Source organism: Abditibacteriota bacterium, assembly GCA_017552965.1.
GTDB lineage: Bacteria > Armatimonadota > UBA5829 > UBA5829 > UBA5829 > RGIG7931.
The window spans coordinates 1-57,671 of record JAFZNQ010000010.1 but is presented as its reverse complement, the minus strand read 5'-3'; the positions used below and the strand labels follow the sequence as shown (position 1 = coordinate 57,671).

The 57,671-nt window shown below is 55.6% G+C and carries 45 protein-coding genes (1 of these 45 running past the window's edge); 27 read left to right on the top strand and 18 right to left on the bottom strand.

Features of this window, described 5'->3' with window-relative positions; genetic code table 11:
* The 8 genes from IK083_02460 to rbsK form a co-directional block, all read left to right on the top strand.
* Positions 1–29, top strand: the end of a protein-coding gene (locus tag IK083_02460; protein MBR4748421.1) for a hypothetical protein. Its footprint begins 1,924 nt before the window's first position; 29 of the gene's 1,953 nt are visible here — the last part of the coding sequence; its start codon lies beyond the left edge, outside the window; its stop codon occupies positions 27–29.
* Positions 20–2,470 carry a beta-galactosidase gene (locus tag IK083_02455; GenBank protein MBR4748420.1) on the top strand — a complete coding sequence of 817 codons (2,451 nt, stop codon included), beginning with the start codon at positions 20–22 and terminating at the stop codon, positions 2,468–2,470. Before IK083_02460 ends, IK083_02455 begins: the two co-directional genes overlap by 10 nt.
* Positions 2,460–4,526, top strand: a complete 2,067-nt coding sequence (locus IK083_02450) for a hypothetical protein (protein MBR4748419.1) — start codon at positions 2,460–2,462, stop codon at positions 4,524–4,526. Before IK083_02455 ends, IK083_02450 begins: the two co-directional genes overlap by 11 nt.
* Entirely contained in the window at positions 4,520–5,536 is a 1,017-nt protein-coding gene (rlmN, locus tag IK083_02445) for a 23S rRNA (adenine(2503)-C(2))-methyltransferase RlmN (GenBank protein ID MBR4748418.1), read from the top strand. Before IK083_02450 ends, rlmN begins: the two co-directional genes overlap by 7 nt.
* A 12-nt stretch (positions 5,537–5,548) precedes the next feature.
* A complete protein-coding gene (gene nadA, locus IK083_02440) occupies positions 5,549–6,442 on the top strand; it encodes a quinolinate synthase NadA (GenBank protein MBR4748417.1) in 894 nt (297 codons plus the stop codon).
* Positions 6,443–6,444: 2 nt separating this feature from the next.
* Positions 6,445–7,284, top strand: coding sequence for a carboxylating nicotinate-nucleotide diphosphorylase (nadC, locus tag IK083_02435; protein MBR4748416.1), 840 nt, complete (start codon positions 6,445–6,447; stop codon positions 7,282–7,284).
* 336 nt (positions 7,285–7,620) lie between these two features.
* Positions 7,621–8,637 carry a magnesium transporter CorA family protein gene (locus IK083_02430; protein ID MBR4748415.1) on the top strand — a complete coding sequence of 339 codons (1,017 nt, stop codon included), beginning with the start codon at positions 7,621–7,623 and terminating at the stop codon, positions 8,635–8,637.
* Positions 8,634–9,515, top strand: coding sequence for a ribokinase (gene rbsK, locus IK083_02425; protein ID MBR4748414.1), 882 nt, complete (start codon positions 8,634–8,636; stop codon positions 9,513–9,515). The genes IK083_02430 and rbsK overlap by 4 nt, the downstream gene beginning before the upstream one ends.
* Positions 9,516–9,568: 53 nt before the next feature.
* Here rbsK and IK083_02420 read toward each other — a convergent pair whose 3' ends face one another.
* Positions 9,569–10,285 (bottom strand): DUF2993 domain-containing protein, encoded by a 717-nt coding sequence (locus tag IK083_02420; protein ID MBR4748413.1) that lies wholly within the window; start codon positions 10,283–10,285, stop codon positions 9,569–9,571.
* Positions 10,282–11,799, bottom strand: coding sequence for an NAD(+) synthase (nadE, locus tag IK083_02415; protein MBR4748412.1), 1,518 nt, complete (start codon positions 11,797–11,799; stop codon positions 10,282–10,284). Before nadE ends, IK083_02420 begins: the two co-directional genes overlap by 4 nt.
* 255 nt (positions 11,800–12,054) lie before the next feature.
* Here nadE and IK083_02410 point away from each other — a divergent pair, with 255 nt between their 5' ends.
* Genes IK083_02410 through IK083_02375 form a run of 8 tightly spaced genes read left to right on the top strand, consistent with a single transcriptional unit; the run spans position 12,055 to position 19,679 of the window.
* A complete protein-coding gene (locus tag IK083_02410; protein ID MBR4748411.1) occupies positions 12,055–13,485 on the top strand; it encodes an amidophosphoribosyltransferase in 1,431 nt (476 codons plus the stop codon).
* 57 nt (positions 13,486–13,542) lie between these two features.
* A complete protein-coding gene (lysA, locus tag IK083_02405) occupies positions 13,543–14,847 on the top strand; it encodes a diaminopimelate decarboxylase (protein ID MBR4748410.1) in 1,305 nt (434 codons plus the stop codon).
* A gap of 1 nt (position 14,848) precedes the next feature.
* A complete protein-coding gene (locus IK083_02400; protein MBR4748409.1) occupies positions 14,849–15,475 on the top strand; it encodes a site-2 protease family protein in 627 nt (208 codons plus the stop codon).
* A gap of 13 nt (positions 15,476–15,488) precedes the next feature.
* Positions 15,489–16,481 carry a tryptophan--tRNA ligase gene (gene trpS / locus IK083_02395; GenBank protein ID MBR4748408.1) on the top strand — a complete coding sequence of 331 codons (993 nt, stop codon included), beginning with the start codon at positions 15,489–15,491 and terminating at the stop codon, positions 16,479–16,481.
* Between the two features lie 10 nt (positions 16,482–16,491).
* Positions 16,492–17,478, top strand: coding sequence for a malate dehydrogenase (locus IK083_02390; protein MBR4748407.1), 987 nt, complete (start codon positions 16,492–16,494; stop codon positions 17,476–17,478).
* Positions 17,479–17,916, top strand: coding sequence for a Fe-S cluster assembly scaffold protein NifU (gene nifU, locus IK083_02385; GenBank protein MBR4748406.1), 438 nt, complete (start codon positions 17,479–17,481; stop codon positions 17,914–17,916).
* Between the two features lie 10 nt (positions 17,917–17,926).
* A complete protein-coding gene (locus IK083_02380) occupies positions 17,927–18,163 on the top strand; it encodes a NifU family protein (protein MBR4748405.1) in 237 nt (78 codons plus the stop codon).
* Between the two features lie 52 nt (positions 18,164–18,215).
* Positions 18,216–19,679 (top strand): fucose isomerase, encoded by a 1,464-nt coding sequence (locus tag IK083_02375; protein MBR4748404.1) that lies wholly within the window; start codon positions 18,216–18,218, stop codon positions 19,677–19,679.
* A gap of 34 nt (positions 19,680–19,713) precedes the next feature.
* Here IK083_02375 and ispH read toward each other — a convergent pair whose 3' ends face one another.
* Both ispH and IK083_02365 read right to left on the bottom strand, forming a co-directional pair.
* Positions 19,714–20,556, bottom strand: a complete 843-nt coding sequence (ispH, locus tag IK083_02370; GenBank protein ID MBR4748403.1) for a 4-hydroxy-3-methylbut-2-enyl diphosphate reductase — start codon at positions 20,554–20,556, stop codon at positions 19,714–19,716.
* Positions 20,553–20,951: a secondary thiamine-phosphate synthase enzyme YjbQ gene (locus IK083_02365; protein ID MBR4748402.1), complete on the bottom strand. Its 399-nt coding sequence runs from the start codon at positions 20,949–20,951 to the stop codon at positions 20,553–20,555. The genes ispH and IK083_02365 overlap by 4 nt, the downstream gene beginning before the upstream one ends.
* A gap of 60 nt (positions 20,952–21,011) precedes the next feature.
* Between IK083_02365 and IK083_02360 the strand changes: the two genes are divergently transcribed.
* On the top strand, positions 21,012–21,467 hold the full coding sequence (locus tag IK083_02360; GenBank protein MBR4748401.1) for a hypothetical protein: 456 nt from the start codon (positions 21,012–21,014) through the stop codon (positions 21,465–21,467).
* A 48-nt stretch (positions 21,468–21,515) separates the two neighbouring features.
* On the opposite strand, the gene IK083_02355 is transcribed toward IK083_02360, so the two are convergent.
* The 4 genes from IK083_02355 to lepB form a co-directional block, all read right to left on the bottom strand.
* Positions 21,516–22,766, bottom strand: coding sequence for a Glu/Leu/Phe/Val dehydrogenase (locus tag IK083_02355; GenBank protein ID MBR4748400.1), 1,251 nt, complete (start codon positions 22,764–22,766; stop codon positions 21,516–21,518).
* A gap of 84 nt (positions 22,767–22,850) precedes the next feature.
* The gene (locus IK083_02350) at positions 22,851–23,255 is read right to left on the bottom strand and encodes a hypothetical protein (protein MBR4748399.1); all 405 of its coding nucleotides are present in this window, start codon (positions 23,253–23,255) and stop codon (positions 22,851–22,853) included.
* Positions 23,252–23,728: a hypothetical protein gene (locus tag IK083_02345; GenBank protein ID MBR4748398.1), complete on the bottom strand. Its 477-nt coding sequence runs from the start codon at positions 23,726–23,728 to the stop codon at positions 23,252–23,254. Before IK083_02345 ends, IK083_02350 begins: the two co-directional genes overlap by 4 nt.
* Positions 23,729–23,737: 9 nt before the next feature.
* Complete coding sequence (lepB, locus tag IK083_02340) at positions 23,738–24,325, bottom strand: signal peptidase I (protein ID MBR4748397.1); 588 nt, start codon at positions 24,323–24,325, stop codon at positions 23,738–23,740.
* Positions 24,326–24,839: 514 nt separating this feature from the next.
* Here lepB and IK083_02335 point away from each other — a divergent pair.
* A complete protein-coding gene (locus IK083_02335; protein MBR4748396.1) occupies positions 24,840–25,187 on the top strand; it encodes an aspartate 1-decarboxylase in 348 nt (115 codons plus the stop codon).
* 117 nt (positions 25,188–25,304) lie between these two features.
* Positions 25,305–28,664 carry a hypothetical protein gene (locus IK083_02330; GenBank protein MBR4748395.1) on the top strand — a complete coding sequence of 1,120 codons (3,360 nt, stop codon included), beginning with the start codon at positions 25,305–25,307 and terminating at the stop codon, positions 28,662–28,664.
* 24 nt (positions 28,665–28,688) lie between these two features.
* On the opposite strand, the gene lgt is transcribed toward IK083_02330, so the two are convergent.
* Genes lgt through rfbD form a run of 4 tightly spaced genes read right to left on the bottom strand, consistent with a single transcriptional unit; the run spans position 28,689 to position 33,508 of the window.
* Positions 28,689–29,426 (bottom strand): prolipoprotein diacylglyceryl transferase, encoded by a 738-nt coding sequence (lgt, locus tag IK083_02325; GenBank protein ID MBR4748394.1) that lies wholly within the window; start codon positions 29,424–29,426, stop codon positions 28,689–28,691.
* 12 nt (positions 29,427–29,438) lie between these two features.
* Positions 29,439–29,921 (bottom strand): signal peptidase II, encoded by a 483-nt coding sequence (gene lspA / locus IK083_02320; GenBank protein MBR4748393.1) that lies wholly within the window; start codon positions 29,919–29,921, stop codon positions 29,439–29,441.
* A gap of 39 nt (positions 29,922–29,960) precedes the next feature.
* Positions 29,961–32,693, bottom strand: a complete 2,733-nt coding sequence (gene ileS, locus IK083_02315) for an isoleucine--tRNA ligase (protein MBR4748392.1) — start codon at positions 32,691–32,693, stop codon at positions 29,961–29,963.
* Positions 32,672–33,508, bottom strand: coding sequence for a dTDP-4-dehydrorhamnose reductase (gene rfbD / locus IK083_02310; GenBank protein MBR4748391.1), 837 nt, complete (start codon positions 33,506–33,508; stop codon positions 32,672–32,674). Before rfbD ends, ileS begins: the two co-directional genes overlap by 22 nt.
* Before the next feature lie 497 nt (positions 33,509–34,005).
* Between rfbD and IK083_02305 the strand changes: the two genes are divergently transcribed.
* On the top strand, positions 34,006–37,206 hold the full coding sequence (locus tag IK083_02305; GenBank protein MBR4748390.1) for a hypothetical protein: 3,201 nt from the start codon (positions 34,006–34,008) through the stop codon (positions 37,204–37,206).
* Positions 37,207–37,350: 144 nt separating this feature from the next.
* Complete coding sequence (locus IK083_02300) at positions 37,351–38,178, top strand: pyridoxamine kinase (protein MBR4748389.1); 828 nt, start codon at positions 37,351–37,353, stop codon at positions 38,176–38,178.
* A gap of 50 nt (positions 38,179–38,228) precedes the next feature.
* On the opposite strand, the gene IK083_02295 is transcribed toward IK083_02300, so the two are convergent.
* The 6 genes from IK083_02295 to IK083_02270 form a co-directional block, all read right to left on the bottom strand.
* The gene (locus tag IK083_02295) at positions 38,229–39,140 is read right to left on the bottom strand and encodes a glycyl-radical enzyme activating protein (protein MBR4748388.1); all 912 of its coding nucleotides are present in this window, start codon (positions 39,138–39,140) and stop codon (positions 38,229–38,231) included.
* Complete coding sequence (locus IK083_02290) at positions 39,131–41,401, bottom strand: hypothetical protein (GenBank protein MBR4748387.1); 2,271 nt, start codon at positions 41,399–41,401, stop codon at positions 39,131–39,133. The genes IK083_02295 and IK083_02290 overlap by 10 nt, the downstream gene beginning before the upstream one ends.
* A gap of 35 nt (positions 41,402–41,436) precedes the next feature.
* A complete protein-coding gene (locus IK083_02285) occupies positions 41,437–42,348 on the bottom strand; it encodes a hypothetical protein (protein MBR4748386.1) in 912 nt (303 codons plus the stop codon).
* A gap of 8 nt (positions 42,349–42,356) precedes the next feature.
* Complete coding sequence (locus IK083_02280; protein MBR4748385.1) at positions 42,357–44,966, bottom strand: hypothetical protein; 2,610 nt, start codon at positions 44,964–44,966, stop codon at positions 42,357–42,359.
* Positions 44,967–45,086: 120 nt separating this feature from the next.
* Positions 45,087–46,082, bottom strand: coding sequence for a lipoate--protein ligase (locus tag IK083_02275; GenBank protein ID MBR4748384.1), 996 nt, complete (start codon positions 46,080–46,082; stop codon positions 45,087–45,089).
* A gap of 16 nt (positions 46,083–46,098) precedes the next feature.
* Positions 46,099–47,469 (bottom strand): PFL family protein, encoded by a 1,371-nt coding sequence (locus IK083_02270; protein MBR4748383.1) that lies wholly within the window; start codon positions 47,467–47,469, stop codon positions 46,099–46,101.
* Positions 47,470–47,614: 145 nt separating this feature from the next.
* Here IK083_02270 and IK083_02265 point away from each other — a divergent pair, with 145 nt between their 5' ends.
* From IK083_02265 to IK083_02240, 6 genes are all read left to right on the top strand, one after another.
* The gene (locus tag IK083_02265; protein MBR4748382.1) at positions 47,615–48,658 is read left to right on the top strand and encodes a galactose mutarotase; all 1,044 of its coding nucleotides are present in this window, start codon (positions 47,615–47,617) and stop codon (positions 48,656–48,658) included.
* Positions 48,651–51,080 (top strand): hypothetical protein, encoded by a 2,430-nt coding sequence (locus IK083_02260; GenBank protein MBR4748381.1) that lies wholly within the window; start codon positions 48,651–48,653, stop codon positions 51,078–51,080. Before IK083_02265 ends, IK083_02260 begins: the two co-directional genes overlap by 8 nt.
* Entirely contained in the window at positions 51,080–53,545 is a 2,466-nt protein-coding gene (locus IK083_02255; GenBank protein MBR4748380.1) for a hypothetical protein, read from the top strand. Before IK083_02260 ends, IK083_02255 begins: the two co-directional genes overlap by 1 nt.
* A gap of 114 nt (positions 53,546–53,659) precedes the next feature.
* Complete coding sequence (gene dapA / locus IK083_02250; protein MBR4748379.1) at positions 53,660–54,703, top strand: 4-hydroxy-tetrahydrodipicolinate synthase; 1,044 nt, start codon at positions 53,660–53,662, stop codon at positions 54,701–54,703.
* Positions 54,685–56,562: a hypothetical protein gene (locus IK083_02245; GenBank protein MBR4748378.1), complete on the top strand. Its 1,878-nt coding sequence runs from the start codon at positions 54,685–54,687 to the stop codon at positions 56,560–56,562. Before dapA ends, IK083_02245 begins: the two co-directional genes overlap by 19 nt.
* A gap of 2 nt (positions 56,563–56,564) precedes the next feature.
* The coding region (locus tag IK083_02240) for a DUF4139 domain-containing protein (protein ID MBR4748377.1) at positions 56,565–57,671 on the top strand (1,107 nt) is incomplete at its 3' end.

The window sequence follows — 57,671 nt, the reverse complement described above, 5'->3', positions numbered from 1 at the left end:
GCAGGACGCCGGAGGAATTATGCGATTAGTTCTCATTGCCTTGTTCTTGCTTGCCGCCTTTTCCGCGGCGTGGGCCGAGCCCGTCGTCAGCTGGTTTGACCTGTATCCCATACGTTTTTATCCCGCCGACGACAATGATGAGATACCTGTCTCCGGGGCCAACTCTATCACCTATGCCGCCAGCAGCAACTGGTTCGTGAGAACGCAGGAAGACACTCTGACCTTTGACTTTCTCGACGCTCAGGTCCAACAGCTACGCAGTCTGGGGCTTGGAGGGAGCATCATCTGTGAGGTGAATCCTTTGTATCACTCCTCGGCTCCCTGGCTCTCGGAAAAATGCTCGGCTGCCGGCGAGACCATAGCCAATATTGCCGGCGTTCCGTCGCCTCAGCCCTCCATAGCCTCCCCGGTGTTCAACCGGGAGCTGGAGATACTGGTCCGGGAGTGGATGAAGCATCTGGATGAGATCGATCCCGAAAAACGGGTCTCTTACGTACATCCCGGAGCCGAATGGTGGTTCAATACTTACGAACGCTATGGCAAGACGGATACGGACGCCTTTAAGACCTGGCTTCGCAACAAATACAAGTCCATTTCGGCTCTCAACAAGGCCTGGGGCAGCGATTTTCCGTCCTTTGAGGCCGTGGAGGTCCCCAGAGTGCAGATATCCGGCAACGGCATTGCCGGCAGCAAAGGCCAGTCCATAGTGACGGACGCCGCATACGGAGACTGCCAGGCGTCCTATGTTTCCGGTCCGCTGCTGGGCGGTGAGGGTAACGCTCCGCAGCTCATCCCCGTCCGGGGAGGAGACGCGTACACCCTGTCCTTTGACGTGAAAACCGAGGGCCTGGGTGGAGGCGCCTACGCAGAGCTGAACTTTGCCAACGGGGACAACACGGGCTTTACGGGCTTCAGAGGGTCTCCCTACGAAAAACGCAGTGATACCGACTGGCACACCATATCCTGCAGCATCACCGCGCCGGCCGACTCGGCCTATGTGACCATCCAGCTGCAGCTGGCAGGCCACGGCAGGGTCCGCTATCGGAACCTGTCCTTCAGGTCCCCGGAGGGCGAGGAGCTGGCCAAGCCTTTGTCCGAGTGGGGGACCGTCATATGGTCCGGCAAGGAGCCCCGGCATGAATATGCAAACGGGGAATGCATGATAGAAAACCTGCCGAAGGACAGGGCTTACTCTAACGGGAATGCTGCGGTGGGGGACTGGACCCGTTTTTGGTATGAGCACGCGGCTTATTGGATCAACCATACCCACAGCCTGTACAAGCAAAACTCCTATGGCAGAAGGACAGTGTCTTATCTCACCAATTCTTTTGCCTGGGGAGTGGAGTGGGACAGCATAGCCGCCGGCGCCATCAGTCTGGACAGAGTGCTGATGAACAGCGGCTCTGTGGATGAGATAGGGATGCAGGTGTGCTCCGCCGACGGAGACGACTACCGCATCACCTGCGCTCTGGATACAGCCCGCAAATACCGCAAGCCTATGTGGGCCGTGGATCTGGTGGACTTTACCTCCGGAGTGCATATCGGCGAATGGCATATCAACAAAATGGCTCAGAACGCCGTTGCCTCGGGGGCACGGGGACTGGTGTATTGCGGCTGGGACCTGTGGCATCTCACCGATGATTACAGCTACAAAAATCATGTGCCCATAGACGGGCTGCGGCGCATCAACGAGATGGCAGCGGAGGGTATCCGGACACTGGAGGACAAGAAGGCTCCGAAGGAAGCGGCTATCATACACACCGCGCTGCCCGCCACCTCCGACGATGCCGAGGGCTATAAGAACAGCCCCTTCAGCTTTATGGGCTGGTACAAGATACTCAAGTCCTGTCTGGTGAACGTGGACGTGGTAAGCCTTGCGGAGATAGAGAAAAACCCGGACCTGCTGGACGACTACAAGCTGATACTGGTCCCACACTGTCCCTATATCTCTTCCCGGGCCGGGGAGGCCCTGCAAAAGCGCAGCGACAGGCTGTTTTTCGGAGGCGAATTCGCCCGATGCTCCGATACGGGAGCGCCATACTCCGGCGGCTCCGTGGCTCCGGCGAGAGACTACGGCTCGGAATACTGCGGCGAGCTCATCAGGGACACACACGCCGGCAATACGCCGCCCCTGTTCCTGTGGGGAGAGGAGACGCCCGAGCGCAGCGGGGTCCTCTGCGAAGCCTCCCTGCTGCTCCTTCGGGAGCTGAAGGCCCGGGGGATAAGGCTCCCCTTTGAGACGGACAACCGGTATCTCAGCGCCACCCGCTGGCAGGGCGGCGGCGAAACAGTGTATTATTTTGTGAATCAGAGGAAGACAGGCTCCTTCAGCCTGACCATAACCGGCTCCGGGAAGGGAGTGACCGTGGTCAGGGACGGCGTAGTCTCGGAAGTCCGGACCGCCGACGGAGGAGTGGATATAGGCAGCTTTGACACCAGCTGCATCGTGAGGATAAAACATGAATTTTGACTTTCAGCTGACGGATGATTACAAGAGCCTTGCCAAGGACAGGCTGAAGCTGTTTTACAGACCCAGAGGCGTGGGCGAATTCGTCCTTGCCGACGCGGAGAGCCGCCTCAGAAGCAGGGGCGCGTCCCATGCCATATGGAGAGGCGAACGGTGCTATGGCAGGCTCTCTGCCATGGAGCCGGATATCGACCCCCGGGAGCTCATAGTTGGGTGCCCGGCCTTCAACAACGAGCCCGGGGTGCCCGAAGGCGAGGCCGCAGAGGCCTGCAGGGATATGCCTCCCTGGCCCGGAGGGGACAACGGCCACATCAACCCGGACTACAAAAGGCTGCTGGACCTGGGTCTCAGGGATATGGCGGGCTATATCCGGGCCTGCGCCGAGACCAACGGCCCTTCGGACTTTTACACCGGCTGCGAAAGGGCTTTGGCAGGCATTGGCGAATATATCCGCAAGACCGCCCGCAAATGCAGGGAGCTGGGTATGCATCGGCAGGCCGAGAACTGTGAGAGCATCATCAGCGAGCCTCCCCACACCTTTTATCAGGCTCTGCAGCTGCTCTTTTTTGCCCAGGTGTGCATCTGGTACGGCGAGGATCACAATCTGGTCACCTGCTGCAGGCTGGACAGGAGCCTCATAGATTTTTATCTGAGGGATACGGCGAAGGGCATTCTTACTTCGGAGGAGGCCTTTGATCTGCTGTGTCATTACTACCTGCAGCTGAACAACATATGCGCTCCCGGTCTGGCCCTGTCCGTGATAGTGGGCGGCCCCGACGCAGAGGGCTATGTGTGCAACGATATCACCTATCTGGCCATAGCGGCCAGAGTCAGGAGCCGCCTGGTGTATCCCACCATAGGTCTGGCCTGGACTCAGGACGCTCCCGAAGAACTCATGGACTTCTGCTGCAGACTGGAGCTGGAAGGGGTGGGCTGTCCTTCCTTTTTCAACGACAACGTCATTCACGAGGGCCTTGTGAAAAACGGGGTCAGCGACGCCGACGCCCGGGAATGGATGAATTCTACCTGTGTGGAGATCATGCCTGCCGGCTGCGCCAACGTGTATGTGGCCAGCCCCTATTTCAATTGCAGCCAGGCTCTGCTGGACGTGCTGAAGGAGGCCAGACAGGACCCGCCTGCGGATATAGAAGAATTGACCGAGAGATACTTTGTCTCTCTGGACAAGCAGGTGAGCGGCGCCGCGGCAGCCATGGACGCCGCCTGGGAAGCCCGCAAACAGTGGGGCCTGGAGCCTCTGGTCAGCTGTTTTACCCGGGATTGTCTGGAGACTGGCAAGGACTACGACTGCGAAGGGGCCAGATACAATTGGGTGGAAAACTCTTTCGTGGGCACGGCCAACGTGGCCGACGCCATATACGCCGTGGACAGACTCATATACAAAGAAAGGCGCCTGGACTTCACGGAGCTCTACGCCGCTCTCGAGGCAGACTTCAAGGGATATGACGCGCTGCTGGCATATATCCTGTCTCTGCCCAAATACGGCAATGATGACGACGAGGTGGACTCCATAGCCGGCCGGCTCTTTGAACGGGAAGCCCGATTGTCCCGCAGCTACAGGGTGGGCGGCCATGAATACGTGCCCGGGACCTTTTGCTGGATCAACCACGCTCGTCTGGGAAGCCAGACCATGGCTACTCCCGACGGACGCCTTTCGGGGACTGCCTTTGCGGATGGCGCCGGCTCTGCCCAGGGACGGGATATCAAGGGGCCTACCGCCTCCATCAAGTCCACCACCAAATGGGATCATTCCCCCATGATAGGCGGGCTGGTGCAGAACATCAAGTTTTCCCGGGACAACCTGTCTCCGGACAAGGCCGCCTCGTCCCTGAAGGCTCTGGTCAAGGCCTATCTGCTGCGGGGAGGAATGGAGATACAGATCAATATCACCAGTCTGGCGGAGCTGAAGGATGCTCAGGCTCATCCCGAAAGGCACGGCGATCTGGTAGTCAGGGTGGCCGGCTATTCCGACTATTTTGTCAATCTGCCTCCCAACATGCAGGACGAGGTGATCAGGAGAAAGGAACACTCGCTTTGCTGAAATACCATTCCCTTTCCGAAGAGGAGACGGCCGCTCTGCTGGCAGAGCTGCAGGCTCCCTCTTTCAGGGCAGGTCAGCTGAGGGACTGGGTCTATGGTCACAAGGCTGCTTCCTTTGACGAGATGACCAATCTGCCCAAGGGGCTCAGGGAATCTCTGAAGGACAGTCTGGACCTGGAGACGCCGGAGTGCGCAGACAGGACAGAGGCTGACGACGGCACCTGCAAATATCTGCTGCGTCTGGGAGACGGCGCTCTTATCGAGTGCGTGTATCTGCCCTACAGTGACAGGCGCTCCGTGTGCGTATCCACTCAGGTGGGGTGCGCAGTGGGCTGCGCTTTTTGCGCTTCTTGCCTGAACGGCTTCGTGAGAAACCTGACCTGCGGAGAGATAGTGAATCAGATACTCTTTGTGGAGAGGGAGACCGGGGAGAGGATCAGTCACGTGGTGTTTATGGGCATAGGGGAGCCCCTGCACAACATTGAGCAGGTGACCCGGGCCTGCGGCGTCATCAACAAGCGTCTTGGGATAAGCCAGAGGCGTATCACAGTGTCCACCTCCGGGATAGTGTCGGGTATCAGGCGTCTGGCAGACCTGCAGCCTGAATTTACCCTGGCTCTGTCTCTGCATTCGCCTTTTCAGGAACAGAGGCAGCAGCTGATACCCATAGCGCGGCGCAACACTCTGGAGGATATAGAGTCGGCCTGCGCTTACTATTTTGAAAGGACCGGCAGACGCATCACACTGGAATATCTGCTGCTGGACGGGGTCAATACTTCCGGGGAAGCGGCGGAGGCCCTGGCAGGCATCGCCCGCAGGCTGAAGGCCCACGTCAATCTCATTCCCTACAATCCGGTGGAGGGGAAGCCTTTCCGGAGGCCCTCCGGACGGACCGTCAGCTCATTTGCCGCCATACTCGGGGAGCGGGGCGTTCCCGTGACCCAAAGGCTGGAGCGGGGCTCCAAAAAGGGAGCCGCCTGCGGTCAGCTCAGAAATATGTCAAAGCCATAGAGGAGATAAGATATGATTGAAAAGATCAAACAGCTGAAAAAAGAGAAAAACGCAGTCATACTGGGGCACAACTATACCCCCGTCGAGATACAGGAGCTGGCCGATTATACCGGTGACAGTCTGGAGCTCTCCAGGATCGCCGCCGGCACCGACGCAGACGTGATAGTGTTCTGCGGAGTCCATTTTATGGCGGAGACCGCCAAGATACTTTCTCCCGGGAAGACGGTCCTTATCCCCGATGAAAATGCCGGCTGTCCCATGGCAGACACCATTACAGGCGACGAGCTGAGACGCTTCAAGTCCATGTATCCCGGCGTGCCCGTGGTGGCCTACGTGAATACCACTGCCGAGATCAAATCCGAGTCCGACATCATCTGCACCTCCGCCAATGCGGTCAGAGTGGTGGCAGGCATGGATTCGGACCGGGTACTGTTTGTGCCTGACAGACATCTGGGAGCCTACGTGCAGAGCATGGTGCCCGACAAGGAAGTCATATGCTGGAACGGCTGCTGCCCCGTGCACAACAGGATACTCTCCACAGACGTGGTCCGGGCAAAGCGCGAAAACCCCGACGCTCTGGTGGTAGCGCACCCCGAGTGCCCCGGAGACGTGCTGGAGCTGGCCGATATCATAGCCTCCACCAGCGGCATGATCAGGGAGATCACTGCTTCGGAGAACAAGCGGTTCATCATATGCACCGAGCGGGGCCTCATACACCAGTTCAGAAAGCACAACCCGGACAAGGAGTTCATCAATCCCAATCCGGTCAATATATGCCCGAACATGAAGAAGAATACTCCCGAGAAGCTGCTCCGCTGCCTGGAGACCATGACCCATGAGATCCGGCTGTCCGACGAAGTGATAGCCTCGGCCAAGAGCGCTCTGGAAAAGATGATCAGGTATTAGCCATGTATCTCGACAAGAATTATATCTATGACAAAGTAAAGGAAGCTCTCCGGGAGGATTCGCCCTACGGAGATATCACCAGCATATTTACCCAGGATCCCGCTGCATCCTGCAGCGGGAGGCTCTGGGCAAAGGAGGATTTTGTCCTCTCGGGCCTCGAGGTAGCCCGGGCTGCCTTTGACATTACCGACAGCTCCATCAGGTTCACGCCTGCCGCCCGGGACGGAGACAGGCTGACCTATGGCAGCGCCGTGGCCCTCATTGAAGGTCCCGCCATCAGCGTGCTGACCGCCGAAAGGATAGCCCTGAACTTTTTGCAGCGGATGTCCGGTATCGCCACCATGACCTCAGCCTTTGTGGAGGCGGTCTCTCACACGAAGGCCCGCATAGTGGATACGCGCAAGACCACCCCTTTGCTGAGGATGTTCGAAAAATACGCGGTCAGATGCGGCGGAGGAGTCAATCACAGGACAGGCCTTTCCGACGGCATCCTCATCAAGGACAATCACATAGCCGCCGCCGGGGGCATCACCGCAGCGGTGGAAGCGGTCCGCAGGCAGGCGGCTCACACTCTGAAGATAGAGGTGGAGATCAAGAGTCCGGAGCAGCTGGACGAAGCCCTGGCTTCCGGCGCCCATATCATCATGCTGGACAACTTTTCCATAGAGGATATGCGAAAGGCCGTGATCGCCATAGACGGCCGGGTCCTTACCGAGGCCTCCGGCGGGGTGAATCTCCGCACCGTGAAGGAGATAGCCGAGACCGGAGTGGACATTATTTCCGTGGGGGCTCTGACCCATTCGGTCAAAGCTGCGGATATAAGTCTGGATCTGGACGGATAGACCCCTTGTCATATCCCAAGCCGTGTGATATAATTAAATTGTAAAAAACATCAACGGACTTTTTAATGGACGACTATCATCAATCTAACTCTATAAGCACTCTATAATCTCCGAATTACAGGGTGCTTGTTGCAACTAAGGCATCGGCATCCTGACGCCTTGTAGTTCTTTTTACTTTGCCTGCGTTCGCGCAGAGAAAATGGGAGCAGGGCTCTATGTTTTTTATCCATAAAATATACCGACCGTACCTCTACTTTCAAAGGTGACAGCTGCTTGGGGAGCAGCTTTTTGTGCCACGGCACAGTCACCTGAAAAAAGTCTGTACGGGAGGAATATATGATCCACAATGACAATACCGTAGAATACAAGGTCTCCAACGGCAAGCTCGAAGCCGTGGAGAACAACTCGGGAGCGCAGTCCAATTCGCCCAGCGTAGTAGTCTATACCAAGCCTTCGGAGGACATACTCAGCTACCTGGTGAATACCATGTCCATAGACGAGCACACCCTCAATTCGGCTCTGGACAACGACGAGATAGCCCGTCTGGAATTCGAGCCCAATCACAAAGCGGCCATCATCAAGAGACCGAAGGGCTTCAAGGACCTGAGCTGGGAGTTCAGCGTCTCGTCCATCGGAGTGTTTGTCTTCGAAAACAGCCTGATCATAGTGCAGAACGAGTCTCTGCCTCTGTTTAACCTGAACAAGTCCGCCGGCAGGTCCGACACTGTGAACGGCGTCTTTCTCAGCATACTGTATCACAGCATCAACCAGTTCCTGCGGAACATCAAGCTGATCAATCAGGTGTCCAACTCCATCGAGAAAAACATAGAGCACAGCCTGGGCAACAAGTCACTCTCCAGTATGTTTGAGCTGCAAAAAAGTCTGGTGTATTATCAGAGCGCCGTCCAGTCCAACACCATGCTGCTCAACAAGCTGAAGATGAACACGGTGAAGCTGGGCTTTACCGAGGAAGAAGAAGAGTTTCTGGACGATATGATCATCGAGAACAAGCAGTGTGAAAAGCTGGTGGATATGTACTCCAGCATTCTCACCGGCATGTCCGATGCGAGAGTGTCCATCGTCAACAACAATCTGGCCATTCTCATGAAAAAGCTCACTCTCATCACTCTGGTGTTCACGCCCCTCAACATACTGGCTTCCATTGGCGGCATGAGTGAATACACCAATTTTACCAGAGCGCTGCCCTGGACGGTGAGCTACCCTCTCTTTATAGTGGGGCTGACCGCCATAGGCTATATCATCTGGTTCTGCATACGCAATATAGGCGAAGAGGAAGGCGAGCCCAAGAGAAGCCGCTTGAGATTTCTCAAGCGCAACAAGGATAAAAAATGAAGATACTCGTAGTAGGCTCCAGCAACACGGACATGACTGCGCTGGTGCCGTCCATCCCCGGACCCGGGGAGACCGTGGTAGGCTCGGGTTTTCGGGTGACCCTGGGAGGCAAGGGCGCCAATCAGGCTGTAGCCTGCGTCCGACAGGGCGCTGCTACCGCCTTTGTGACTGCTCTGGGCAACGACTCCTTTGGCGATACTCTGACAGACTCTTTTGTGCGGGAGGGCATGCAGACGGACTGCATAGTCCGCAAGCCCGTTCACAGCGGCGTGGCTCTCATATTTGTGGATGAGAACGGCGAGAACTCCATCGGAGTGGCTGCCGGAGCCAACAGCCTGCTGTCTCCGGAGGATATAGACGCAGCTGACTCCTGCTTTGAGGAGGGCGGCATATTGCTCCTGCAGCTGGAGATACCCATGGACACGGTGGTCTATGCCTGCCGCAAGGCCAAGTCAAAGAATATGACCGTGATACTCAACCCCGCGCCCGCCGCCGCTATCCCGCCGGAGCTGCTCCGCTATACCGATATCATCACCCCCAACGAGCATGAGCTGGACCGGATAGGCAAGACTCCCGCAGAGCTCTTCGAAGCCGGCGTGAGCCTGGTGGTCAATACCCTCGGGAGCAGGGGAGCAAGAGTGATCTCGCCCGACGAGAGCTACACAGTGCCTGCATACAAGGTCAGGGCTGTGGACACAGTGGGAGCCGGAGACTGCTTCAACGGAGTCCTGGCGGCGTCCCTGGCTAAGGGGATGGACGTGAGAGAGGCTGTACACAGAGCTGTGGCAGCGGCTGCCCTTGCGGTGACCCGGGAGGGCGCTCAGGCTGCCATGCCCACGGGGGAGGAGACGGACGCATTCATCCGCGCTCACAGATAGGCCTTATATTACTCAAAAGATAAAGGGCTCCGGTCTTGCCGGAGCCCTTGGGTTTATTGGGATGCCATCAGCCCGTCGGGGCTGATCCTGCCTGTGACCACTACGGCCCCCGGGGAACAGGAGGCGCCTGTGAGATACAGGCCGTTGGCGGAGGTGTCCATGGTGTACACGGGATTGATCATCTTGCTGATGCGGTCCTTTGTCCAGCCGGGCAGCTTGACGGACATGCCCGATATATCGATCTTCTGAGTGTCGAACCACAATTCGCAGCCTCTTTTGACGCTCACGTTCCCTTCTGCAGAGGCCTTGACCGTGACTGCCAGCATCTTTTTCTTGCCGGATACGGTCAGGCTGTCCTTGCCGATGATTATCTCCGAAGTGTCCAGCGCAGTGATCTTGCCGTCTGCGAGAGCGTTGACCTCCTTTTCCGATATGGTGGCCGTAAATGTGCCTGTGTCGCAGGAGGTGATCTTCTTCTTGACCGGGTTGTAGACCACGTTGGTCACCGCCACGTTCAGCTTGCTGTAGGTGACGCCTTCGTATCTGACGTTGATGCCGGTGAGCTCCACTCTGGATACCTTGCCCTTCAGCCAGTCGGTCAGCTTGCCGGAAATGCGGCATTTGTACGAGTCCGCAGGGGCAAACCGTTCGCTGACCGCTTTGACTATCTCGTGTTCTATGCGGCTCTTGATGGGGTCGCAGCCGGTGAGCAGAACGGTGCACAGTACTGCCGGCAGCAAGAGCGCTAATAATACCCTCAGCGTCTTCATGGTCTGTATTTGTTCATGATGGGATAATCCCAATAGGCATCAAAGCCGAAGCTGGACTTGGACACTATGACGCCCAGCGGATACTGGTGCCTCTTGAATTCTGCCCGGCACAACATGCCGAACACCTTTTCTGCCAGGGCTATGTCGGCGCCCGTCTCTTCGGCAGCCTCCCTGACAGTAGCGTTTTCTTCGATGAGCATATAGAGCAGAGCGTCCAGTATCTTGTAGTCCGGCAGGGTATCGCTGTCCTTCTGGTTGGGCCTCAGCTCGGCAGAGGGAGCCCGGTCGATGATAGTCTGGGGGATGACCTCCGTCTTGCTGATACGGTTGATGTAGTCTGCCAGCTCATAGACCTCGTGCTTGTAGAGGTCCATGATGGGCGCCAGGGCTCCTGCCGTGTCTCCGTACATGGTGGCATATCCCATGGCCAGCTCACTCTTGTTGCCCGTCACCAGGACCGCGTGCCCCTGATCGTTGGAGAGAGCCATGTTGAGCATGCCTCTGGTCCTCGCCTGGAGATTCTCCATAGTGATCTCCTTCAGGCTGCCTCCAAAGACGGGAGCCAGCGAGTGGACGTAGCTCTCCACCAGGGGCTTGATATCGATGACGTCGTACCGGACGTTCAGCCTGCGGCAGATCACTTCAGCGTCGCCCATGGTGGCCGCAGAGGAGAACTCGGAGGGCATGATGAGGCAGCGGACCCGGTCGGCTCCCAGAGCGTTGACTGCCAGAGCGCCGACTACGGCAGAGTCTATGCCTCCCGACATGCCCAGGCAGACGCCGGGGAAGCCTGCAGACTCCACAAAAGCTGATATGGACATGCAAATGGCTTTGAAGACTGCCTCTATGCCGGACTTTTTGTCATATATGGGGGCGCCGGCCTTGTCGGACAGATCCAGCAAAGCGCCCTTTTCGCAAAAGCTCTCTTCTCTGTAGAACAGCTTTTCTTCGGACACCCCAAAGGAGGATCCGACGAATACGGCTCCGTTGGAAAAGCCCACGGAGTTGAGACACAGCACCGTCTTGTCAAAGCCGGCCAAAAGCTGCATCAGCAGGCTCTCAAAGTCTATCTCCTTGCTGAAGACGATGGGGGCAGTGAAGATGCACAGCTCCGAATCGGGGATATCCGGATTCACCGATATCTCCGTGCCGTTGATGACTATGCGCTCCGCGTCATTGTTGAAGTTCTCGTCCATGCTGACGGGAAATACGATCTCCTCGTCCTTATAGTAATACATGCACGCCTCGCCCTCAGGTATGACCGTGGGCAGCAGGATGCGGATATCCCCGGCGGCCGCCTTGATGAGGTCATTGTATCCCTGGACCGATTCCACGAACTGACTGTTTTCCATGAGGCCTTTCATGTTGAGGCCTGTGAGAGAGCCGTAGGAAAAGGCTATAATATCGGCGCCTGCCTTTTTGGCGTCGGCTATGTGGCGCAATATGTTGTCTGTGTTGTCCTTTAATGCGCCGGGAGCAGGCTTGGTCTGCGCGGCGTACAGCTTGATGTTCATAACGAGTGTCCTTGTTGTTTATTCACCATTACTATTATACTCCATTTCGAGGCGTTTGTGTGGATATACGGGCTGCAGCGGGCTGCGCCTTGGGGCGCTTTTTCCACAGAAGACAGCGACAGGGGGGCTTTTTTGCCGATTTGCCCTGTGGCAAGGCCCTTATCTCTTGAATAATTTACTATGAAATGGTATAGTTTATAATGGGTGAACAGTGGTGATTTGAGGGTTTGCCCAGTAATATCAGAGGTAAGAAATATGAGCTATCCTTTCCAGATCAAAAATGAAGTCAACGACGAGTGCGGCATATTCGGCATTTTCGGTCCCGGGGATGCAAAGGAAATATCGCGCATAGCCTTTTTCGGCATTTTTGCTCTGCAGCACAGAGGACAGGAGAGCGCCGGCATCGCTACCACAGACGGTCATGAGATATTCATGCACAGAGAGCAGGGGCTGGTCAATCAGATCTTTACCGAGCAGAATCTGAGAGAGCTGAAGGGCTACGCCGCCATCTGTCACACCAGATATTCCGCCACCGGAGCCAGCGTCAAGAGAAACATACAGCCCATGGTGGCCTACACCCGATACGGTGAGATAGCTCTGGCCCACAACGGCGATATGGTCAATACAGCAGAGATACGGGAGATGCTGAAGACCAAGGGCATAGACTTTGACACCACCTCTGATTCGGAGGTGCTGCTCAGACTCATATCTCTTTCCGACAAGCCCACCATACAGGAAGCCATCAGTCAGGCTATGGGCGTGGTGAAGGGAGCCTACGCGGCCGTGGTGCTCACCAAGAATGAAGTCATCGGCTTCAAGGACCCCAAGGGTATCAGACCTCTGTCCCTGGGCAGGCTGGACGACGGTACTCCCGCCATCGCGTCGGAGTCCTGCTCCTTCAGCACCATAGGCGGCAGCGTGGTCAGAGAGCTGGAGCCCGGCGAGATAGTCACCCTGAACAAGCAAGGTGTTTCTTCTGTGGCTGGGCAGCCCAAACAGGGGAACGCCCTCTGTATATTTGAATACGTGTACATAGCCCGTCCCGACAGCAATCTGAACGGCATACCGGTCCATCTGGCCAGAAAGAGGATGGGCGAGGAGCTGGCTAAGGAATGTCCCATTGACGGCTGCGACCTGGTGTTTCCCATCCCCAATACTGGCGTGCAGGCGGCTGTAGGTCTGGCGGAAGCCAGCGGAGTGCCCTTTGCGCAGGCCATCGTCAAGAATCACTACATCCACAGGACCTTTATCAGACCTCATCAGAGCATGAGAGAAAACGCCGTGAAGATGAAGCTGATCCCACTCAAGGAGCTGTTGGAAGGCAAAAAGGTGGTCATGGTGGACGACAGTATAGTCAGAGGGACCACCATAGGCCCCACCATCGACCTTATAAGAGGCGCCGGAGCCAAAGAGGTACACGTCAGGATAGCCTGTCCCATGTATCTGTATCCCTGCTTCTACGGCATAGATACCTGCAACAGAGATGAGCTGATCGCCACAAGGATGAGCCTGGAGGAGATACGCAGGCACATAGGCGCCGACAGTCTGGGCTATCTGTCCATGGAGGGCCTCTTCAAGGCAGTGGGCGGCGACGCCGAGCATACCTGCTGCGCCGCCTGTCTCAACGGCAAATATCCTGTGGATATACCCGAGGAATACAAGATCAGCAAAAAACTGTACGAATAGATCATGGAGACTCCGCGCAGACCTGAACGCGCGGGCTGACTAAGAGGAAACATATATATGCTTTTTGACAATCAGACCATCAACAGCAAGGGTCATCTGGAAATAAACGGGTGCGATACAGTGGAGCTCGCCCGGGAGTTCGGTACGCCTCTTTACGTCATGGATGAGGACATGCTCCGGTCCAACTGCCGCCGCTACGTGCAGGCCTTCAAGTCCGAATATCCCGAGGCCGACGTGGCCTACGCCAGCAAGGCTTTTACTCTGGTGGGTATGTGCCGTCTGGTCAGGGAAGAAGGCATGTGGCTGGACGCCGCTTCGCAGGGAGAGCTCTACACGGCCATACTGGCCGGCTGCGAGCCGGTCAAGATCCTGCTCCACGGCAATTTCAAGACGGAGGCCGAGCTCTCCGACGCAGTCCGTTATGGCGTCAAGGTCGTATGCGATTCGTTTATGGAGATCGAGCAGTTGGCAGAAAAATCCCGCAAGGCCGGCAAAAAGACTCAGGTGCTGGTCAGATGCAATCCCGGCGTGAATCCTCACACCCACACCATGATAGCCACCGGACAGGAGGACTCGAAGTTCGGCTTCAACATCAAGTCGGGCGAAGCCATGGAGGCCATCAGGAAAGTCCTTGCCAAGGACAGCCTGGTCTTCAAGGGTATCCACAGTCATATAGGCAGTCAGCTCCTGGATGCAGAGCCCTTCAGGGCGGTCGCTCCCGTAGTGGCGGACTTCTGCGCCGCTATCCTGGGGGAGACCGGCGCAGCCCCGGAGTATATGGACCTGGGCGGCGGTCTGGGAGTGAGATATACAGAGGAGGACAAGCCTCTGTCCATCGAAGCATTTGCCGCGATTGTCACAGACGGAGTCAAAAAGGCTTTTTCCTCCCGGTCTGTCCCTCTGCCTCATTTGCTGGTGGAGCCCGGCCGTTCCATAGTCGCCGAGGCGGGGACCACCCTCTATACGGTGGGTCTTCCCAAGCAGGTCTCTCTGGCCGAGGAGCCTTTTTCCAGAATATACGTGCCGGTGGACGGAGGTCTCTCCGACAATCCCAGGCCGGCTCTTTATGATGCCAAATATACCGCTATGATAGCAAACCGGGCCGACAGGCCCAAGGACACCCTCTGCACCGTGTCCGGCAGACACTGCGAGACAGACTGTCTGTTTGCCGACATCCTGCTGCAAAAGGCAGAGTGGGGCGACATAATGGCTGTCCAGACTACGGGAGCCTACGGCCACAGTATGGCGTCCAATTACAACAGGTTCATGCGGCCTGCCGTGGTGTTTGTCAGCGGCGGCAGCGCCAGGCTGGTGTCGAGAAGGGAGACTCTCGAGGACCTGGTAAAGTGCGACGTGATCTGATATGGAAATGAATTTTTTGCAAAGGGGCATCTATTTTCTCATAGCCCTTTTGATAGGCTTCAGCGTTCACGAGTTTGCCCACGCATACGTGGCTTACAAGTGCGGCGACAGCACCGCCAAGCTGCAAGGCAGGCTGACTCTGAATCCTGCCAAGCATCTGGATGCGGTGGGCGCCATATTTCTCGTGTTTATGGCCTTTGCCGGCTTTGGCCTCGCCTGGGGCAAGCCGGTGCCGGTGAACACCCAGAACCTGCGGAATCCCCGCAGAGACGAGATGCTGGTGTCCGCGGCGGGGATCACAGCCAATCTGCTGACCGCCTTTGCTGCCGGACTGCTGGTGCGGCTGTGTATCGACAGCCTGCCCCATTCGGCGCTGGCCTTCTTTATCATTCTCGTCTCTGTAAACGTGTCTCTGGCTATATTTAACTTGATACCTATATATCCGCTGGACGGCTCCAGACTGCTCCTGGGCTTTATGAGCTACAATGCGGCCAACCGCTATATGATATTTATGCAGAAGTATTATCTCATAGTGTTCATAGCGTTTCTCGGCTTTTTGTACAGCCCGCTGAAGGTGCTCATCACCATTCCCATGGAGATGCTGGTCCGTCTGTTCGTCGGGATTTGAAAGGACAGTATTAATGAGTTCACACAAAAAACGCATGCTCTCCGGAATGCAGCCTACGGGCATTCCCCATATAGGCAACCTGGAGGGAGCCATCAGCAACTGGGTCAAATATCAGGATGAATATGACAGCTATCTGTTCATAGCCGATTGGCACTCTCTGACCACTCTGTATGCCAACACCGAGCGCATAGCCGATTACAGAGAGGAGGTCGCTCTGGACGTGCTGGCAGCGGGGCTGGATCCGGACAAGTGCGCCTTTTTCGTCCAGTCGGACGTGAAGGAGCACGCCGAGCTGCATCTTTTGCTGAGTATGATCACGCCTATCTCATGGCTGGAGCGGGTCCCTACCTTCAAGGAAAAAAAGGACAACGTGCTGGGCGGCGAGCAGGCCAGCTATGGTCTGATGGGCTATCCCGTGCTCATGAGCGCCGACATCCTGATCTACAAGGCCGACGTGGTGCCTGTGGGCAGGGATCAGCTGCCCCATCTGGAGCTGTGCAGGGAGATAGGACGCAGGTTCAACGTCCATTACGGAGACGTGTTTCCGGAATGCGCCGGCCTCATGACCTCTATACCCGCCATGCCCGGACTGGACGGCCGCAAGATGAGCAAGAGCTATGACAACGCCATATACGTGTCCGACGACGCCGATACTACCTGGCAAAAGGTGCGGAGCATGTTCACGGATCCCGTGAAGATCAGAAAGGACGATCCGGGTCATCCCGACGGTTGCGCCGTGTGCGCTATGCTGAATATATACAGGCCCGACAATGACGCGCAGCTCAGAAACGAGTGCGCTGCCGGGCACATGGGCTGTATGCAATGCAAGAAACAGCTTGCCGAGATTTTGAACGAAAGGCTGAGGCCTATCAGAGAGCGTCGAAGCGAGCTGGCTGATAATATGGATTATGTTCGGAAGGCTCTGGCCGACGGCGCAGAAAAGGCTTCTGCCACCGCCGCCGAGACTATGAAAGAAGTTCGTTCGGCAATGAACATGAAAGATTAGGGTGTTATAAATGTCAAAACCGTTAGTTGTTACGATCACCGGCGCTGCCGGCCAGATAGGTTATGCTCTTGCGTTCAGAATAGCCGCCGGAGAGCTCTTCGGGAAAAACCGTTCCGTGGAGCTGAGGCTTTTGGATCTCGATATGGAAGCCATTGTCAAAAGGCTCACCGGACTCCAGTATGAGCTGGACGACTGCGCTTTTGATACCCTGGCAAAGACAGTCATCACCACCGATACCGACGAGGCCTTCAAAGACAGCGACGCCGTGTTTCTCGTAGGCTCCCGCCCCCGGACTCAGGGAATGGAGCGCAGGGATCTGCTGGGCGCCAATATCGCCATATTCAAGACTCAGGGCAAGGCCATCAATGACAACGCCAAGCGGGACGTGAAGGTGCTGGTAGTGGGCAATCCGGTGAATACCAACTGCTACATAGCCATTCAGAACGCCCCGGACCTGACCAAAGAGAATTTTACTGCCATGCTGCGCCTTGACCACAACAGGGCCATAGGCCTTTTGTCCCACAAGGCAGGCTGTCATCCCAGAGACATCAAGAAGATGACCATATGGGGCAATCATTCCAAGAGTCAGGTCCCCGATATTTCCAACTGCGAATTCCACGGAAAAAAGGTGTCCGGAGTGGTGGACGGAGACTGGGTCAGCAATGAGTTTATCCCCAGGGTCAAGGCCAGGGGTCAGGAGATACTGGAGCTCCGGGGAGCATCCTCGGCAGGCTCTGCCGCCAATGCCGCCATTTGCCATATGAAAAACTGGTACTTCGGTACCCCCGAAGGCGACTGGGTCACCATGGGCGTCATGTCCGACGGCAGCTACGGTATTCCCGAAGGCTACGTGTACGGCTTCCCCGTGGTGTGCAGGGACGGCAAATATGAGATCGTTCAGGGGCTCGACATAGACGACGGGCTCCGGACCGAGATGATGAGATCCTTTGAGGAGATCAAGGAAGAGGCAGATACTGCGAAGGAGCTGTTAGGATAAATGCCTGAAAAATATTCAAACAAAGTCATGGAGCACTTCATGAATCCCCGCAACGTGGGGGAGATAGAAGACCCCGACGGAGTGGGCACCGTAGGCAATCCCGTGTGCGGTGATATCATGAAGATGTTCATCAAGGTGGAGGACGGAGTCATCACTGACGTGAAGTTCAAGACCTTTGGCTGCGGAGCCGCTATAGCCACCAGCTCCATGTCCACCGAGATGATCAAGGGCAAGACCATCGACGAGGCTCTTACCCTCACCAATGCTGCAGTGGCAGAGGCCCTGGGAGGGCTTCCCAAGGTAAAAATGCACTGCTCGGTGCTGGCGGAGCAGGCCATCAAAAAGGCCATCAGCGATTATTTGGAAAAGACTACCGGCAAGGGGCTGGACCTGCCCGAAGAGGAGCATGCCTGCCCTGTGGAACACAAGGATAAATAAGGAGATTATCATGACCGAGGAAGCTATCAGCAAAGTAAAAGAATGCATCGAGGCCATCAGGCCCAACCTGCAGGCGGACGGCGGTGACATAGAATTTGTGGAGGTCGTTGACGACATCGTCAAGGTCAAGCTCCACGGAGCCTGCCACGGCTGTCCTCACGCGGCAATGACTCTGCAGAGCATTGTCGAGAATGTGATCACCGAAGTGGTCCCCGAAGTCAAGGGGATCGAGAACGTGGACTTTTGACCCATGGGCTGCCGACTGCGTCGGCAGCCTTATAGTATGCGGAGATACTATCATGATCAACACACCCGATGTAAAAATGTGCGTGGTGGGAGTGAGCAGAGACTGCTTTGCCCAATCTCTTACCCGGTCCAGACTTGACGGAGTATGCCGGTCCCTCGGAGAGAAGGGGTTTGACATATGCCGCCTGAATACCATCATAGAGCACGAGGACGACACCCTGAAGGCTCTTGACGAAGCCAGAGCCGCCGGCGCCAATTGCGCTGTGGTATATCTGGGCAACTTTGGTCCGGAAGGCCCCGAGACCATATTTGCCCGGGAGTTTGACGGCCCGGTGATGTTTTGCGCCGCTGCCGAGGAGACCTCCGACGGACTGGAGGACCTGAGAGGCGACGCCTTTTGCGGACTGCTGAACGCTTCCTACAATCTGAAGCTGAGAGGCGTCAGGGCCTACATCCCCAAGGAGCCCGTGGGGCTTCCCGGCGAAGTGGCCGATATGATCCTTGGCTTCGTTCCCATAGCCAGAGTGTTGCTGGGCATCAGGGGCCTGAAGATATTCGGCTTTGGCCCCAGGCCTCAGGATTTTTATGCCTGCAACGCGCCTATCGGCCCCCTGTATAAGCTGGGCGTCGAAGTCATGGAAAACAGCGAGCTGGATCTGCTGTATTATTATAACAACGTGTCCACTGCCGAGGCAGACGCCATCGAAAAGGATATGGCAGCGGAGCTGGGAGCAGGCAACAATTATCCGGGCGTGCTGTCACGGCTGGCCAGATTTGAGATAGCTCTGACCAAATTCATGGAAGAGAATCTGGGCACCCGCAGCTTCGGCGTGTTTGCCAACAAATGCTGGCCCTCCTTTGAGGAGTTCTTTGGCTTTGTGCCCTGCTACGTGAATTCCCGGCTGGCTATGCGTGGGATACCCGTAGCCTGCGAAGTGGATATGTTCGGCGCTTTGTCCGAGTATATGTGCCAGCTGGCTACACTGAAGCCTGCCACCATACTGGATATCAACAACACCGTCCCTCCCGATATGGCCGAGGGCAGGGATCTGGCCGGCTGCCGGGCCCGGGATCTGTTTATGGGCTTCCACTGTGGCAACACCTGTTCTTCGTGCATGGAAAACTATTCCATGAAGTATCAGAAGATCATGAAGAACAATCTGGAGCCCGACACGGAGCCCGACATCACCAGAGGGACCATAGAGGGCAAGCTGAAGCCCGGCAAGGTGACCCTGTTCAGACTGCAGGGGGACATCGAAAGCCGTCTCATGAGCTATATAGCCCAGGGCAGCGTGCTGGATATAGAGCCGCGTACCTTTGGCAGCACCGGCGTCATCGCCGTTCCCGGCATGAGCCGCTTCTACAGAAACGTGCTGGTGGAGAAGGGCTATCCTCATCACTCGGCCATAGCCTTTGACCACGCAGCCTCCACCCTGTTCGAGGCAGTAAAGCTGCTGGGAGTCACGGACATCAGCTATCCCAGGGAGTGTCTGTATGCCGGGGAAAACCCGTTTTAACAAAAAATAAGCGCGGCGACAGCCGCGCTGTTTTTTACATCTCCGAGAGCTTTTCGGCCACCTCCGATATTATCCAGGCGGGAGTGGAGGCGCCTGCCGTGAGGGCTACCGTATGCGAGGAGTCAAACCATTCGCTCTTCAGCTCTTCGGCGGTCTCTATGTGATAGGTGTTGGGATTGGCCTCTCTGCACAGCTGATACAGCCTTTTGGTATTGGCTGAGTTCTTGCCGCCTATGACCACCATGGCGTCGGTCTCTCTGGCGAGAGCTATGGCCGAGTCCTGTCTGTTGCGGGTGGCGGAGCAGATGGTGTTCTGGACCACGGCGCTCCTGGCCTTTTTGACTATCCTGTCGGCCAGGTTGGCAAAGTATTCTTCGCTGTTGGTGGTCTGGCTGACTATGCCCACGTCCTTATCGGAAAAATCGTATTTGTCTATATCGCTTTCGGAGCCTATCACCACACACTGGTTGTCGGCCCAGCTGACTACCCCCTTGATCTCCGTGTGATTGGCGTCGCCTATGATCACCACGCACATATTCTGCCTGATGAACTCCCGGACCTTGTTGTGCACGTCCTTGACGAAGGGGCAGGTGGCGTCCACTATGCGAATGTCCTTTTCACTGCATTTGGCGTATATCTCCTTCGGAGCGCCGTGGGAGGGCATGATGAGGATGTCCGTGTTGAACTCGGTGTCGGTCTTTTGGATGACCTTGGCCCCTTTTTCCTCCAGCAGGGACACTACCTGAGGATTGTGTATCAGGGGACCGTAGGTGGCGATGCGGACGCCCGAATTGTCCTTCAGGGTGCCGGCGGTGAGCTTCATGGCTCTCTCCACTCCGAAGCAAAAGCCGGAGTTCTCACTGATGATGACCTTCATTTGTCGCCTGCCGTCTGCACGTACACCTTGCGGGTCCGGGGTCCGTCAAACTCGCAAAAATACACGTTTTGCCATACTCCCAGCACCACCGAGCCTCCGGATATGATCAGAGTGGTCTGACAGCCAGTGACCGAGCTCTTCATGTGAGCGTCGGAATTGCCTTCGCAGTGGAGATAGTCGGCTCTGTCGGGGAACACCGACGAATAGGTGAGCGCGAGGTCCCGCAGTACGTCGGGGTCGGCGTTCTCGTTGATGGTGACGCCGGCGGTGGTGTGAGGGGTGAATACCACGGCTACGCCTTCTTTGACGCCGGACTCGGCCACAGCCTGTCTGACCTCCCGGGTGATGTCCACGAACTGCTGCCTCTTGTCTGTCCTGATGGTGATAGTCTTCATGTTTGCTAATCCGTTGTAAATAAGATATAATATATTTGAATTCGTTTTGTTGAGGGACCTATGATATTCCGTCTGCCCCGAAGGCCCGCTTTGGGCATCACTCTGCACCTGTTGCTTCTGGCCTGCGGCCTGCAGTTTTTGTATATGCTGCTGGCATGCTTTGGCTGCTTTGGCCGCCCTGAGGCCAATCTGCCCGTCAGGATACTCATGTCCGTGGTGTTCGCCCTGTGGCTGGCCTTTTATATAGTCTGCATCCGCGGCTATTTCCCGCTGTTTTTCTCAGAGATAGAGCTGCGGGAGGACTCGGTCGTTGTGACGAACAAGGGCGGAGAGAAGACCTACGGTCTGACAGCCTATACCCGGTATGACGGGGTCCGTCTCTCGGGCCTTGAGCCGCCGAAGGGAGAAGGGGGCCGCTCATTGGCCCTGAACTATATCCTTCTGGGCTCAGACAATCTGCGCAAGCTCATAGATCTGCTGGACAGACGGTCTGGCAGGATGCCGTTTCAGTTCTAAAAAAAAGGGGCAGTACGCGAAGTATTGCCCCTGTTATTTACGCTGAGATCACACCCAGCCTCTGAGCTTCATAGCATCGGCTACGCGCTTGACGGCTACCAGGTATGCGGCTTCTCTCATGTCCACGTTCTTGGCAACGTGCATGTCATACACTGCGTTGAAGGCAGCGGTCATCTTCTGGTCCAGTTTCTCCTGTACCTCTTCTTCGGTCCAGTAGTAGTTGTACTCGTTCTGAACGTTCTCGAAGTAGGATACGGTCACGCCGCCGGCGTTGCACAGGAAGTCGGGTACTACGAATACGCCGTTCTTGTCCAGGATGACGTCAGCTTCGGGAGTGGTGGGACCGTTGGCCAGCTCGAGGATCATCTTGGCCTTGACCTGAGCGGCGTTGTCCGCAGTCAGGGTGTTCTCCAGAGCAGCGGGGATCAGAACGTCTACGTCCAGAGCCAGCAGCTCGGCCTGGGAGATCTCCTTGGCCTTGGGATAGCCCTTCAGGGACTTGTTGGCCAGCTTGTAGTTGACCAGATCCTGAGCGTCGATGCCGTCGGGATTGTAAATGGAGGCCTTGGTGTCGCAGGCTGCAACGACCTTGGAACCGCAAATGCTTTCGATCAGAGTGGCAGCAAACTGGCCGGCGTTGCCGAAGCCCTGGATGGCTACGGTGGCGCCCTTCAGATCGATACCGAGCTTCTTGGCAGCTTCTCTGGCGCAGTACACGCCGCCGCGGGCGGTAGCGTCGCCGCGTCCTGCGGAACCGCCGTTGCCCAGGGGCTTGCCGGTGATAACGCCGGGCTCGGCATGACCCTTGATAGTCTCATATTCATCCATCATCCAGCACATGATCTGGCCGGTGGTGTAAACGTCGGGAGCGGGAACATCTTTCTTGCTGCCCAGGTTGTAGGCCATGACTCTCATCCAGCCGCGGGACAGGCGCTCCAGCTCACCCTCGGACATCTCTTTGGGGTTGCAGATGACGCCGCCCTTGCCGCCGCCGAGAGGGATATCCACGACGGAGGTCTTCCAGGTCATCCAAGCGGCAAGCGCTCTGACCGTGTCTATGGTCTCGGAGGGATGGAAGCGGATTCCGCCCTTGTTGGGACCGCGCGCATCGTTGTACTGAACTCTGAATCCCTGGAACACCTTGACCGTGCCGTCGTCCATCTTGACGGGAATGGTGAAGTGGTATTCTCTCATAGGATTGCGGAGCATCTGGTGGGTGCCTTCATCCAGACCTAAGGCTGCACAGGCTTTGTCAAGCTGTGCCTGGGCTACTTTGAAGGGATTGTAGTCGTTTGACATCTTCGTCTCCTTGAAAATATGTTAAGTCTTTTCGTAAAAAAACTCACAAACTATATTATACCACCGGGAGGCGGGGGTGTCAATCTACTTTTTGAGGATTTTGCGAAAAATGAGAAAAACTACGAAGTAAATGATCAGGGCATACACTGCGACGCCCGTGTTGATGCAGGGGTCCGAAAGTCCCAGGGAATCATGCCGGGCGATAAGTATGATCTGCCGGACCTTGCCGGTGAAGATATAGACGCAGGCGGTGGCGCAGAAGGAGCACAGAAAAGCCACGGGATCCAGACGGGGCTTTGTCCCGGCGGCAGCCCGGGAGATGGGCCCTGCGAATATGAGCAGCAGCATATAAACGGCGGCGCATATGAGGGGATTGACAAAATCCGTCTCGTTGGCGGAGAACACCAGGCACACCACGCAAAACAGCTGGTGGATGGCCATCAGCGAACCGATGCCGCAGAGGATGGAGTAAAAGGCGGAAGACTTCATTTGTCACCGCCCGTTTTGACCGCCGTAAAGATGAAGGCTGCGCCGAGAACGATGAATATAAACGCGGCGAAAAACTCCGTGCTGCCCGCAGAAGCCACGGAATGGGCTGAATAGAGCATTTCGCCGGTCAGGCTGTTGGCAACGTGTCTGAACACGGATATCAGGCTGGAATATATGATGATGATCCCGGTGATAAAGAGGGCCAGCTTGGCCGTGTATGCCCCCAGCAGCCTGTCGGAGAGGGTCTGCTCCGACTTGCCTCCGGCTATGAATTTGCCCAGAGCAAGGCTGTATCTGAAGAGCACTGCCAAAAGCGCGAGCTCTATAATATTCAGGCAGATGGGCGCAAGCAGAGAGGACAGTCTGACGGATCCCACGAATATCACCGTGTCCAGCAGCTGCTTCAGGACCTCGATGGAGGAAAATATGCAAAAGAGCCTGGTGGCCAGAGAGGCTATGTCCGAGAGTTTCACGACGGGCTCCTATTTGACCAGCTTGATGCGGTTCAGAGGCCAAAAGAGGAAGAGAGCCTTGCCCTTGATGCTGTCCCGGTCCAGAAGGCCCCAGAAGCGGGCGTCAAAGGAATCGTTGCGGTTGTCTCCCATGACCAGATATTTGCCCTCCGGCACCTTTACCCAGGTCTCGTCCTTTTTCTTGACGATCCATTCTGGCTTGATGGTCTTCAGGCCGGTGATGGGATAGGGGAGCTCGGGATCCTCGGCGGTGTAGGGCTCGTCCAGCGCCTTGCCGTTGCGGTACACGGTGCCGGGATGTATGTCAAATCTGTCGTTCTTGCCCAGACGCAGGGCTTCCTTGACCTTGTCGGTGTCCAGCTTTTCGCCGTCCATCAGCACGGCGCTTTTGGTGAGCTTTATCTTGCCGTCCCTGCCGGGCTTGGCAAAGACCGAGAGCCGGTCCCGGAGGTCACGGTGAAATATGACGCCCTCGGGATAATAGGAGGACTTGGCTGTGAGTATGAAGCCGGGAGTGATGCGGACCTCGTCGCCGGGCTCGCCGATGACTCTCTTGATGAAGTCCAGGCGTGTGTCCTTGTTGGTGATCACGTCCATGAACCTGCGGAATTTGTCCCGGGGGACGGTGTACGGCTTGTAGGAGGCCTTGTCTATGACCGCCTCGTTGGGCGCCTTGAAGATGACTACGTCGCCGAAGGAGGGCTCCTTGAAGAAATAGATGAACTTGTTGGCCACTATGTGGTCGTTCTCCAGAAGTCCGGGCCTCATGGATGCGGAAGGGATGTAGAAGGACTGGATAAAAAACGGCCTGATGATAAGAAATACCAGCAGAAATGCAAAAGCAAGGGATTCGGCAAATTCGGCCACCTGCTTCAATACGGGATTGGTGGTATCCCTGAGTAAGACTCTGATGATGATGAGTATAATGCTGAGAAATATCACGTTGACTATACTCATGCCTGCAAGCTTTTCGGTAAAACTCATTCCGGACTCCGTTTGTAGTGATGCAAATATATTATACCATACCCCCGGCAAAAAAGACAGACGCCGCTTTACATTTCGTCCCGGACATGATAAAATCATATAGAGGCCTGAAAGGGGCGATTTTACTATGAAACTACTGAATATATGCAAGAGCAAGATACACAGGGCCACTATCACGGAGTGCGACGTGGATTACGTGGGCAGCATCACCATTGACAAGACCCTCATGGACGCCGCGGATCTCCGGGACGGCGAGCTGGTCCACGTGTGGAACGTCTCCAACGGAGAAAGGCTGGAGACCTATTGTATAGAGGGACCTGCGAATAGCGGCATGATATGCCTCAACGGCGCCGCAGCCCTGAAGAACAGGGTCGGCGACAAGGTGATCATCTGCGCCTTTTGCCTGACGGACGAGCCCGTGGAGCGCAAAGCGGTGCTGGTGGACGAAAAAAACAGGATCACAGCCCTGCTGTGAGAAACTTTTTTTCGGGGATATCCGTATTATTATTAGAATATAGTGCAAAGGGTTGATTGTTGCATATATATCGTGATATAATATATATGAATAAAGTGTCTAAGGAGTGTGATCATCATGATGCGCAATCTTCTTAACAGCTTAATATTGGTTTTGGTGATAGCAGGAGTATTCGCTTCTGCCGTTCCGTCATATGCGGACGTGGACGATTATAAGATCAACCGTGAATACCTGACCGTAAAAGCCAACGGCACGACCATCAATCTTGCAATGGGAGGCATTCTGGCAGATACGGAAAACGTGTATCTGAACGGCGTCCCCCTCAGCAAGTCCAAATATGAGTACACCATAGACTACGCCACCTCGGTGCTGACCTTCTCCAAAAAGCTGGAGAAGGGCGACTTCGTATCCGTGGACTACTACTACAAGCCCGGTGTCGCCAAGAGCGCCGCAGTGACCTCTGCCACCCTTCCGTTCCTGGATTTTTCCGGAGGCAACAACTCGCTGAGCATGGCTCTGGGCTTCAACACTACCGACGCCATGACCGGCGACATGACCTATGGCACCAACATCAAGTCCAGCCTTGGCGGTATCCTGAGCTTCAACAGTTATTATTACAACAACACTCTCAATAACACCGACGCTCAGAGATCCGGCGATTTCAACGTGCACAATCTCACCCTCAATCTGGGCAAGAGCGGCTCCATCACCGCCGGCTATCAGGAGATCGACTCCACCTTTGCCGGAGATGCATATCTGGCCGCCAATTCCGGCATAGACGGCTCTCTGCTGGGCCAGATGCTGGCAGAGAAGGGTCTGAAGAGGAACAACCTGGGTCTGAATTACAGCTTCAACAACCTGGGCAGCCTTTCCATGGCCTACAGCTCCGTGAAGGACGCCAACGACAAGGTGGAATCCACTGCCATAGGCTTCAACAACGACCGCATGCAGTTCAGCTACAGCAAGAACAGCTACGGCGGCGCTTTCGCCCGTTATGACAGCCTGAGAGAGGCCGACAAGGGCGCCATGAAGGCTGAGGCCGGTCTTGATAGGACCGCCATGGCTTTCAACTACAAGTTCGTCAATTTTGCCGATCTGGCCTATGCCGACAACAAGATATCCAACAACGGCAAGGATATCTCCAATAGGACTCTGAGTCTGGCAGGAGCCAAGTTCCAGCTGGACTATCTGTCCAGGAGCATAGACGAGGGCTTCGGGCGTTACGGCAGCCTGAGAGAGGGCGACAAGGGGCAGTATTCCCTGGAAGACGGCATGAAGCGCACGGGCCTGAGCCTGAAGTACAATACTTCTACCGCAGAGGCTCCTCTGTGGCAGACCTTCTATATGTCCAAGCTGAGGCAAAACGGCGCTTCTCTGGACACCAGCATGGTCAATCTGGCCTACAAGAACCTGGAGATGGGCTACGCTTCCGTGTCCAGCAAGGGCGACTTCAACCGCATGTATGCTCTCGATGCCAACGAGAAGAACAGGCTGACGGGCTACGTGAAGAAGATGTTTGACTATAATACGGATATGAACAGCGTATCCGATCAGGACAGGGCTTCCTGGAACAACATGTCCGGGCTGGACAGGTCCCTCATCTACAGCAAGTACGTGCTGTCCCCCGACAGCGCCCTGACCTTTGCAAAGAGCACCATCAGGGACAAGTCCGCCGGCAATGCCGGTCTGGATATGATCAACCTGGGCTACAACAACAAGACCTACAAGCTGTGGTACCGCAAGGATGACATAGACTCCGAATTCAGGAGGCTGTATGCTCTGACTCCTCAGGAGATAGGCGGCTACAACAACCAGTACGGTATGCGCAGGAGCGTGTACGGCCTGGAGACCACCACCAAGCTGGGATACTTCAGGTATTCGGACGACAGTATATATGACAGCGTCACCGGCTCCGGGTACAAGCGGAATTATTTCAATTACGCTTCGCCCAAGGTGTCTTTTGCCAGACGCTACATGGACTTTGACGATGCCTTTACCAGAGTATTGGACCTCTACGATGCCGACAGAGCCAATCAGCAGGCAAACAAGGGGTTCAAGAGGACCGAATACGACCTGAATCTCAAGATGGGCAAGACCAACCAGACTCTGGACGTCAACGCCTATCTGGTGGACGCCAAAAAGGCTGTCACCGATCAGGATATCGGCAAGCTGCTGTACGACGTCACCTACAAGCCCAACGACAAGTTCAACGCTTATTGGTTCTCCAATGATTACACCGAGAGCGCCGGCGGCGTGAACTTTGTGGACAACAAGACCAAGATCGCCAGGATGAACAAGATCCTGGATCTGGGCAAGTTCAAGAACATCAGCTTTTACAGTCAGTACTATACCAATTCGTATCTGGACGGCAACAGGAGACCTATCGATCAGGAGATACTGGACGTCAGCCTGAAGTCCGATCAGAGCCAGAAGTTCGTATTGAACCTGGACTATCAGTCCAACGACTTTGATCACGGCGCCAGCGCCTTTACCAAGTACGACCTGTATGCTCATCAGAAGATCACCGACAAGATAGCTCTTACCTTTGGCTACGGAGTCACCGACTACAACACCATTCAGGATGAGAACAGGCTGAAGTACGGAGTCATATACTCCGTCAACGACAACTTCGCCGTCAATTATTCGGTGGATCAGAAGCTGGGAGGCGACGGCAACGATACGGACGTGCAGTATCTGACTGTCACGGGCAAGCTGCCCAGGCTGTTCTCGGACAAATTCGTGAAGGATATGGCCGTCAATTATAAGTATGACACCAAAAAGGTCAAGCTTATCAATGACAAGTATGATGCAGGCTACAGCTTCACTGCCGACCTTTTAAACGGCAAGTTCCTCATGGAACGGAGCAATATCCTGGAGGCCAATCACAAGTCCTACTACATCGAGAACGAAAAGCTCTCTTATGTCAACGAGAAGGTATTCGGTACGCCAATCAGTGTGAAGTATGAAGACAATACCACCACTCAGACCAACGGCGTCCGTGGCGATACGGACAGGCTCAATATGTCCTATGCCCTGAATGACAAGCTCAGCGCTCTCTACAACAAGGTGGACGGAAACTGGACCGACCAGAAGTCCTTTATCCCTGTGAAGACCAAGGAGTTCGGTCTGACCCACAAGCTGAACGCCTACAATGACCTGACGCTGAAATATACCTTCAACAACCTGAACAATGCCAATCAGCTGACCAAGAGCGAGGAAGTATTGAAGTTCGGTCTTTCCGGTACCAGAAAGGATCGGGAAGGCAAGTGGACCATAGAGGGCGGTATCACTACCGACAGAAGGAATATGGATGAAGACGAGGTAGATTTTTCCTACAACGTGTCTTATGAGCGCAAGATCAGCTCCGACGGTTTCCTGGGCATATCCGCCAGCAAGGCTACTGCTTTGGTGAACGGTGTGCAGCAGACCAATCTGCAGCCCGAGAACGTGATGCTGAACTTCAGGACCAGCTTCTGACAGACTAAAAAATAAAGGCAAGCCTTACTGAGGCTTGCCTTTTTTGTTGAGCAGCACGCCTGCCGTAATGCCGGCGGCGATCATCACAAGGCTGATATACTGGCCCTGGGTCAAGGCGCCCAAGTAGGCGTCAGAGGGGTAATATCTGAAGAACTCCACCACAAAGCGGTACAGCCCGAAGAGAGCCAAAAAGCAGGAGAGCTGCTGACCTTCCCGGGTAAAATACTTTTGCAGCGCTATGAGGATGCAGCATATCCCGAAGCCGCAGGCTGAGGATATGAGCTGAGTGGGGATGCAGGTCCTGAGCCCTTCGTGGGTGAGCATAGGGCACGCTATGAACGAATCGGAGAATTTGCCGTAGCAGCAGCCGTTTAGAAAGCAGCCTATACGGCCGTAGGCATAGGCCACGCACAGAGCCGGGCTCAGCATATCAAGGGCTGTGAGAAAGCGCAGCCGCCTGTATTTGCAATACAGCCACACGCACAAAAGACCCAGCAAAAGGCCTCCGTGAAAGCTGAGGCCTCCGTTCCACACGGAAAACAGGTCCTTCAGAGAATGAAATTCGTCATGATACAGGGCTACGTACAGCAGCCTGGCGCCTATCATGCCGGCGGCAGTCAGAATGATGACTATGTCCAGTATGCAGTTGGCGGGGATCTTGTATATATGGCGGCGGCGGAGCATCAGGATATAGGCGCATATCACGCCTATATCTATCATCAGGCCGTAGCTGTATACATTGATGCCTCCCAGTGTACACAATACCGAATGCAATCAGCTGTCCTCCTTGATGAATCTGTACAGATAGATGATGGCTATGCATCCTACGACGATGCAAGCGTCAGCCACGTTGAAGGTGGGATATGCCAGCACAGCATCGCTGTGGGCTATGTGAAAGTCGAGAAAATCCGTGACCGAGCCCCTGGGAGCTATCAGCAGACGGTCTGCCAGATTGGCGGCTCCGCCTCCCAGCACCAGTCCGAAGGCTATGGACAGTCCCCGGGATCTGGTGAGCTTGGTCCTGTAGCTGATGCCTGCTGCCAGCATCAGGGCAAATATGAATACCACCGGCCAGATATTGCCTTTGAGTATCCCAAAGGCCGCCCCGTAATTGAAGGACAGGGTGAGAGAAAAAAAGCCGGGTATCACGTCTATGGACCTGTCGCGGAGCTGACTGAGGACAACAAGCTTGACAGCGAGATCCGCGGCAGCTGCGGCAAGGGCGGTCAATATAAGCAGTTTCAGATTTCGGTGCATAACAAAAAGATGCGGCAGATAGATATCTGCCGCTAAAACTCATTTTACCGCTTCGGCACAGCGGGAACACAGACCCGGGTGCTCCGGATCCGATCCCACGTCTTTCATGACCAGCCAGCAGCGCTCGCATTTTTCTCCCACGGCTTTTTCGATGACGATATCGCCTTCGCCTTCCTGCAGCTCCACCTGAGATACTATGAAATAGCTGGCCAGCTCCGCCGGCTCTGTGGGCAGCAGGTCTATGAGATCCTTCGGAAGGTGCAGTGTGACCTTGGCTTCGATGGGCTTTGCGATGATCCCGTTGGTCTTGGCATCTTCCAGCTTGGCAAAGACCCGGTCTCTCACGGCCAGGATCTCGCTCCAGCGATTGTCGGCGTAGAGCATATCCTCGCTTACCACAGGAAAGTCTGCCAAAAACACCGACTCTTCCTTTGAGGAGTCCTGCATGAACTGCCATACCTCTTCGGAGGTGTGGGGTATCACAGGGGCGGTCAGTCTGACCAGTGTCTTCAGCACGTGGTAGAGACCGGTCTGGGCGGAGCGCCTGATGGGCCAGTCTTTGCCGGAGGTGTAGAGCCTGTCCTTGAGCACGTCCAGATACAGGCTGCTCATATCCACCGAACAGAAGTTGATGATGGCCTTGACTGCCTTGTGGAACTCGTAGCCGTTGTAGGCTTCGGTGACATCCCGGATCAGCTCCTGCGTCCTGGCGAGAGCATATTTGTCTATGTCGTAGAGCTTGTCATAAGGCACAGCGTCGGCAGCAGGGTCGAAGTCCGACAGATTGCCCAGCATGAACCGGAAGGTGTTTCTGATGCGTCTGTAGCCGTCGGCTGCGTTTTTGAGCATCTCCTGGCCTATGCGTATATCGTCGGCGTAGTCGCAGGTGGCGATATATATCCTCAGCACGTCTGCTCCCATGTTGTTGATGATATCCTTGGGCGGGATGGTGTTGCCCAGGGATTTGCTCATGGCCTTGCCGTCCTTGTCCAGCACAAAGCCGTGGCTCACCAGCTGCCTGAAGGGGCTTTCGCCTCTGGTGGCGACTCCCACTACAATAGACTTGTTGAACCAGCCTCTGTGCTGGTCGGAGCCTTCCAGATACATGTCGGCAGGGAAGGATATGTGCTCAAAGTTGTCCAGCACCGCTCTGCAGGAGGAGCCGGAATCAAACCATACGTCCAGCACGTCCTTTTCCTTGATGAAATGAGTGCCGCCGCATTTGGGGCATCTGTAGCCCTCCGGCAGGAAGAACTCAGGCGCCTTTTCAAACCAGGAGTCGGAGCTGTTTTGGAGAGCGTCCTCATACACCTTGTCTATGACGCTCTTGTCCAGCACCGCTTCATTGCAGTCGCTGCAATAGAGCACGGGTATGCCTACGCCCCAGGAGCGCTGTCTGGACAGACACCAGTCCGGAGCGTTGGTCATCATGGCAGTAAGCCTGTTTTCGGCTTCCTTCGGGAAGAACTCCACCTTTTTGATGGCCTCGAGGATCCTTTGTCTCAGCTCCTTGTGGTCCAGAGACATGAACCACTGGGGCGTGGTCCTGAAAATCACAGGCTTGTGACAGCGCCAGCAATGGGGATAGGAGTGAGTGATGGTCTGGCTTTTCAGCAGGGCGCCCACCTCAGTCAGCTTTTCCAGAACGGCTGCGTTGCCGTGTCTGAATACGTGCATTCCCTCAAAGCCCGGGGCCTCTGCCGTGTAGCAGCCCTTGCCGTTCACGGGGTTCAGCACCTCGAGGCCGTAGCGTTTGCCGGTCTCAAAGTCTTCCTTGCCGTGGCCGGGAGCCGTGTGTACGACGCCGGTGCCGTCTTCCAGGGTGACGTAGTCTGCCAGGAGGACCGGGGATCTGCGGTCGTAGATGGGATGTCTGAATTCCACTCCGTAGAGATCGGAGCCCTTGAAGAGGGCAGTCTCTTTGTAGTCGGATATGCCTATCTCGCCAAAGGCCTTTTCTGCCAGATCCCGAGCCAGCAGATAGCAGCTGTCGTCTGTCTCTGCGAGCACATAGTCATAATCGGGATGGATGGCCACCGCCAGGTTGGAGGGAATGGTCCAGGGAGTGGTGGTCCATATGATGACGTATATGGGCTTGTCGCTCTTCAGGAGTCCTTTGGGGTCAGATGCAAGAGGGAACCTGACGTATATGGAATCCGAGGAGTGATCCGCGTATTCTATCTCTGCGTCCGCCAGGGCTGTCTCACAGTTGATGCACCAATGGATAGGCCGCAGGCCTCTGTATATATAGCCATCTTCCACCAGCTCGCCGAACACCTTGATGATGGTGGCCTCGTATATGTTGGTCATGGTCAGGTAGGGGTTGTCCCAATGGGCAAATATACCCAGCCTTTTGAAGCCTTCCCGCTGAATGTCGATCCATTTGGCGGCATATTCGCGGCAGGCTTTTCTCATCTGCACCGTGTCGGGGACTATCTTTTTCTTGGCAAACTGCTCCGACACCTTGTTTTCGATGGGCAGTCCGTGATTGTCCCAGCCGGGATAATAGTCGGACCGCTTGCCCTGCATGAGCATATAGCGGACTATGATGTCCTTCAGGATCTTGTTGAGAGCGTGGCCTGTGTGTATCTCTCCGTTGGAGTAGGGGGGGCCGTCATGCAGGACAAAGGTGCCTTTTGACGCCTTGTCCAGGGCCTTTTGGTATATGTCATTCTCTTCCCAGTACTTTTCGTATTCCGTTTCGCGGACAGGCAGGTTGGCCTTCATGGGAAAATCGGTCTTGGGAAGATTTACTGTTTTGCTGTAATCCATTCTGATATAAACTCCTTAAGTGCATCCTTGTAATGCCTGATATTGTCTTTGTTTTGCATTTCGAGATTGTAATGTCTGAGCACGGAAGCCCTGGGCTTTCTGGTAGGCGACTTGTACTCGTTGGAGGCCACGGGAGTGACCGTGACGCCGCTGATGCCTGCAAGGGACAGGATGTCCTTTGCCAGCTCGTACCAGGAGCAGGAGCCCTTGTTGGTAAAATGATAAGTACCGTAGAGGTAATTGTCGGGCAGGTCTGCTATGAATTCTGCCAGGTCCTTGGCGTAGGTGGGCGAAGCTATCTGGTCCGCGGCTATGTGTATGTTGTGCTGCTTCATGGCGGTGTCCAGGATAAAGAGAGGCATGTTCTTGCCTTTTTCCGAAAACAGCCATGAGGTGCGGATGATAAAATACTTGCGCGTCAGATTCCTGATGTGATACTCCGCCGCCAGCTTGCTCTGACCATAGGTGTTGAGCGGGTTGGGCCTGTCGTACTCGGTGTAGGGGCCGTTTTTCATGCCGTCAAACACGTTGTCGGTGCTGATGAACACTATGGGCACGTCATGCCTGGCCGCCGCAGCCGCTACGTTCCACGTTCCCTGGACGTTGACTCTGTATGCCAGATCCGGCTCCAGAGTACACTTGTCAATGTCGGTCAGGGCTGCCGTGTGGATCACGAAATCGGGACTGGTCTTCTCAAATATGGCGAAGACCTGCTCGGAATTGCATATATCCACGTTGATCACGTTGTGGAGCCCCTTGTAGTCCGTAGGAATGATGTGGTGGTTGCGGCTGAGAAGCTTAATAATAAGCTGCATGCCAAGCATACCGGCAGCGCCGGTGAGCAAGACGCGCATATTATCACCTCGTTAATATAGTATATATCTATTATAATCAATATTAATTATACTATATCGAAGCCTCTCTTTTCAAGTGCGCCGCGCACAGGGCAGGAGTGCATCCGGGCGTGTGGGGCTTTGGGGCCGGTCAGGATGCATCTGTGGCAGCAAACAGTTGTATCCACAGGATATCCACAGGCAAACCGGCGTTTATCCACAGGAATGCGTGGTTATGCACAGGATAGCGGAGGTTTTCCACAGGTTCTTGCGTCTTATCCACAGGCTGTCAACAGGCCCGGAAGATTTATCCACAGGCGGGATCTTGCTAAAACAGGAGGGAAAGGGCTTTTGGGGGGCAGGATGACGCCCATTTTTGGCTACCTGCAAATGGCTGCTCTTAAAAAACATATGACCATATGCCTATTCTCTTCCATATGTGCTACAATATAGTGTATATCTTTCGGAGAACCCATATCATGAAAAAACTCTATATGATAGCTCTTTTGCTGGCACTGGTCAGCCCTGTATTTGCCGCTCACCTCTTCCCGGGCGATTTTGCCCCCGACAAGGGGATCCTGGAAGCACGGGATATACCCGTCAGAGGAGAAATGTGCCTGAACGGGGAATGGGAGTTCCGGGGCAGCGAGGACCCGGAGGCTTCTTATGAGCAGGCCTCTTCTTCCCGGGTCCCTATATCCATACCCTCGCCCTGGAACGTGAACTCCTATTCCCAGGGCAGAGGAGGCGATTTTCGCTGCTATCCTTCATATCCTGCCGATTGGGACAGGTATATGTGCGGCTATATGACCCGCAGCTTTCGCCTGTCTTCGCTGTGGCGGGGCAGGGTGATATATGCGGAGTTCAAGGCTGTGGCCGGCCCCTTTGAAGTGTATGTGAACGGCAGCAAGGCCGGCGAAGGCTTTGACTCGTTTTTGCCCTTCCGCTTCGACATCACGCCCTATGTCCGCTGGGACGGAGACAACACCCTGCGGCTCCGTGTCCGCAAGAGCTCCGTGATGAACAAGAAGAGTAAGGGGGGAGACTACACCTATCCCACAGGCTCCTTCTGGGGCATGCATATAGCAGGCGTCTGGCAGGACGTGTATATTACCTCGGAAAATCCCGTAGCCTGCCGGGACGTGTTTGTCATTCCCGAGCCGGATACGGATAGGGTAAAAGCGCTGGTCACTCTGGTGAACCGGACAGGCGCCAAAAAACGTATCCGTGTCGCCGGCAGCATCTTTGATTGGGTCGGCGGCGATTCCTCCGAAGACCGGGGACGCGCCGGGTCCAGAGCCGGGGCCTTCGGGTCTGTCGAGGTGGAGCTGGAGCCCGGCAGCTCTGAAGAGGCGGTGCTCTACGCAGACGCGTCTGGTCTCGAAAAGTGGTCCATGGACCATCCCGTATTGTATCTGGCTTCCGTTTCTCTGAGCGTGGAGGGCAGGACCTGCGATTCCCTTTCCCGGCGTTTCGGATACAGAAGCTTTGACATCGTTGGGGACAGCCTGTATCTCAACGGTGAAAAGGTGGTATTGAAAGGGGATTCCTGGCACTTTATGGGCATCCCTCAGCTGACCCGCCGATACGCCCGGGCCTGGTTTACTGCCATCAAGGACGCCGGCGGCAATGCGGTCAGGCTCCATGCTCAGCCTTATCCCGAATTCTATCTGGACGTGGCTGACGAGATGGGTATAGCCGTGCTGGACGAAAGCGGTATATGGGACAGCCATTGCGCCTTCAACTTCCTGGAGAATGAGACCTGGGAGAGATTTGCCTCCCATATTGAAAAGCTGGTCACAAGGGACAGGAATCATCCTTCCGTCTTTGGCTGGAGCGTGGAAAACGAAAGCGTGCCCTGCGCCTATATGTATGAGCCGGAGGAAAAAGCAGATATAGTGAAGCGTCTGTGCTCATTGACCGACATTATCCGCAGGCTGGACCCCACAAGAGACTGGATATCCGCAGACGGCAGCGGAGATCTGGACGGCTATATCCCGGTGGATATGCTCCACTATGCCGATATGGACTCCTGCAAAAAAGCGGCTGCCAAGGGCGGTCCCTGGGGAGTGGGAGAGTCCGGAGCGGCCTATTACGGCACGCCCCGGGATCTGGAATGGTACGGGGATACCGTGTATATCGATCAGCAGAGGCGTATGGAGGCTCTGGCCTGCGAGGCTTATGACCATCTGGTCAACAGGCAGCTGGCTAACAACGCTGCCTATGCATCGGTCTTCAACATGGTATGGTACGGACTGAAGCCTCTGGCTCTGGGTATGGAGGATACCTCCCGGGAGCCGGCTCTCACTGACGGTATATTCTTCGCAAAACAGAGAGACGGCCAGCACGGAGCGCAGCCTCAGCGCCTGGGCCCTTATTGTACCACCCTGAATCCCGGCTACGATCCCAACCTGCCTCTCTATGAGCCCTGGCCTCTGTTTGATGCGGTAAAGGCTGCCTATACGGGAGACACAAAGGACTTCCCGTATACGGAAATACCCAAAAGCGCGTCGGCGGAGGCAGAGGAGCCTCATATCCTGCAGGTAGCCTATGCGCAGGAGAGCTCCCGGATGGTGAATACTCTCAGGTTTGCCGGCTGGCCCGTGGAGGATATGGGCGAGCTGCTGTTGGTGGACGGGACCGGGATAGACGCCAAGAATTATCCGGAGATAGCTTCCCTGGTCACGGAATACTCCTCCGGCGGCAAGCCCGTGCTCATCTGGGGCTTTACGGAGGAGTCTCTGCCATACGTCAACAAGCTGCTGCCTGTTTCTGCAGACTATGTCCAGAGAGAGTCCACGTCTCTGGTGTCGGACGTTTTGCCCAACAGACTGCTCTACTTTACTCAGTCCTCCAATCAGATGATCATGAAATACGGCATAGGAGGGGAGGCGCTGAAGAAGGGCGAAAGGCTCATAGACCCCTCCGGGGCCGATTGGCGCCGCTGGAACTACGAGCCGGAAAACATCAAGACCGGCTCCCTCTACCGTTCGGAGCGGGAATACAAGCCGGACGCCTCCGCCCTTGTCAGGCTAAAGAAGGACAGAGGAGATATATATCTGTGCTCCATGAGCTCGGAATACTCGGGGGATATGGCCGCCATGACTGCCGGTCTGGCTGCATATCTGGGCATCGTGCTGAGGGACAATGACGAAGACACGGATTCTGCCTGCTCCTCTCTGGGCGTCATCCGCAAAATGAAGCAGAGCGCCATATTCCCTGCCAAGACCTTCGAGGAGGCCATGCAGACAGAATACGTAGCTTTTGACGACCCGGCGGAAGGCTGGAAGACTATATCCGCAGACCGGGATTCACTGAAGTTTGATCTGGACGGAACCAATGAGGACTGCGCGTCCTACCTGTCCCTCTGGATCCATTCTCCCAGAGCTCTCGACGAGATATTGCTGGATCCCGACGCCCCCAAGCTCTATCTGGTGGGCTGCAGCGACGACGGCTGCAAGGTGTTTCTCAACGGGTCTCCCGTCTTTGAAGACGCCAGGATCCACTCCTGCGCTCCGGAATACTTTGGCTTTGAGACCCGTCTGCTCCTGAAGCAGGGGTGGAACAGACTGCTGGTAAAGGTGGCTCAGGGCAGCGGAGAATACCAGTTCATGGGCAACTTTGAATGCAATGATCCTCAGTTCTGGCAGACGGTGACCGTGTCCCTGGACAGAGAGTAAAGATTTACGGGAGCATGGCAGCCGCAGCTTTTGGCCGCGGCTGCTATTTGCGTTTCGATAATCCTATTGACTGAGTAGGTAAATACTGCTATAATCAGTAATGGTACTACGGAAGTGTATCAAATACACCAGAAAGGAATCATCATGAAGAGAGTATTATCGGTGCAGGATATCTCCTGTCTGGGCAAGTGTTCCCTGACTATCGCTCTGCCGGTCATTTCGGCCCTGGGCTCCGAGACTGTGATCCTGCCTACGGCTGTTTTGTCTACGCACACCATGTTCAAAAACTTTGTGGTCAGGGACCTCTCGGATACCCTGGAGCCCTTCACCAGACACTGGCTGGATGAGAAGGTGCGTTTTGACGGTATATACACCGGCTATCTGGGGACCATTGAGCAGATAGACCTGCTCAGGCAGCTCATAGGTGATCTGAGGAATGATGACACGGTAGTCTTCGTGGATCCGGTCATGGCCGACAACGGCAAGCTGTATCCTGCCTTTGATATGGATTATGCCCGCAAAAACACCGAGCTGTGCGCCTCTGCGGATATCATCGCCCCCAACATCACCGAGGCTTGCTTTATGACCGGCAGGGAATACAGGACCGAGTACGACAAGGAGTATATCAGGGACCTGCTGCTGGCCCTGAGCGGCTTTGGGTCCGGAGTGACCCTGCTGACCGGCGTGTCCTTTGAAGAGGGCGTCACCGGTGTGGCCGGCTACGACAGCTTCGACGGCAGCTGGTATTATTATCCTCACCGCCGGATAGACGCCTCTTACCACGGGACGGGAGACCTGTTTGCCTCCGTGTGCGTGGGAGAGATCATGAAAGGACTGGATTGGCGGGACGCTGTCAGGATAGCGGCTGACTATACAGCCTATACCATTGAGGTCACCATGAAGAACCCGGAGGAACCCTGGTACGGAGTGGACTTTGAGGCGACTATTCCCCATCTCATCAATATGAAATAGAGTCGCAGGACAAAAAAGCTCCCGGATCCCTGCGGATCCGGGAGCTTTGGTCATATCACCGTATATACCCGTGGGCCCTCCGGCAACCGGCTCTGAAGGGAGTCGCAAAACTCCAGCATGGCTTCATCGGTCTGAGCTTCGCCAAAGCCGGAATATTCTCTGCCGGCAAGTATATATTTGGACTCGGCCATGGAGTTGTATCTCAGGACCTCCACGCCGGTCAGGCTGTCCCGGAGACCGGACAGGATCTCCCCAAAGCCCTCCTTGTCCTCTTCGGAATCGTTGACTCCGGGGATGAGGGGAATGCGCGCCAGCACCCTGGCCCGGGGGGCCAGTGAGCGGAGATTGGCAATGATGAGGCTGTTGTCCCTGCCCGTATATACGGCGTGCTTTTTGGGGTCCGGGATCTTCAGGTCCGTCAAAAACAGATCCGTGTAAGGCAGGACCCTGTCGATGGCCTCGGGAGCTACACAGAGGGCCGTTTCCACACAGGTGGATATATCCTCCTCTTTGCACCGGGAAAGTATATATGCGGCAAAGTCCGGCTGCAGCAGGCATTCGCCTCCGGACAGAGTCACTCCGCCTCCGCTTTCCCGATAATACAGCTTGTCCTTCAGCACTTCCTTTATCACCTCTTCGCCGTCTGCGGGACTGCCGCTGACGGACAAGGCTTCGGAGGGGCATACCTCGGCGCATTTGCCGCACCTGAGACAGCCCTCCCTGAGAAAGACCATCTTTTGCTCTCCCGCCTTGTGGTGATCGGGACACACTGCGACACATCTGCCGCACCCTATGCATTTGACAGGGGCATACATGATGTCCTGCAGGGTCTGCTGGGTCTCCGGATTGTGACACCAGCGGCATCTGAGAGAGCAGCCCTTGAAATACACGACGGTTCGTATGCCCGGACCGTCGTGAACAGAAGCTCTGGATATATTGGATATACAGCCTGTTACAGACATTGGTGTTTGGTTCTTCCTATGATATGGTTCTGCAATTCCGGCGACAGCAGATTGAACTTCTGGCTGAAGCCGGACACTCTCACGGCCAGATTGCTGTAGTGCTCCGGATGCTTCTGGGCGTCAATGAGGGTATCGGCGTCCACTATGTTGAATTGCACGTTGGAGAGACCCTTTTTGCCTGCGGCTATGAGGGTGTCTGTCATAAGGTCGATATTGTGGCTGCTGAACAGCTTGGGGTCGGTCTCCACGATGGCCGAAATGGTCCCCGGGGCCTTTTTGCCCGGCAGTCCGCATATGGAGTTGAGCAGGGCGGTGAGACCTTTGTGGTCTCTGCCCTGCATGGCGGAGCAGCTGTAGGCCAGAGGCTCGCCCGCCCGGCGGCCGTCGGGTGAGGCTGCGGTGGCGTGTCCGTGGTCGATCATCCACAGGAAGGTGAAGGGCTGAGCGTGGTAGGACATGTGATACTTGTCCGAATATTCTTCCAGCAGGTCGCAGGCATAATCGGTGATGCGGGCAGCCAGACTGTCCACCTCTTCGATGTCGTTGCCGTACTTGGGTGCCTTGCGCACGAATTCCTGTCTGACGGCTTCGTCGGCAAAGTTGCCAAGGAGGATCTCCTTCAGCTCTGTCAGTGTGTAGCGCTTGTCGTCATAGACGAATTTTTTGATGACTGTCAGGGAGTCTGCCAGGTTGGGTATGCCGCATATGCACACCTGATAATAATCATAGAGAGCGCCCTTGTTGTTAAAATCAAGGCCTCTTTCGATGCAGCCCTCAGTCAACAGGGATTTGTAGGGGCGGGGGAACACGTGGACCCAGGCGTCGGCTGTCTTTTTGATCTTGATGCAGCTCTGGTCGAACATGTAGGCCATCTGCTTTTTTACCGCCTCGCAAAAGCTCTCATAGGTGTCCAGGGACTCGTAGTCGCCCAGAGAAAGACCGCTTTTGAGCTCGGGACGATTCATATTATAGCCGTCGCAGAGTATGTATTCTATGGTCTTCAGCACGTTGATCTGTCCGCTGACGGCGTGGGGGTTGGATTTGCCGGGGATGACAGTCTCCACACAGCCTATCTGTGTGTATCCGCAGGCGTCCTCATGAGGGATCTTTTTGTATTCCAGCGCGGGGATCATCACGTCGTCGTTGAAGAAGAAGGGCACGCCCTTTCCCACGTTTGCGGTGACCTCCAGAGCCCTTCTCAGGAACTCCTTCTCTGTCCGGGCAGAATACCGGACGGAGAGACACCTCACGAAGCCCAGGGCTTCGGTGGCGTCCAGCATAAGATAAGACAGGGGATTGACCTGGCTATTGCCTTCGGCGTCCGTGCCGCCTATACAGGACTGCTGAACGTCATAGTCCCTGTAGAGCTTGATCCACAGGGCGCAGATGATCTCAAATGCCTCCCGGTCGGTGAGTATGCCTTTTTCTCTGTCGGCCGCGTAGTAGGGATAGAGTATCTGATCCAGACGCCCCAGAGAGTTGGCGTTGACGTCGTCCTCCCAGGTGTTCAGTATATGAGCGAAGAGCAGGGACTGAGCCGCTTCTATGAAGGAGGTCGCCGGATGACGGGGGACTCTGTCGCAGATCCGGATAATGGCTTCCAGATCTGCCTTTTCGTGATCGGAGTCGGCCTGTTGCAGCAGCTCCCGGGCCTTGTCGGCATATCTTTTGCCCAGATCGCAGGCGGAGAGGCAGATGCGCTTCATAGCTCGGTAAATGGGCAGGGGGCCGTTCTTTTTCTCGCCTTCTTCCACTTCCCGGAGCATGCCTTCGTAGCCCTTTTCAAGGATCTTTTTGTAGGCGATGACCGAGTGGTTCTGAGAGCAGCACCAGCCCAGGGCAGTGTGATCCTGCTGAGTGCGGATCTCTTCCTCGGTCAGGTCGGGCTCCGGGTCAGGGACAGGATTGGCGGGAGGCTCCTTGACGAAGGCCAGGAATTTCTCGATGTCTTCGGGGGTGGCGCCGTTGTCCGTCAGAGCCCGACGGCAGGCCGTCTCTTCCTGAGGTATGAAGTAGTGCTCTCCTTCTCCGATGGTAAAGCCAACCAGTATCTCTCCGGGGATTATCACGGGAGTAAAGCTGTCTATGGTCCTGGTCATGCCGGAGGCGACTATCTCCGTGTTGGTCTCGCCTCTCAGTCTGGCTTCACAGGCGCCCAAAGTATAGTACAGGTGGCGCTGCAAGCCCCAGTTTTTCATGTAGGTTTTGCTGTTGACCGCTTCTTCGCGGAGTCTCTGGATCCTGTCGGAAAGCTCGTACATAATGTCCTCCCTGAATGTATATCCTGAATTATTGATTATTTCTGAAACCAGCTTTCAAGAAAGTCCCTCACGGTCCCTTCCCAGGAGGCTTCGGCCAAAAACTCATGGCCCTGCTGATCCCCCCAGCTGTAATATATGATGGTCCTGCCGTTCCATTCGCATATCTCCATATCGCTGTTGTTGACGTCCGTGGCGCCGTCTATCACCCTTTGTTCTTCGACGGTGAGAAAAGGGTCGGCTATCAGCTTGTCTGAGTATTCGTCAAACATCAGCACGGGATTGAGCTTGCTGTATTCCCATTGGATCAGGTCCCGGGATCTGGCTATGCAGTTGGCGTAGCAGGGACCCGGATATTCCTCCAGATACAGTACGTAATAATAGCCGTCACCCGTGTAATAGATGGCCGGACCTCCCGCGTAGCGGTCCTTTTGGAACACATACTCCCGGGGCAGGGTGGTCCATCGGGACAGATCCTCCGATCGGGCGAACCTGAAGGTAAAGGGATTTCCCGCTTCCTCAGGGGGCGCCCCGATCTCGTAGAGCAGAGTATAGGCTCCGTCTCTCTTGCATATGCCTGTGTTGTATATCTCATGTCCCGGCAGGGACAGCTCGCCCCACAGCTCCCACTCCCGCAGATCCCCGGACCTGAATATATGCAGGGTGTCGCTTCCGCAGCAGCCTGCCGCGCCCACGGCATACATGACGCCGCCGTCCGTATAGGCTGATCCCATATGATGGTCATAGGCAAAGGGCGGCGTGGCCTGACCGGTCCTGAGATCCACAAAGTGAAAATGCGACCGGCGCTCCCGGTTGGCCGGGTTGAGATCTGCCGGGCGGACGTATTCGAATCTGTACAGCCTGTCTCCGAATACTATGGGAGTGGTCTCCACCGTATGCAGCTTCACCGTCCCGTGTTTTCTGATCCGGGGCCTTGTCGGTATGCTCATATCGGTCTCTATTTGCAGGCAAATATATTGTCTATGGCAAATACGTTGTCATAGTTCTCGCCGAAATAAGAATACATGGTGATAAAGTTGGCGTGATCCGGCTCGAAGGGAGCTCCCGCGGGCACTGCGCTGTCAAAGGGCAGATACACCTCGTTCCAGCCCTTGTTGAGCAGGAACACGGGCAGAGACCAGCACAGCATCTGCTCGTGCTGCTTGCCTCCGGAGCACAGTTGGATCTGGCCGCCCCAGATGATATTGTGATAGTCGTTGACGTATATGCTGATATGGAGCCGTCCCTCGGGCCACACGGAAGAGATATCCGTATCGGGGAATCTCACCGACACCAGATAATTGTCGTCCTTGTTGCAGCCGGTCCTGAGCCATGCGTGAGACCCTTCTGTCACGTATTGATTGTCGTCCGTCAGAGACACCAGGCTGGTGCCGTCCAGGGTCTCGCAGTCGCAGAGAGGTATCTTGTCCGTGTAGCGGTAGGAGTCCACCGGGCTTTTCGTTGAGTCATAGTCCAGCTCGGTCATATTGCTGATGGCGATGCGGTTCGTGATCCTGACGTCCGAGTCGGTGACAGACACAGAGCCCCCGCAGGACCTCAGGGAGTTGACGACCCGGACGCGGCTCCGGTCAAACAGCAGCTGATATCCGTACATGAAGTCGGAGGACACGTTGATATAGGTGCCGGTGCTGTTTTTGGTGTCTATCAGATGGCATGGACTGTACATGAACAGATTGAGTATCTGCTCCCTGTCTGCGTCCTCGATCCTGACGGTAGTGCAATGGGGCCTGAGGTTCAGGTCTCTGATGTGGTTGCCCAGCATATACCAGTTGCGCTCTGGGTCGGCTTTTGCCGGATCAAAAAACTGATTGAGGCAATGCCTCTGGCTGAAGTGCATATTGGCCAGCACTCCCTCTATGCTGCCGTTTTTGCCACCGGCAGCGATCATGGACAGATAGCATACTCCGAAGACCTTCTTGATGTAGTGACGGTCGCAGCCTCTGAAATCTATGCCCGTAAAGGCGGCGGTCACCACGCTGTTGGTGACGTACACTCCGTCCGAGAGACCCTTGATGCAGCAGGTCCCGGTCTCGGGAGAGCCGGCTTCTATATGTCCGAGAGCCGTCACACTGTCAAAGCAGGGGCAGAAAAACCTCATGCCGTTGACGCCGGCGTTCTTTTTGAGAGCCACAGAATATCCGTCGGTCACATAGCTCAGGATCACGGTGCCACCGCAGAAATCGGTGGTGTCCTTCATGAATATACAGGAGCTGCCGGTCAGGAGTACGCCTTCGGGCACGGTGATGGGCTTATAGAGGCTGAATATGCCGGGAGGCAGAGCCACTATCCCTCCGCCTGCGCTCGCGGCTTCATCGAGAGACCTCTGCAGGGGACCGGATATGTCGGTATGGGTCTTGTCCGCAGACTTCAGGTCCGGCTCAAAGAGCCTGGGCTCCGGACGGAAGTGTGTGCGGGGAGTGAGAGTCTCTGTCACAGGAGCGTCGTTGATGCGCAGCCTTTTTCCTTCGGTCTTGCCTTTCAGAGTGAAGCCGCAGAGCTTGAGGACTCCGGTCACTGAGTCGCATTTGACCGCATAATCGTCGCCGGAAAGTACGCCCCGGGACATGACCGCGCCGGCCCAGGTGTTCAGGTTCTCGCAGAGAACGGCGGTGTGGGTGTCAGTCACCTCCACGTCGTAAAAGAGCCCCCAAAAGCCCTGATCCAGAAAGTGTATGCCCAGATTGCAGCCGTTGATCCTGATGTCGGAGAGGGTCTCGTCATCCAGCCATCCCAGGACCAGCGCTTCCGTATTTTCCCTGCAATAGTATTTGAGGCTCACAGGATCCGGGCAGGAATACTTGCCGGCCCGAAGCCATACGTCGGGGCTGATGAATATGTCGGCGCTGTAGCCCACGTCGGTGGAGTTGGACATTTTGATGCCGTAATCCAGGCCGCAGACCCTTATGGTCTCCAGCTGACACAGTTCGTGGCTGTATTCGGCGTTGATGCCTCTGTAGGAGTTGATGAGAGTCAGATCCTTCAGAGTGGCGCAGGAGACTATCTTTTTGGGTCTGTACACGTTGGTGGTGACGTAGTCGTCGTCCTCGGGCTTGACGCAGACGGTGGGACCGAAGGCCACGGGGGCAGCGCTGTTTTGCTCGGGATACCAGAAGGTGAGGCCCATGAGGCCCGCGCTGGCCTCCACTATGAACAAGGCTCCGTCATATGGCGATCTGCCGAGCGCCTTTGGGGCAGGCTTTGCTATGATCACAGTGCCGGGATCTCTGTCTTTTTTGTTGTTCAGCGGGTCGGTCCAGTCGCCCCGAAGGACCACAGTGGACGGAATGCACACGGGCCCTGTCACCAGATATTCCCCTGCGGGCAGGAACACGGTGCCGCCGCCCATCTCTTCGCAGTCGCGTATGGCTGTCTTCAGCCCTTCGGTGCAGTCGGCGGCGCCCCCGGGGATGATGCCGTAGGAGCTGTCGGCTATGACCTGAGCCAGGATCACGTCCTCCGAAGGGTACTTGGCGTTGGGTATGATGTACGCAAAGCAGGGAAGGACGGCAGAAAGCGTCAGGATAAATGTGATCAGAATGATTTTCATATACTTCTCCGAAAACATAGCGCCGGATGCAGAGCCGACACCCATATCGTATATATTATACCATTATGGAGCGGCGTCTGCATGAATGTCAAAAAAATCTATAGATTTTTATAAGGACCGTCATTCAAACAGCGCCCGGCATAGCTCCGGGATATCGGCGTCTGTCAAAAATCTGATATATCTCTCCGTATCCGCGGCAAGCAGGGCCCTTGTCAGAGCCTCGGGAGTAAACCGGACGCCCTGCAGTGCCCGGCACAGTCCCCCTATGTCTTCCACGCCGAAAAAGTCGCCGGTAATGGCGGCTTCAGTGATGACAGACCCCTCCGTGTTGAAGGAAAATCTGATGAGCCCGGCGGTCAGCTTGATCTGTCTGGTGTACGAAAAGGAGGGGGACTGACCGTAATTCCATTCAAATGTCCTGTATTTGGCGTCCCGCAGCCGGATGATGCATGCCGTGTCTTCAGGACTGAAGGAATAGTCCTCCAGAGGGTACGACTCGGTCATTTTGCTGCGCAGCAGAGAGGCAAACCCGGCGGGAGTGACAGGCTCCGGGAGATGGGCGTTGATGTTGGTCACTCTCTTTCTGACGCTTTTGATGCCCTTGCTCTCTATCTTTGCCCTGGGGACGGAGAGAGCTTTGGCGAGAGCGTCTGTGTTCACGTCCAGCATGATGGTGCCGTGATGCAGTATCCTGCCGCCTATCACAGTCTGGGAATTGCCGGAAAACTTGCGTCCTTCGATGGAAATATCGTTTCTCCCCCTGAGCTCTGCCTTGATGCCCAGGTCTTCCAGAACTCCTGTGACGGGACGGGTGAACATGTCCAAAGAGTCAAAAAAGCCGTCGGCATAATCGGTGATGACCGTAAAATTCAGGTTGCCCAGATCATGATACACGCAGCCGCCGCCGGAAAGCCTTCTGACTACCGGGATGCCCGTCTCCTCTATGTATGAGGAGTTGATCTCCTCCAGAGTGTTCTGGTTCTTGCCTACTATGATGGCGGGGCTGTTCTGCCAGAGCATGAACACGGCCTCTCCCGGACGGAACTCCGTCAGCAGATATTCCTCACATGCCATGTTGAAATAAGGGTCTGTGGAAGTGTTGTAGATATACAGCATAAACGGCGGGCTCCCGTCAGTTGTTCAGGCTCGTAAGGGGAGCGGGGATCCTGCCGCCGTGCCGGACAAACACGGAGGAGGTGTTGTTTTTGATGTCCATCACCGGCGATTCGCCGAACAGACCTCCGAAGACAGCTCTGTCGCCGGGCTTCTTGCCGGGGACGGGGATGATCCTCACTGAGGTGGTCTTGCGGTTGATGACGCCTATAGCCAGCTCGTCCATACATATGGCCGTGAGGGTCTCGGGGCTGGTGTAGCCGGGCACCGCTATCATATCCAGACCCACGCTGCACACGCTGGTCATTGCTTCCAGCTTTTCGATGCTCAGCCAGCCCTCCTCGGCTGCGCCGGCAAGAGCGGAATCCTCTGCAACGGGTATAAAGGCGCCCGAAAGACCTCCCACGGAGCCGGAAGCAAAGGTGCCTCCCTTCTTTACCGCGTCGTTGAGGAGAGCCAGAGCGGCAGTGTTGCCGGGGCCGCCTATATGGCTGATGCCCATGGCCTCAAATATCTCTCCTACAGAATCTCCTACGGCAGGGGTGGGAGCCAGAGACAGGTCCACTATGCCGAACTCGGCGCCTATTTCCTTGGCTACCTCTCTGCCCAGCATCTCGCCCACCTTGGTGACTCTGTATGCGGTGTATTTGATCTCCTCGGCAATGGCTGCCAGGTCCACTTCCTCGGACCTGGAGACAGCTCTTTCGATAGCTCTCTTGACTACTCCCGGTCCGGATACGCCTATGTTGATGACGGTCTCGGGCTCGCCGATACCCTTGTAGGCTCCGGACATAAAGGGGTTGTCCTCAGGCATGTTGGCAAATATACTCAGCTTGCAGCAGCCAAAGCCGTCGTCCTTCTCGGTCCTTTGGGCTATTTCCTTCAGAGTGTGCCCCAGGAGGATCAGAGCGTCAACGTTGATGCCGGCCTTGGTGGAGGCGGCGTTGACGGAGGAGCAGAGCCTGCCTGTCTCCGACAGCACCCGGGGCAGGGACTCTATGAGAGCCTTGTCAGTGTCTGTCATGCCCTTCTGCACCATGGCGCTGTAGCCGCCTATGATATCGATGCCGGCTTCCTCTGCGGCGGAGTTCATGGTGTCGGCAAACTTGGCCAGCTCGTCTATGCCGTGTCCGCTGAGCACGTCTGCCACTGGGCTCACAGCCACCCGCCGGTTTACCACGGGGATGCCGTATTTGCGTGAGATATGATCGCATATCCTGGGGAGAGGCTCCGCCAGTCTGACTATCTTTTCTCTCATGAGCCTGCAGGCGGTATTGATATCTCTGTCGGAACAGTCAAAGAGATCGATACCCATGTTTACCGCTCTTACGTCCAGCTTTTCGTTCTGGATCATCTGGATGGTGGACATTATGTCAACAGTCGCAATCATGTGGGTCTCCTTCTAAATTCATAATAATTATATCATTACAGGGGAGTATAATCAATTTTTCCGGGACGGACGGCCCTATGACGGGGCAGATATGTGATATAATAAAAGCGAGCAATATATCCAATCCATATTTGTGAGGTGCGTTTTGATAAAGAAAGAGCAGTATGGCAGGCTCGTCACGGAAGAGCCTGTATTCATATATACCCTGTCTGCGGGTATGATGGAAGCCGGTATCATCAGCTACGGCGCCACCCTCGTATCCCTGAAGGTAAAGGGTGTGGACGTGATCCTGGGCTATGACAGCCTGCAGGGCTACGTGGAGGGCAATTCCAGTCAGGGAGCGACCATCGGACGCTATGCCAACCGCATTGCCGAAGGCAGATTTTCCGTGGGGGGCTCCGATTATAGTCTGGACCGCAACGAAGAGTCCACGGGATGTCATATCCACGGAGGCGTCAAGGGATTTTCCCGGCAGGTGTGGGAGCTGGAGGAGCTGAAGGACGGAGACGCTCCGTCGCTGACTCTGAACTACGTGTCTCCCGACGGAGACCAGGGCTACCCCGGAGAGCTCTGCGTCAACGTGACCTTTACTCTGACCGACAGCGCTCTGGACATAAGATATCATGCGGTGACGGACAAGCCCACCATATGCAATCTCACCAATCACAGCTATTTCAACCTGGCGGGGAGGGGCGATTGCCTGGAGCACAGCCTGCAGATCTTCGCCGGCGAATGGCTGCCGGTGGACGAAAGCTTCATCCCTCTGAAAAGAGAGAGCGTAAAGGACACAGTCTTTGACTTTACCCTGCCCAAGGCCATAGGATGCGATATAGACGAGGACGACCCTCAGCTCTCGGTGGTGGGGGGAGGCTACGACCACAACTACATACTGGGGACGGACCGTTCGTGGAAAAAGGCTGCGGTGGTGTTCTGTCCGGAGACGGATATCACCATGACCGTGTCCACGGATCTGCCCGGTATACAGCTCTATACGTCCAACATGCTCTGCGAGCCCCTGGGCAAGTACGGTATGCCTCTGGTGAAGCATCAGGCCCTGTGCCTGGAGACCCAGTTCTGGCCCGACAGCCCCAACCACAGTGATTACCCCTCCTGCGCGCTGATGCCGGGAGAGGAATATGATACCCACACCGAATTTTCGTTTACGGCAGGTGACAGAGAAGATGATTAGCTCCATTCCCTTTGACGGCTCGGACTGGATCGTCAATTATTATGACGGCCAGTACGGCAGCTGGCGCGGCGCAGTGTGGCCCGACAGCAGCACCGAAGGCTATATGCCGGCTCAGGTGCCCGGCGACATACACCTGGATCTCCAGAGGATCGGCCGTCTGCCTGATCCTTATTACGGAGACAACGTGAGAAAGCACCGCTGGGTGGAGGAAATGGTATGGGTGTACCGCAAGACCTTTGAGGTCACCGAAGCCCAGGCTGCCGGCTTTGCCCGCTTTGTGTTTGAAGGCCTTGACACGCACGCCTTCATTTATCTCAACGGAGAGCAGGTGGCCTTTCACAACAATTGCTTCTGTCCCTGCTATGCCGACGTATCGGGCAAGCTGAAGCCGGGGAAAAACCTGCTGGCTGTCAGGATAGACTCGGGCGTATATTTTTCTTATGACAAGACCCGGAAGTATTGCGGCTCCATGCATGACGCCTCTACCAACAGATCCTGGATCCGCAAGCCCCAGTATCAGTTTTCCTGGGACTGGAACCCTCATCTGGTGAACGTGGGCATATGGAAGAGCGTCAGGCTGGAAATATCCGACGACATTTTTCTCGATCAGATCAGCATGAACGTGGATCTGTCAGAGGACTGCAGGACCGGTCTGGTGCAGGTCAACGCTTTCGTGGTCAATCGTCTGGACAAGCCGGTCAAAGGAACTCTGTCCGCAGAGACCGAGGGCGTCTCCGCCCGGGCCGAATATGAGTTTGCCCCGGGGACGAACAAGTATTCCGTACTGCTGGTCATCAAAGACCCGCATCTGTGGTATCCCGCCCCGGACACCAGGCAGCCTCTGTACGATGTGACCACGTCCGTGTCCACCGACGAGACAGTCATATCCGACACGAGGAAGACCGGCATACGCAAGGTGACCATCGACCGGTCGCCCCATCCCGTCAAGGGGGATTATTTTGTCCTCCACGTAAACGGGGAGCCCTTTTTTGCCAAGGGCGGCAACTGGGTGCCTCAGGATATGATAGGCGCAGCGGTGGACCGGGACCGCATCAGAAAATGCGTCTCTCTGGCCAAAGAAGCCAATTTCAATCTGCTGCGCATATGGGGCGGCGGCTATTATGCCGACCATGAGCTGCTGGACTGCTGTGACGAGATGGGGCTATTGGTGTGGCATGACGCCATTTTTGCCTGCGCCCAGTATCCCGCCGAGGACAGGGACTTCATGGCAAACGTCACAGAGGAGCTGAAGTATCAGGTGAGAGAATTGTCCAACCATCCCAGTCTGGGAGTCTGGTGCGGCAACAATGAGCTGGACTGGCTTACCACCCGCTTCACAGCACCCGATGCCGCTATCTATCTGAAAAAGATGCCCATGATCATAGACGCGGAGGACCCCACCAAGCCCTATTGGCCCTCCAGTCCTTTCAGCGAGCACAGCGCCGACCCCAATGATTTTACCACGGGCGACCAGCACCCCTGGGACGTGTCTCTGGGCGGAGGCGATTTTTACAATTATCACAAATACAGGGATTATGACTGCCGCTTCCCCAACGAGGGCGGCGTGCTGTGCCTGTCGGACATAGATTCCCTCAGGAAATATATACCCGAGGATCAGCTCTCCGCTTTTTCCCGGGATATGATCCTCCACGACAACTCCTTCGGCTTCAAGGAGCCGGCCTTTTTGAAATACTGGACCGGTCTCGAAGCGGACAGCATCCCTCTTGAGGATTACGGTATCCTCTCGGGTGCGGTCCAGAGCGACGCCCTCTATACGTATATATCCAATTTCCGGGCCCGCATGTTTGATTCGGCCAGCGCCGTCTTCTGGATGTACAACGATTCCTGGACTGCCTGCCGCAGCTGGACCATAGTGGACTACTATCTCAACAGGCGGCAGGCCTATCATCCCGTCAGGAGAGCCTTTGAACACGTGTCCGTGTTCCCGGTGCTTCAGGATGGCATGGTCAGGATCGTCGCAGTCAATGACACCACCTGCGATTTCTTCGGTCATCTCGCCTATGGCGTGTTCAATCCGTCCAAAACGGAGAGCAGAAAAGACGTGACCTTTATGGTCCCTGCCAAAGGCAAGACCGTCATTGACGAATGGTACAATGACAGCCGCGCAGTATATACCATACTGCAGGAAACGGGCTGTCAGAACACACTGACCTTCAGCAGGCAGTGCGAGCTGGACATGGGCAAGCCCTCTGTGGATATAGCAGTCAGGGGGGACAAGCTGGTATTCTGCTCGCCTTCCTGGGTCTGGAAGGTGTATCTGCCTGCAGAGCTGGAGGCAGAGGACAATATGTTCGATCTGCTGCCGGGCATACCCTATGAAGTGACCTGCAAGGGCAAGCCGGACACCCGGGGCATCAGATTCGGCTCACAGATCATATCCGAAAACAAGGAGGTCAGATGATGGCAGCAAATCTTGTACTGGACGGCAGCGATTGGCAGATACGCAATTTTTGGGGACAGCCGGACAACTGGAGATCCTACGTGGGCACGGATTGCGATGCTCATGGCTTCATACCCGCCACCGTCCCCGGAGAGATCCATCTTGATCTGGAAAAGGCCGGCATCATCGGTGACTGCCGTCTGAACGAGAACTCACTGGACAACAGATGGGTGGAGCAGGATATATGGGTGTACAGAAAGGAGTTCTGTCTTTCTGCCGGCGACATCAAAAAATACGCCCGGATAGTGTGCGAGGGAGTGGATACTCACGCGCTGTTTTTCATCAACGGACAGGAGATAGGCGAGCACAACAACTGCTTCAGGCCCTTTGCAGCCGATATCACCGGTCTGCTGAAGGAGGGCAGGAACGTGCTGGGAGTCCGTATAGACGCCGGCATGCTGCCCGCCTACGACAAATCCCATAAATACGTGTACAGCGAGTCGGACTTTCTCACCAACAGAGCCTGGATCCGCAAGCCTCAGTATCAGTTTTCCTGGGACTGGAACCCCCATCTGGTGAACGTGGGCCTCTGGAGATCCGTGCGCATCGAGCAGTCCGACGATATATTTGTCACTCAGAGCTCCGTGCGGAGCAGTGTGGCTTCGGACCTGAAGTCGGCCCTGGTGACCGTGCGCTGCTTTGTCAATGCAAAGCAAAGCTGCAGGGGCAGGATCACAGCCTCTCTGGACGGGAAGGAATACACAAAGGAAGTGACCTTTGACGAAGGGACAGGGGAGTACTCTCTGGATATAGAGGTAAAGGATCCGGAATTGTGGTATCCCAGACCTTCCGACAAGCAATATCTCTACACTCTGGATATTGCCGTGGAGGCTGACGGCAGACCCGCCTGGGAAGAGACCAAGCGCATAGGCCTCAGACGGGTGGAGCTGGACAGATCGCCCCATCCCGAAAAGGGCAACTATTTTATCCTCAGAGTCAACAACGAGCCCTTCTTTGCCAAGGGCGGCAACTGGGTGCCTCAGGATATCATAGGCGCCAGGATAACCCCGGAGCACACCCGGAAAAACGTGAAGCTGGCTGCCGAGGCCAACTTCAACACCCTGAGAGTGTGGGGCGGCGGCTATTACGCCGACCATGACCTCCTGAGCTGCTGCGACGAGGAAGGCATCATCATATGGCATGATTTCATCTTTGCCTGCTCTCAGTATCCCGGCGACGACTGGGGCTTTGTCAGCGAAGTGATGAAAGAAGCCGAATATCAGGTGCGGGAGCTCAGCGAGCACGCCTCGCTGTGTATCTGGTGCGGCAACAACGAGCTGGAGTGGTTGTGCAACGTGCCTTTCGTAATGGAAAGGACCCATATACCCGACTACAGTATATTCCATCAGAGGCTCAGGAACATCATAGAGGCGGAGGACCCCTCCCGGCCCTACTGGCCTTCCAGTCCCTATTCGGAGTATCTCACCGACCACAACAGCGAGTATACCGGAGACCAGCATCCCTGGGCAGTGAGCATACTGGATCCTGCGAAAGCCACAGATTACTGGCAGTACAGGGATATGCAATGCCGCTTCCCCAACGAAGGGGGCATTCTCTCGGCTTCCACCGTGTACGCCATGAGCAAATATCTCCCTCCTTCGGAGATAGGTCTGGGCAAAAGAGGCTGGATACATCACGAGAACTCACTGTCCGCTTCGGATGCCGGCAGCTCCAGAGCCTTTGTCCGCAAATGGACAGGTCTGGAGCCCAACGACATGCCTGTAGAGGACTATATATATTTCTCCAACGCTCTTCAGGCCGAGGGGCTGTATGAATATATATCCAACTTCAGGAGCCGCAGGTTCGACTCCTCCAGCGCCATTTTCTGGATGTACAACGATTCCTGGAATGCCGTACACAGCTGGACCATCGTGGATTATGCTCTGGATAAAAGGCTGTCCTATTATCCTGTGCGCAACGCCTTCAGTCCCATAGCCGTATTCCCGGTGATCAGGGGCGACAGGGTGATGATAGTGGCCGTCAACGATACGGACCGGGCCTTCGAAGGGGTTGCCGAATACGGCAGGTTCGAGCCGGCAGACAGGCTGACAAGCAGCGAAAGACCCGTGTCGGTGGCGCCCAACGGAAAGACTGTCGTTGACGAGTGGACTTCCGACGGAGCCGACGTCTATGCCGTACTGAGGTCCGGCGAGGGAGACGTTTCTCAGAACAGACTGCTGCTCCGCCGCTTCGACTGCTTTGTGCCCGAGAAGCCCGTTATCGACGTCAAATACTCAGACGGGGAGTGCACTCTGGAGAGCCCAGTCTTCGTCTGGAAAGTGTGTCTCGATTTTGAGGCTCAGGAGGGTGTGGATGACAATATGTTCGACCTCCTGCCCGGAGTGCCCAAAAAGGTAAGATGCCGCAGAGAGCCCGTGATCAGGACTCTGTCGGACACCTACAGGCGGCTCAAGGGCCTGGATTGAGGCTGCCGGAGTCCTGACCCCGGCGCGCAGAGGCGCCCGGATGACGGCGCCTTTGCTTTACAACAAACAGGAAAAACTGATATAATCTTTATGTGAGATCAAGGGAGGCTTTCCATGAAGATAAACAATACCTGGACTGCAGCGGTCACGCCTTTTCATTCTGACGGAAGCATAGATTGGGAAGGCTTGCTCAGAAACGCCGCTTTTCAAATAGAGCAGGGGATCACCGGTATAGTAGCCGTGGGCACTACCGGGGAATCTCCGAGTTTGACTTGGGATGAACACAACAAGATCATAGCCGAGACCATCAGAGTCTGCAAGGGAAAGGTGGGAGTCATCGCAGGGACCGGAAGCAACTGCACTCAGGAAGCCATCTCCAGCTGCAGACACGCCGCAGAATCCGGCGCCGATGGTCTGCTGCTGGTGGACTGCTACTACAACGGACCTTCGTCTTCGGAGCTGAGAGAGGAATACTACGGCAGGATAGCCGAAGCCATGCCCGGGGTGGAGTGTATCCCTTATCTGGTGCCAGGCAGGACCGGCACCTGTCTCCTGCCTCCGGATATAGCCCTTCTTTCTGCCAGATACGGGAACGTGAACACGGTGAAGGAGGCCTCCGGCAACAAGGAAAACATGAAGATGACCCGCAGACTGTGCGGCGATGATTTTTCCATCATCAGCGGCGATGACGGCCTCACCTGCGATCTGATACTGGACCCGGATATCAGGTGCAACGGCGTCATATCGGTGGTGTCCAACGTGGCTCCCGGAGCTATGGCAAAAATGGTCTCTCTCGCCATGTCCGGAGACAAAGCCGGTGCCGAAAAGCTCAACAAGGCTCTTATGCCTCTTCACGACATAGTAGGTCTGGCTGTTGAGAACGAGCGCAGCATTCCGGGCTACGGTCCCGTGAAGGTCATAGACAAATACAGAAATCCTCTGCCTACCAAGATGCTGATGAACGTGCTGGGCATGCCTTCGGGCCCTGCCAGACCGCCTCTCGGAAAAATGAGCGCCAAAGCTCTCGGAGTGGTGAGAGCCGCCATCACATCCGTCAAGGACAACGATCCCGGTCTGCTCTCTCCCATATGCGATTTTTACGGCGTGGACGTATTTCAGCGGATCGAACAGGACAGCTTATGGAACGAGCTTCTCTGATACTGACCAGATACCTGCTGCTCATCCCGGTCCTGCTGGCGTGTATCCCTCTGCTTGGCGCAGAGCCCGACATACACGCTCCCGTGACCGTGCGTCTCAACGGAGAACGTTTTTACGTAGTATGCGAGCGTCTGTCCGAGAAGACCGGCTTTGAAATAGCGGCCGGCACCCGGGCCGAAGACTGGAACGTGTATGACCGCAGAGCCTTTGTGTCCGTGGAAAACGTGCCTTTGGACGCGCTTCTGGACACCATCTGCAGAGTCTTCAATTTCTCTTACACCGTCAGCGGAAAGACCATCCTCTTTACCCAGTCCGAAGAGCAAATGAAAAACGAGGCCGAGCTGGTGCTGAAGGAGGTGGCCAGAGAAGCCGAAGAGGCTGCCACCAAAAGATCCAAGGGTGTGGAGCTGATCAAAAAATACGCTTCGGAAAGCCCGGCAGACGCCAGGGAGACCTGCCCTTACGGCTACGTGCTGGGCACTACCTCCTTTGGCAAGGCCCTTGTCGCTTTGCTTGACGACCCGGTCCTGGGGCCTGCCGTGGTCCGGGACAACACCTCCAAGTACAAGTATTCCGATCTGCCGGACGCCTCCAGGAGCGCAGTGTCCGAGCTTGCAAAGGCCTACAAGGAGCTGGATCCGGAGACAGACCTGAAGATCTTTGACAGTCCGGAAAAGCTGGTGGTAGTCATCAACAGGCCTGCTCCGGATGAAAACGACACCATAGACACCGAGACGGTGCTGGGCAGAGTGTCCGTGATGCTCTCCTCCGATCAGCAATTCGGCAGCGGTCTCACCGAGGGCGAGCTGGCCGACTATGCCACCAAGACCGAGATCAACATACTCTATCCGGATAACCGTTTTACCAACGTCATTGCCAATGCTCTGCTGGACATCAAGGCCGGCAAGAACCGCAAGGACGTGGCAGACAGCATGGAAGCCCAGCTGAAATTTGTCGCCAACAACGTGGACACCAAAAAGATCGACGCTTCCCGCCTGGTGGGGGAGGGCTTTGACAAAAAGATCGATCTATACTCCGAGCTGAAGAAAAAACGCGTCAGCTTCAACGAAGTGCTGATGATAGCCTCTGTCAGAGCCGGCGTCAACATGGTGGCCGACTGTTTTTATCGCAGCGCCATAGACGTTTCCTCGAGACCGGAGACCTTTTCTGACGTCATCCTGAGGCTGTGCCTCAACTACGATCTGGATTATGACGTATCCAATAACATCCTGACTCTGAAGGACCGGCGCTGGTATATGCTGCGGGCCGGCGAGATAGCCTCCGACTGGCTGGACTACTGGGAAGAGATGGCAGAGATGCAGAGAGGCTATTCACTGGACGTGCTCATAGAAATGGCCCGGCTGACAGATCTGCAGATAGATTATGAGCTGTCTCTGAGCCCTCAGCTCAACAAGCAGTTCAATATGGGCGCCGCTAACGGCAAAAGACAGGACCTCATCAACACCCGCGAGGTGAGAAACAAGAGGGACGTTCTCAGATTTCTGGGCTCCTTTTCCGATGAACAAAAGGAAGAGTTCCTTGCTGCCAAAAAATCTCCCGTTCCCGATCAGAGCGGCAATGGGGTCGGGCCTCAGCCCATGGTGCTGGGCAAGATATCCGCAGCCCGGCTGTCCGACGAGCAGTGGGCCTTGCTGGAAAAGGCCATCTCCGGTCAGAACGTCAACTATCAGCCTCAAAAGCGCTCGTCTCAGGTCATCTATATGACCAGATCCGTGGGCGACTACGTGGATTATGAGATACATATGCAGCCCGATCTGACCTCCGAAACATATACCATCATTATCAGGACCAACAACATAGTCAAGGACGATATATATCTCGACAACAAGGAGAAATAGTGATGAAAAAGCTATTAATGACTTTATTCGTTCTGTCCCTGGCAGCCCTCTGCTATGCTCAGACCGAGATCACCATCTACAATCAGGGCTATGCTCTGGTAAAGGACGTCCGCAGCGTGACCGTCAAGAAGGGCATTGACACAGTGTCCTTTGCGGACGTGGCGTCCAGAATAGAGCCTCAGAGCGTGCTCTTCAAATCTCTTTCCGACGCCAATTCCTTCGATATCCTGGAACAGAATTACAGATACGATCTGATGAATGCCGCTACCATCCTCAACAAGCTGATAGGCGAACGAGTGATCCTGGAAGACGGCACCGAGGGAACTCTTATATCCGCTCCCGGCGTGGGCGGCAACGCTTCAGGAGCCGGGACCATCGTGCAGAAGGACGACGGCAATATAGTCATCCATCCCGAGATAAAGGAGACCAAGAGGATCCCCGAAGGCCTTATAGCCCGTCCTACCCTGAGCTGGCTGGTGGACAGTCCCGAGAGCAAGTCCCATTCCTGTGAGCTCAGCTATATCACTCAGGGCATATCCTGGTCCAGCGATTACGTCCTGCTGGTGAACAACTCGGACACTCTGGCCGATATCAACGGCTGGGTGACCATAGACAACAAATGCGGCGCCGATTTCAGGGATTCGCAGATCGCACTCATTGCCGGCGACGTGGAGAGACCTCAGGAAATGCTCAATTATGATATGATGGAAACGACTTCCGCTGCCGGAGGCGCCGTGAGAAAAGGCATGAGGAATGATTTCAAGGAAGAAAGCTTTTTTGAATATCATCTCTACAAGCTGGACAGAAAGTCCGACGTCCTCAACAACGAGTCCAAACAGCTTGCTCTCCTTTCCGCCAACGGCGTCAAGGTGGAGAAAAAGCTCACCTTTTCGCCTTCTCAGAGGAGCTGGGGCTACGTGCGCAATCTGGACCCCGAGGCCGCCAAGAACGGCTTTGCTACCCGCACCGATATCAAGGTCAAGGTGACCATGGAGCTCATGAACTCCAAGGAAAACAATATGGGTATGCCTCTGCCCAAGGGCAAGGTCAAGGTGTACAAGCTGGACTCCGCCGGCAGTCAGCAGTTTATCGGCGAAGACTCCATAGAC

Excerpts from the sequence above, each read along its gene's own strand:
- IK083_02455 (MBR4748420.1), top strand. The coding sequence starts at position 20 with ATGCGATTAGTTCTCATTGCCTTGTTCTTGCTTGCCGCCTTTTCCGCG.
- IK083_02450 (MBR4748419.1), top strand. The coding sequence starts at position 2,460 with ATGAATTTTGACTTTCAGCTGACGGATGATTACAAGAGCCTTGCCAAG.
- nadA (MBR4748417.1), top strand. The coding sequence starts at position 5,549 with ATGATTGAAAAGATCAAACAGCTGAAAAAAGAGAAAAACGCAGTCATA.
- nadC (MBR4748416.1), top strand. The coding sequence starts at position 6,445 with ATGTATCTCGACAAGAATTATATCTATGACAAAGTAAAGGAAGCTCTC.
- IK083_02430 (MBR4748415.1), top strand. The coding sequence starts at position 7,621 with ATGATCCACAATGACAATACCGTAGAATACAAGGTCTCCAACGGCAAG.
- rbsK (MBR4748414.1), top strand. The coding sequence starts at position 8,634 with ATGAAGATACTCGTAGTAGGCTCCAGCAACACGGACATGACTGCGCTG.
- IK083_02420 (MBR4748413.1), bottom strand. The coding sequence starts at position 10,285 with ATGAAGACGCTGAGGGTATTATTAGCGCTCTTGCTGCCGGCAGTACTG.
- nadE (MBR4748412.1), bottom strand. The coding sequence starts at position 11,799 with ATGAACATCAAGCTGTACGCCGCGCAGACCAAGCCTGCTCCCGGCGCA.
- IK083_02410 (MBR4748411.1), top strand. The coding sequence starts at position 12,055 with ATGAGCTATCCTTTCCAGATCAAAAATGAAGTCAACGACGAGTGCGGC.
- lysA (MBR4748410.1), top strand. The coding sequence starts at position 13,543 with ATGCTTTTTGACAATCAGACCATCAACAGCAAGGGTCATCTGGAAATA.
- IK083_02400 (MBR4748409.1), top strand. The coding sequence starts at position 14,849 with ATGGAAATGAATTTTTTGCAAAGGGGCATCTATTTTCTCATAGCCCTT.
- trpS (MBR4748408.1), top strand. The coding sequence starts at position 15,489 with ATGAGTTCACACAAAAAACGCATGCTCTCCGGAATGCAGCCTACGGGC.
- IK083_02390 (MBR4748407.1), top strand. The coding sequence starts at position 16,492 with ATGTCAAAACCGTTAGTTGTTACGATCACCGGCGCTGCCGGCCAGATA.
- nifU (MBR4748406.1), top strand. The coding sequence starts at position 17,479 with ATGCCTGAAAAATATTCAAACAAAGTCATGGAGCACTTCATGAATCCC.
- IK083_02380 (MBR4748405.1), top strand. The coding sequence starts at position 17,927 with ATGACCGAGGAAGCTATCAGCAAAGTAAAAGAATGCATCGAGGCCATC.
- IK083_02375 (MBR4748404.1), top strand. The coding sequence starts at position 18,216 with ATGATCAACACACCCGATGTAAAAATGTGCGTGGTGGGAGTGAGCAGA.
- ispH (MBR4748403.1), bottom strand. The coding sequence starts at position 20,556 with ATGAAGGTCATCATCAGTGAGAACTCCGGCTTTTGCTTCGGAGTGGAG.
- IK083_02365 (MBR4748402.1), bottom strand. The coding sequence starts at position 20,951 with ATGAAGACTATCACCATCAGGACAGACAAGAGGCAGCAGTTCGTGGAC.
- IK083_02360 (MBR4748401.1), top strand. The coding sequence starts at position 21,012 with ATGATATTCCGTCTGCCCCGAAGGCCCGCTTTGGGCATCACTCTGCAC.
- IK083_02355 (MBR4748400.1), bottom strand. The coding sequence starts at position 22,766 with ATGTCAAACGACTACAATCCCTTCAAAGTAGCCCAGGCACAGCTTGAC.
- IK083_02350 (MBR4748399.1), bottom strand. The coding sequence starts at position 23,255 with ATGAAGTCTTCCGCCTTTTACTCCATCCTCTGCGGCATCGGTTCGCTG.
- lepB (MBR4748397.1), bottom strand. The coding sequence starts at position 24,325 with ATGGACGTGATCACCAACAAGGACACACGCCTGGACTTCATCAAGAGA.
- IK083_02335 (MBR4748396.1), top strand. The coding sequence starts at position 24,840 with ATGAAACTACTGAATATATGCAAGAGCAAGATACACAGGGCCACTATC.
- IK083_02330 (MBR4748395.1), top strand. The coding sequence starts at position 25,305 with ATGATGCGCAATCTTCTTAACAGCTTAATATTGGTTTTGGTGATAGCA.
- lspA (MBR4748393.1), bottom strand. The coding sequence starts at position 29,921 with ATGCACCGAAATCTGAAACTGCTTATATTGACCGCCCTTGCCGCAGCT.
- ileS (MBR4748392.1), bottom strand. The coding sequence starts at position 32,693 with ATGGATTACAGCAAAACAGTAAATCTTCCCAAGACCGATTTTCCCATG.
- rfbD (MBR4748391.1), bottom strand. The coding sequence starts at position 33,508 with ATGCAGCTTATTATTAAGCTTCTCAGCCGCAACCACCACATCATTCCT.
- IK083_02305 (MBR4748390.1), top strand. The coding sequence starts at position 34,006 with ATGAAAAAACTCTATATGATAGCTCTTTTGCTGGCACTGGTCAGCCCT.
- IK083_02300 (MBR4748389.1), top strand. The coding sequence starts at position 37,351 with ATGAAGAGAGTATTATCGGTGCAGGATATCTCCTGTCTGGGCAAGTGT.
- IK083_02295 (MBR4748388.1), bottom strand. The coding sequence starts at position 39,140 with ATGTCTGTAACAGGCTGTATATCCAATATATCCAGAGCTTCTGTTCAC.
- IK083_02290 (MBR4748387.1), bottom strand. The coding sequence starts at position 41,401 with ATGTACGAGCTTTCCGACAGGATCCAGAGACTCCGCGAAGAAGCGGTC.
- IK083_02285 (MBR4748386.1), bottom strand. The coding sequence starts at position 42,348 with ATGAGCATACCGACAAGGCCCCGGATCAGAAAACACGGGACGGTGAAG.
- IK083_02280 (MBR4748385.1), bottom strand. The coding sequence starts at position 44,966 with ATGAAAATCATTCTGATCACATTTATCCTGACGCTTTCTGCCGTCCTT.
- IK083_02275 (MBR4748384.1), bottom strand. The coding sequence starts at position 46,082 with ATGCTGTATATCTACAACACTTCCACAGACCCTTATTTCAACATGGCA.
- IK083_02270 (MBR4748383.1), bottom strand. The coding sequence starts at position 47,469 with ATGATTGCGACTGTTGACATAATGTCCACCATCCAGATGATCCAGAAC.
- IK083_02260 (MBR4748381.1), top strand. The coding sequence starts at position 48,651 with ATGATTAGCTCCATTCCCTTTGACGGCTCGGACTGGATCGTCAATTAT.
- IK083_02255 (MBR4748380.1), top strand. The coding sequence starts at position 51,080 with ATGGCAGCAAATCTTGTACTGGACGGCAGCGATTGGCAGATACGCAAT.
- dapA (MBR4748379.1), top strand. The coding sequence starts at position 53,660 with ATGAAGATAAACAATACCTGGACTGCAGCGGTCACGCCTTTTCATTCT.
- IK083_02245 (MBR4748378.1), top strand. The coding sequence starts at position 54,685 with ATGGAACGAGCTTCTCTGATACTGACCAGATACCTGCTGCTCATCCCG.